Origin of the sequence: Paenibacillus sp. cl141a, assembly GCF_900109305.1 — a bacterium.
In the GTDB taxonomy this organism is placed as follows: Bacteria; Bacillota; Bacilli; order Paenibacillales; family Paenibacillaceae; genus Paenibacillus_AQ; species Paenibacillus_AQ lautus_A.
In genome coordinates, this window is the sequence record NZ_FNZO01000002.1 from 1 (window position 1) to 55,067 (window position 55,067).

62 protein-coding genes, 14 tRNA genes, 1 riboswitch and 1 other annotated feature (1 of these 78 running past the window's edge) are annotated in these 55,067 nt (G+C 50.9%); of the genes, 57 read left to right on the forward strand and 19 right to left on the reverse strand.

Features of this window, described 5'->3' with window-relative positions; translation table 11 throughout:
• The 24 genes from BMX45_RS04960 to BMX45_RS05075 all read left to right on the forward strand — a co-directional run bounded on the left by BMX45_RS04960 (position 1) and on the right by BMX45_RS05075 (position 11,156).
• Positions 1-75 (forward strand) — tRNA-Glu (locus BMX45_RS04960).
• Between the two features lie 174 nt (positions 76-249).
• Positions 250-325: transfer RNA gene (locus BMX45_RS04965), tRNA-Val, on the forward strand.
• Between the two features lie 33 nt (positions 326-358).
• Positions 359-435, forward strand: a tRNA-Met gene (locus tag BMX45_RS04970).
• Between the two features lie 30 nt (positions 436-465).
• A tRNA-Asp gene (locus BMX45_RS04975) sits at positions 466-542 on the forward strand.
• Positions 543-622: 80 nt separating this feature from the next.
• Positions 623-698: transfer RNA gene (locus tag BMX45_RS04980), tRNA-Phe, on the forward strand.
• Positions 699-720: 22 nt separating this feature from the next.
• Positions 721-796 (forward strand) — tRNA-Thr (locus tag BMX45_RS04985).
• A gap of 4 nt (positions 797-800) precedes the next feature.
• Positions 801-885, forward strand: a tRNA-Tyr gene (locus BMX45_RS04990).
• A gap of 6 nt (positions 886-891) precedes the next feature.
• Positions 892-965 (forward strand) — tRNA-Trp (locus BMX45_RS04995).
• A gap of 26 nt (positions 966-991) precedes the next feature.
• Positions 992-1,067, forward strand: a tRNA-His gene (locus BMX45_RS05000).
• Between the two features lie 16 nt (positions 1,068-1,083).
• Positions 1,084-1,158, forward strand: a tRNA-Gln gene (locus BMX45_RS05005).
• A gap of 14 nt (positions 1,159-1,172) precedes the next feature.
• A tRNA-Gly gene (locus tag BMX45_RS05010) sits at positions 1,173-1,247 on the forward strand.
• 11 nt (positions 1,248-1,258) lie between these two features.
• A tRNA-Cys gene (locus tag BMX45_RS05015) sits at positions 1,259-1,332 on the forward strand.
• Positions 1,333-1,344: 12 nt separating this feature from the next.
• Positions 1,345-1,421, forward strand: a tRNA-Arg gene (locus tag BMX45_RS05020).
• Positions 1,422-1,429: 8 nt separating this feature from the next.
• Positions 1,430-1,509 (forward strand) — tRNA-Leu (locus BMX45_RS05025).
• A gap of 355 nt (positions 1,510-1,864) precedes the next feature.
• The gene (locus tag BMX45_RS05030; protein ID WP_009591410.1) at positions 1,865-2,164 is read left to right on the forward strand and encodes a hypothetical protein; all 300 of its coding nucleotides are present in this window, start codon (positions 1,865-1,867) and stop codon (positions 2,162-2,164) included.
• Positions 2,165-2,238: 74 nt separating this feature from the next.
• On the forward strand, positions 2,239-2,916 hold the full coding sequence (locus tag BMX45_RS05035; RefSeq protein ID WP_090908801.1) for a PspA/IM30 family protein: 678 nt from the start codon (positions 2,239-2,241) through the stop codon (positions 2,914-2,916).
• Between the two features lie 2 nt (positions 2,917-2,918).
• On the forward strand, positions 2,919-3,407 hold the full coding sequence (locus tag BMX45_RS05040; RefSeq protein WP_090908802.1) for a PspC domain-containing protein: 489 nt from the start codon (positions 2,919-2,921) through the stop codon (positions 3,405-3,407).
• A 1-nt stretch (position 3,408) separates the two neighbouring features.
• Positions 3,409-4,095, forward strand: coding sequence for a PspA/IM30 family protein (locus BMX45_RS05045; protein ID WP_015737448.1), 687 nt, complete (start codon positions 3,409-3,411; stop codon positions 4,093-4,095).
• 169 nt (positions 4,096-4,264) lie between these two features.
• On the forward strand, positions 4,265-4,909 hold the full coding sequence (gene liaF / locus BMX45_RS05050; RefSeq protein ID WP_009591411.1) for a cell wall-active antibiotics response protein LiaF: 645 nt from the start codon (positions 4,265-4,267) through the stop codon (positions 4,907-4,909).
• Between the two features lie 42 nt (positions 4,910-4,951).
• Positions 4,952-6,025: a sensor histidine kinase gene (locus BMX45_RS05055; protein ID WP_090908803.1), complete on the forward strand. Its 1,074-nt coding sequence runs from the start codon at positions 4,952-4,954 to the stop codon at positions 6,023-6,025.
• On the forward strand, positions 6,003-6,653 hold the full coding sequence (locus tag BMX45_RS05060) for a response regulator (RefSeq protein ID WP_036665042.1): 651 nt from the start codon (positions 6,003-6,005) through the stop codon (positions 6,651-6,653). Before BMX45_RS05055 ends, BMX45_RS05060 begins: the two co-directional genes overlap by 23 nt.
• A 286-nt stretch (positions 6,654-6,939) precedes the next feature.
• Positions 6,940-7,770, forward strand: coding sequence for a YwmB family TATA-box binding protein (locus tag BMX45_RS05065; RefSeq protein WP_090908804.1), 831 nt, complete (start codon positions 6,940-6,942; stop codon positions 7,768-7,770).
• A gap of 137 nt (positions 7,771-7,907) precedes the next feature.
• Positions 7,908-9,455: a glucose-6-phosphate dehydrogenase gene (zwf, locus tag BMX45_RS05070; protein ID WP_090908805.1), complete on the forward strand. Its 1,548-nt coding sequence runs from the start codon at positions 7,908-7,910 to the stop codon at positions 9,453-9,455.
• 120 nt (positions 9,456-9,575) lie between these two features.
• Positions 9,576-11,156 carry a peptide chain release factor 3 gene (locus BMX45_RS05075; RefSeq protein ID WP_090908806.1) on the forward strand — a complete coding sequence of 527 codons (1,581 nt, stop codon included), beginning with the start codon at positions 9,576-9,578 and terminating at the stop codon, positions 11,154-11,156.
• An 82-nt stretch (positions 11,157-11,238) separates the two neighbouring features.
• Here BMX45_RS05075 and sspI read toward each other — a convergent pair whose 3' ends face one another.
• Positions 11,239-11,475, reverse strand: a complete 237-nt coding sequence (sspI, locus tag BMX45_RS05080) for a small acid-soluble spore protein SspI (RefSeq protein ID WP_009591415.1) — start codon at positions 11,473-11,475, stop codon at positions 11,239-11,241.
• A 142-nt stretch (positions 11,476-11,617) separates the two neighbouring features.
• Here sspI and BMX45_RS05085 point away from each other — a divergent pair, with 142 nt between their 5' ends.
• The 6 genes from BMX45_RS05085 (at position 11,618) to yunB (ending at position 15,754) form a co-directional block, all read left to right on the forward strand.
• Positions 11,618-12,280, forward strand: a complete 663-nt coding sequence (locus tag BMX45_RS05085) for a potassium channel family protein (RefSeq protein WP_009591426.1) — start codon at positions 11,618-11,620, stop codon at positions 12,278-12,280.
• 82 nt (positions 12,281-12,362) lie between these two features.
• The gene (locus BMX45_RS05090; RefSeq protein ID WP_090908807.1) at positions 12,363-13,160 is read left to right on the forward strand and encodes a TrmH family RNA methyltransferase; all 798 of its coding nucleotides are present in this window, start codon (positions 12,363-12,365) and stop codon (positions 13,158-13,160) included.
• A 121-nt stretch (positions 13,161-13,281) separates the two neighbouring features.
• Positions 13,282-13,707 carry a DUF1801 domain-containing protein gene (locus BMX45_RS05095; RefSeq protein WP_090908808.1) on the forward strand — a complete coding sequence of 142 codons (426 nt, stop codon included), beginning with the start codon at positions 13,282-13,284 and terminating at the stop codon, positions 13,705-13,707.
• 191 nt (positions 13,708-13,898) lie between these two features.
• Complete coding sequence (locus BMX45_RS05100) at positions 13,899-14,324, forward strand: SRPBCC family protein (protein WP_090908809.1); 426 nt, start codon at positions 13,899-13,901, stop codon at positions 14,322-14,324.
• Positions 14,325-14,327: 3 nt separating this feature from the next.
• Entirely contained in the window at positions 14,328-14,687 is a 360-nt protein-coding gene (locus BMX45_RS05105; RefSeq protein ID WP_090908810.1) for an ArsR/SmtB family transcription factor, read from the forward strand.
• Between the two features lie 104 nt (positions 14,688-14,791).
• Entirely contained in the window at positions 14,792-15,754 is a 963-nt protein-coding gene (yunB, locus tag BMX45_RS05110) for a sporulation protein YunB (RefSeq protein WP_090908811.1), read from the forward strand.
• A 110-nt stretch (positions 15,755-15,864) separates the two neighbouring features.
• Here the strand turns inward: yunB and BMX45_RS05115 are convergent, their stop codons facing one another.
• Positions 15,865-16,947, reverse strand: coding sequence for a M23 family metallopeptidase (locus tag BMX45_RS05115; RefSeq protein ID WP_090908812.1), 1,083 nt, complete (start codon positions 16,945-16,947; stop codon positions 15,865-15,867).
• A 221-nt stretch (positions 16,948-17,168) separates the two neighbouring features.
• On the opposite strand from BMX45_RS05115, the gene lipA reads away from it, so the two are divergent.
• Together lipA and BMX45_RS05125 are read left to right on the forward strand one after the other, a co-directional pair.
• Positions 17,169-18,062, forward strand: a complete 894-nt coding sequence (gene lipA, locus BMX45_RS05120) for a lipoyl synthase (RefSeq protein ID WP_009591422.1) — start codon at positions 17,169-17,171, stop codon at positions 18,060-18,062.
• Between the two features lie 28 nt (positions 18,063-18,090).
• Entirely contained in the window at positions 18,091-18,630 is a 540-nt protein-coding gene (locus tag BMX45_RS05125) for a YutD family protein (RefSeq protein WP_090908813.1), read from the forward strand.
• Between the two features lie 99 nt (positions 18,631-18,729).
• Here BMX45_RS05125 and BMX45_RS05130 read toward each other — a convergent pair whose 3' ends face one another.
• A complete protein-coding gene (locus BMX45_RS05130) occupies positions 18,730-19,533 on the reverse strand; it encodes an NAD kinase (protein ID WP_009591431.1) in 804 nt (267 codons plus the stop codon).
• A gap of 76 nt (positions 19,534-19,609) precedes the next feature.
• Positions 19,610-20,827, reverse strand: a complete 1,218-nt coding sequence (gene ylbJ / locus BMX45_RS05135) for a sporulation integral membrane protein YlbJ (protein ID WP_090908814.1) — start codon at positions 20,825-20,827, stop codon at positions 19,610-19,612.
• 406 nt (positions 20,828-21,233) lie between these two features.
• On the opposite strand from ylbJ, the gene BMX45_RS05140 reads away from it, so the two are divergent.
• Both BMX45_RS05140 and BMX45_RS05145 read left to right on the forward strand, forming a co-directional pair.
• The gene (locus BMX45_RS05140; protein ID WP_090908815.1) at positions 21,234-21,611 is read left to right on the forward strand and encodes a globin domain-containing protein; all 378 of its coding nucleotides are present in this window, start codon (positions 21,234-21,236) and stop codon (positions 21,609-21,611) included.
• 57 nt (positions 21,612-21,668) lie between these two features.
• A complete protein-coding gene (locus tag BMX45_RS05145; RefSeq protein ID WP_254777969.1) occupies positions 21,669-22,364 on the forward strand; it encodes a DUF2225 domain-containing protein in 696 nt (231 codons plus the stop codon).
• A 78-nt stretch (positions 22,365-22,442) separates the two neighbouring features.
• On the opposite strand, the gene BMX45_RS05150 is transcribed toward BMX45_RS05145, so the two are convergent.
• A complete protein-coding gene (locus tag BMX45_RS05150) occupies positions 22,443-22,673 on the reverse strand; it encodes a hypothetical protein (RefSeq protein WP_009591425.1) in 231 nt (76 codons plus the stop codon).
• The gene (locus BMX45_RS05155; RefSeq protein ID WP_090908817.1) at positions 22,670-22,855 is read right to left on the reverse strand and encodes a YycC family protein; all 186 of its coding nucleotides are present in this window, start codon (positions 22,853-22,855) and stop codon (positions 22,670-22,672) included. Before BMX45_RS05155 ends, BMX45_RS05150 begins: the two co-directional genes overlap by 4 nt.
• A gap of 146 nt (positions 22,856-23,001) precedes the next feature.
• On the opposite strand from BMX45_RS05155, the gene BMX45_RS05160 reads away from it, so the two are divergent.
• Together BMX45_RS05160 and BMX45_RS05165 are read left to right on the forward strand one after the other, a co-directional pair.
• Positions 23,002-24,795: a M3 family oligoendopeptidase gene (locus tag BMX45_RS05160; protein ID WP_090908818.1), complete on the forward strand. Its 1,794-nt coding sequence runs from the start codon at positions 23,002-23,004 to the stop codon at positions 24,793-24,795.
• A 294-nt stretch (positions 24,796-25,089) separates the two neighbouring features.
• Positions 25,090-25,494: a hypothetical protein gene (locus BMX45_RS05165; protein WP_009591435.1), complete on the forward strand. Its 405-nt coding sequence runs from the start codon at positions 25,090-25,092 to the stop codon at positions 25,492-25,494.
• 93 nt (positions 25,495-25,587) lie between these two features.
• Here the strand turns inward: BMX45_RS05165 and BMX45_RS05170 are convergent, their stop codons facing one another.
• Together BMX45_RS05170 and BMX45_RS05175 are read right to left on the reverse strand one after the other, a co-directional pair.
• Positions 25,588-25,809, reverse strand: a complete 222-nt coding sequence (locus BMX45_RS05170) for an alpha/beta-type small acid-soluble spore protein (RefSeq protein ID WP_006212633.1) — start codon at positions 25,807-25,809, stop codon at positions 25,588-25,590.
• 207 nt (positions 25,810-26,016) lie between these two features.
• On the reverse strand, positions 26,017-27,006 hold the full coding sequence (locus tag BMX45_RS05175; protein WP_090908819.1) for an aldose 1-epimerase: 990 nt from the start codon (positions 27,004-27,006) through the stop codon (positions 26,017-26,019).
• 173 nt (positions 27,007-27,179) lie between these two features.
• Positions 27,180-27,419: a binding site (T-box leader), on the forward strand.
• A 90-nt stretch (positions 27,420-27,509) separates the two neighbouring features.
• Between BMX45_RS05175 and trpS the strand changes: the two genes are divergently transcribed.
• The gene (gene trpS, locus BMX45_RS05180; protein ID WP_015737432.1) at positions 27,510-28,496 is read left to right on the forward strand and encodes a tryptophan--tRNA ligase; all 987 of its coding nucleotides are present in this window, start codon (positions 27,510-27,512) and stop codon (positions 28,494-28,496) included.
• An 11-nt stretch (positions 28,497-28,507) separates the two neighbouring features.
• Here trpS and BMX45_RS31225 read toward each other — a convergent pair whose 3' ends face one another.
• The gene (locus BMX45_RS31225) at positions 28,508-28,675 is read right to left on the reverse strand and encodes a hypothetical protein (RefSeq protein ID WP_175495047.1); all 168 of its coding nucleotides are present in this window, start codon (positions 28,673-28,675) and stop codon (positions 28,508-28,510) included.
• Positions 28,676-28,797: 122 nt separating this feature from the next.
• Here BMX45_RS31225 and BMX45_RS05185 point away from each other — a divergent pair, with 122 nt between their 5' ends.
• From BMX45_RS05185 to BMX45_RS05195, 3 genes are all read left to right on the forward strand, one after another.
• Entirely contained in the window at positions 28,798-29,016 is a 219-nt protein-coding gene (locus tag BMX45_RS05185; protein WP_015737431.1) for an alpha/beta-type small acid-soluble spore protein, read from the forward strand.
• A gap of 284 nt (positions 29,017-29,300) precedes the next feature.
• A complete protein-coding gene (gene cyoE, locus BMX45_RS05190; protein WP_009592896.1) occupies positions 29,301-30,239 on the forward strand; it encodes a heme o synthase in 939 nt (312 codons plus the stop codon).
• Positions 30,240-30,319: 80 nt separating this feature from the next.
• Complete coding sequence (locus BMX45_RS05195) at positions 30,320-30,937, forward strand: SCO family protein (protein ID WP_090908820.1); 618 nt, start codon at positions 30,320-30,322, stop codon at positions 30,935-30,937.
• A gap of 122 nt (positions 30,938-31,059) precedes the next feature.
• Here BMX45_RS05195 and BMX45_RS05200 read toward each other — a convergent pair whose 3' ends face one another.
• The 3 genes from BMX45_RS05200 to BMX45_RS05205 form a co-directional block, all read right to left on the reverse strand.
• Positions 31,060-31,407, reverse strand: coding sequence for a toprim domain-containing protein (locus BMX45_RS05200; protein WP_009592860.1), 348 nt, complete (start codon positions 31,405-31,407; stop codon positions 31,060-31,062).
• A 177-nt stretch (positions 31,408-31,584) separates the two neighbouring features.
• Positions 31,585-31,689: a YjcZ family sporulation protein gene (locus BMX45_RS30935; RefSeq protein ID WP_119846439.1), complete on the reverse strand. Its 105-nt coding sequence runs from the start codon at positions 31,687-31,689 to the stop codon at positions 31,585-31,587.
• Between the two features lie 131 nt (positions 31,690-31,820).
• Entirely contained in the window at positions 31,821-32,999 is a 1,179-nt protein-coding gene (locus BMX45_RS05205; RefSeq protein WP_090908821.1) for an MFS transporter, read from the reverse strand.
• Positions 33,000-33,181: 182 nt separating this feature from the next.
• Here BMX45_RS05205 and BMX45_RS05210 point away from each other — a divergent pair, with 182 nt between their 5' ends.
• From BMX45_RS05210 to BMX45_RS05220, 3 genes are all read left to right on the forward strand, one after another.
• Positions 33,182-33,631: a hypothetical protein gene (locus BMX45_RS05210; RefSeq protein WP_090908822.1), complete on the forward strand. Its 450-nt coding sequence runs from the start codon at positions 33,182-33,184 to the stop codon at positions 33,629-33,631.
• Positions 33,632-33,735: 104 nt separating this feature from the next.
• The gene (locus BMX45_RS05215; protein WP_090908823.1) at positions 33,736-34,884 is read left to right on the forward strand and encodes a transglutaminase domain-containing protein; all 1,149 of its coding nucleotides are present in this window, start codon (positions 33,736-33,738) and stop codon (positions 34,882-34,884) included.
• 135 nt (positions 34,885-35,019) lie between these two features.
• A complete protein-coding gene (locus BMX45_RS05220; protein ID WP_090908824.1) occupies positions 35,020-37,074 on the forward strand; it encodes a peptidoglycan D,D-transpeptidase FtsI family protein in 2,055 nt (684 codons plus the stop codon).
• Positions 37,075-37,131: 57 nt separating this feature from the next.
• On the opposite strand, the gene BMX45_RS05225 is transcribed toward BMX45_RS05220, so the two are convergent.
• Positions 37,132-37,593 (reverse strand): SRPBCC family protein, encoded by a 462-nt coding sequence (locus BMX45_RS05225; protein ID WP_090908825.1) that lies wholly within the window; start codon positions 37,591-37,593, stop codon positions 37,132-37,134.
• Between the two features lie 260 nt (positions 37,594-37,853).
• Between BMX45_RS05225 and BMX45_RS05230 the strand changes: the two genes are divergently transcribed.
• From BMX45_RS05230 to BMX45_RS05240, 3 genes are read left to right on the forward strand one after another with little or no spacing between them, the layout of a single operon-like run.
• Positions 37,854-38,600 carry a Cof-type HAD-IIB family hydrolase gene (locus BMX45_RS05230; protein WP_090908826.1) on the forward strand — a complete coding sequence of 249 codons (747 nt, stop codon included), beginning with the start codon at positions 37,854-37,856 and terminating at the stop codon, positions 38,598-38,600.
• Positions 38,601-38,607: 7 nt separating this feature from the next.
• Positions 38,608-39,087, forward strand: a complete 480-nt coding sequence (locus BMX45_RS05235; RefSeq protein WP_009592909.1) for a DUF456 domain-containing protein — start codon at positions 38,608-38,610, stop codon at positions 39,085-39,087.
• A 55-nt stretch (positions 39,088-39,142) separates the two neighbouring features.
• Complete coding sequence (locus tag BMX45_RS05240) at positions 39,143-40,768, forward strand: putative polysaccharide biosynthesis protein (RefSeq protein WP_090908827.1); 1,626 nt, start codon at positions 39,143-39,145, stop codon at positions 40,766-40,768.
• A gap of 81 nt (positions 40,769-40,849) precedes the next feature.
• Here BMX45_RS05240 and BMX45_RS05245 read toward each other — a convergent pair whose 3' ends face one another.
• Positions 40,850-42,277, reverse strand: a complete 1,428-nt coding sequence (locus BMX45_RS05245) for a DUF2515 family protein (protein ID WP_090908828.1) — start codon at positions 42,275-42,277, stop codon at positions 40,850-40,852.
• An 88-nt stretch (positions 42,278-42,365) separates the two neighbouring features.
• Here BMX45_RS05245 and BMX45_RS05250 point away from each other — a divergent pair, with 88 nt between their 5' ends.
• The 7 genes from BMX45_RS05250 (at position 42,366) to BMX45_RS05280 (ending at position 49,035) form a co-directional block, all read left to right on the forward strand.
• Entirely contained in the window at positions 42,366-42,710 is a 345-nt protein-coding gene (locus BMX45_RS05250) for a thioredoxin family protein (RefSeq protein ID WP_009592843.1), read from the forward strand.
• Between the two features lie 250 nt (positions 42,711-42,960).
• Positions 42,961-43,935, forward strand: a complete 975-nt coding sequence (locus tag BMX45_RS05255; RefSeq protein ID WP_090908829.1) for a COX15/CtaA family protein — start codon at positions 42,961-42,963, stop codon at positions 43,933-43,935.
• A 429-nt stretch (positions 43,936-44,364) separates the two neighbouring features.
• Positions 44,365-45,084 carry a Cthe_2314 family HEPN domain-containing protein gene (locus tag BMX45_RS05260; RefSeq protein WP_090908830.1) on the forward strand — a complete coding sequence of 240 codons (720 nt, stop codon included), beginning with the start codon at positions 44,365-44,367 and terminating at the stop codon, positions 45,082-45,084.
• 121 nt (positions 45,085-45,205) lie between these two features.
• Positions 45,206-45,352: riboswitch (SAM riboswitch) on the forward strand.
• 107 nt (positions 45,353-45,459) lie between these two features.
• Positions 45,460-46,476, forward strand: coding sequence for a methionine ABC transporter ATP-binding protein (locus tag BMX45_RS05265; RefSeq protein ID WP_090908831.1), 1,017 nt, complete (start codon positions 45,460-45,462; stop codon positions 46,474-46,476).
• Complete coding sequence (locus BMX45_RS05270) at positions 46,476-47,144, forward strand: methionine ABC transporter permease (RefSeq protein ID WP_009592866.1); 669 nt, start codon at positions 46,476-46,478, stop codon at positions 47,142-47,144. Before BMX45_RS05265 ends, BMX45_RS05270 begins: the two co-directional genes overlap by 1 nt.
• A gap of 66 nt (positions 47,145-47,210) precedes the next feature.
• Positions 47,211-48,053, forward strand: coding sequence for a MetQ/NlpA family ABC transporter substrate-binding protein (locus tag BMX45_RS05275; protein ID WP_090908832.1), 843 nt, complete (start codon positions 47,211-47,213; stop codon positions 48,051-48,053).
• A gap of 208 nt (positions 48,054-48,261) precedes the next feature.
• On the forward strand, positions 48,262-49,035 hold the full coding sequence (locus tag BMX45_RS05280; RefSeq protein ID WP_090908833.1) for an SDR family oxidoreductase: 774 nt from the start codon (positions 48,262-48,264) through the stop codon (positions 49,033-49,035).
• A 185-nt stretch (positions 49,036-49,220) separates the two neighbouring features.
• On the opposite strand, the gene BMX45_RS05285 is transcribed toward BMX45_RS05280, so the two are convergent.
• Positions 49,221-49,466 (reverse strand): NifU family protein, encoded by a 246-nt coding sequence (locus BMX45_RS05285; protein WP_006212609.1) that lies wholly within the window; start codon positions 49,464-49,466, stop codon positions 49,221-49,223.
• A gap of 82 nt (positions 49,467-49,548) precedes the next feature.
• Between BMX45_RS05285 and BMX45_RS05290 the strand changes: the two genes are divergently transcribed.
• The gene (locus tag BMX45_RS05290; protein WP_090908834.1) at positions 49,549-49,797 is read left to right on the forward strand and encodes a YuzB family protein; all 249 of its coding nucleotides are present in this window, start codon (positions 49,549-49,551) and stop codon (positions 49,795-49,797) included.
• Between the two features lie 62 nt (positions 49,798-49,859).
• Here BMX45_RS05290 and BMX45_RS05295 read toward each other — a convergent pair whose 3' ends face one another.
• Both BMX45_RS05295 and mqnE read right to left on the reverse strand, forming a co-directional pair.
• Positions 49,860-50,918, reverse strand: a complete 1,059-nt coding sequence (locus BMX45_RS05295; protein ID WP_090908835.1) for an NAD(P)/FAD-dependent oxidoreductase — start codon at positions 50,916-50,918, stop codon at positions 49,860-49,862.
• Between the two features lie 155 nt (positions 50,919-51,073).
• Positions 51,074-52,180, reverse strand: coding sequence for an aminofutalosine synthase MqnE (mqnE, locus tag BMX45_RS05300; RefSeq protein ID WP_090908836.1), 1,107 nt, complete (start codon positions 52,178-52,180; stop codon positions 51,074-51,076).
• Between the two features lie 392 nt (positions 52,181-52,572).
• Between mqnE and BMX45_RS05305 the strand changes: the two genes are divergently transcribed.
• Positions 52,573-52,932, forward strand: a complete 360-nt coding sequence (locus BMX45_RS05305) for a HesB/IscA family protein (protein WP_090908837.1) — start codon at positions 52,573-52,575, stop codon at positions 52,930-52,932.
• Positions 52,933-53,091: 159 nt separating this feature from the next.
• Here BMX45_RS05305 and BMX45_RS05310 read toward each other — a convergent pair whose 3' ends face one another.
• Positions 53,092-53,301: a hypothetical protein gene (locus BMX45_RS05310; RefSeq protein ID WP_009592898.1), complete on the reverse strand. Its 210-nt coding sequence runs from the start codon at positions 53,299-53,301 to the stop codon at positions 53,092-53,094.
• Between the two features lie 222 nt (positions 53,302-53,523).
• Here BMX45_RS05310 and BMX45_RS05315 point away from each other — a divergent pair, with 222 nt between their 5' ends.
• Together BMX45_RS05315 and BMX45_RS05320 are read left to right on the forward strand one after the other, a co-directional pair.
• A complete protein-coding gene (locus BMX45_RS05315) occupies positions 53,524-54,186 on the forward strand; it encodes a YheC/YheD family protein (protein ID WP_090908838.1) in 663 nt (220 codons plus the stop codon).
• Positions 54,187-54,484: 298 nt separating this feature from the next.
• Positions 54,485-54,628, forward strand: coding sequence for a sporulation histidine kinase inhibitor Sda (locus BMX45_RS05320; protein WP_006212600.1), 144 nt, complete (start codon positions 54,485-54,487; stop codon positions 54,626-54,628).
• A 191-nt stretch (positions 54,629-54,819) separates the two neighbouring features.
• Here BMX45_RS05320 and BMX45_RS05325 read toward each other — a convergent pair whose 3' ends face one another.
• Positions 54,820-55,067, reverse strand: partial view of an NAD(P)/FAD-dependent oxidoreductase gene (locus BMX45_RS05325; protein ID WP_090908839.1) — the 3' portion only. The gene runs 754 nt beyond the window's last position; the window shows 248 of its 1,002 coding nt (coding positions 755-1,002); its start codon lies off the right edge, out of view; the stop codon is at positions 54,820-54,822.

Here is a 55,067-nt window from a genome sequence, read left to right on the forward strand (position 1 = left end):
GGCCCGTTGGTCAAGGGGTTAAGACACCTCCCTTTCACGGAGGTAACAGGGGTTCGAATCCCCTACGGGTCACCACTTTCTTTAAGCATTAGGGGATGAGAATCCCGTCGGTTCGTCGGAGGATAACTTCGTAAGCATAGTCTTCGCAGTCTCGAACGAAGTGAGAGTATCCCCTACGGGTCACCATTTTCTTTAAAAAACACTTGCTTCTTATATCTGGTTTTGATATGATAAAAGTCGCTTTGTTACGGAGGCTTAGCTCAGCTGGGAGAGCATCTGCCTTACAAGCAGAGGGTCGGGGGTTCGATCCCCTCAGCCTCCACCATGATTTTCACCATTGCAGCAACCCTTTTAATGACGCGGGGTGGAGCAGTTCGGTAGCTCGTCGGGCTCATAACCCGAAGGTCGTAGGTTCAAATCCTGCCCCCGCAACCAATTTATATCGCAATAGCGATAGTGCCTCGTGGAACTGTGGTGTAGAGGCCTAACATGCCTGCCTGTCACGCAGGAGATCGCGGGTTCGAATCCCGTCAGTTCCGCCATTTTCACAAGCTTCATAGATGACTTTGGGATGAGATGCGTATCCGATATGGGTTTCGTCAAAGTCCGCAATGAGCTCTATGGCTCGGTAGCTCAGTCGGTAGAGCAGAGGACTGAAAATCCTCGTGTCGGCGGTTCGATTCCGTCCCGAGCCACCATGTACCTTTTATAATTTTATACGCCGGTGTAGCTCAATTGGTAGAGCAACTGACTTGTAATCAGTAGGTTGGGGGTTCAAGTCCTCTCGCCGGCACCATTCTGGAGGATTAGTGAAGTGGCTAAACACGGCAGACTGTAAATCTGCTCTCTTCGAGTTCGGTGGTTCGAATCCATCATCCTCCACCAGTTTTTAGGGGCATAGTTTAAAGGTAGAACAGCGGTCTCCAAAACCGTTAGTGTGGGTTCAATTCCTGCTGCCCCTGCCAATCGAATCAATTTATAGTACAATATGGCGGTCGTGGCGAAGTGGTTAACGCACCGGATTGTGGCTCCGGCACTCGGGGGTTCAATTCCCCTCGATCGCCCCATATTACAAAATCATATTGGGGATTAGCCAAGCGGTAAGGCAACGGACTTTGACTCCGTCATGCATAGGTTCGAATCCTATATCCCCAGCCATTGATTTTATGTTTGCGGACGTGGCTCAGCGGTAGAGCATCGCCTTGCCAAGGCGAGGGTCGCGGGTTCGATTCCCGTCGTCCGCTCCATTTTTATTTCTGGCGCCATAGCCAAGTGGTAAGGCACAGCTCTGCAAAAGCTTTATCCCCAGTTCGAATCTGGGTGGCGCCTCCATAACAACCATATGTGCCCTTAGCTCAGCTGGATAGAGCGTTTGACTACGAATCAAAAGGTCAGGAGTTCGAATCTCTTAGGGCACGCCATTGTGTAAGCCGGTGTGGCGGAATTGGCAGACGCGCGCGACTCAAAATCGTGAGGGAAACCGTGGGGGTTCGAGTCCCTTCACCGGCATCAATCAAAAGGAATGTAGACGATCAACGTCTGCATTCCTTTTTTTGTTGTCTCTCCATCGAAGCATCCACACGACAAGTCTACTCCCAATCACGGCTGCTGAAGATCGTTCTCCTGTAGATCGATGTTCCTTCAATTAGTGATACTGGTAGCAAGAGGGTGTTCGTTCAAGGATATAACGCGAAAACTGCAGACCAGTCCAGAGGTTGGACGTAGGTCTATAGGAAGCCCCGCCTTAGGTCTAGGTCCAAAAACCGTCCACAGGCCGTTTTAGTCAAACTCGAAATTACCTAGAATAGAGTCATAAGGTTGAACAAATGAAACAACGATCAAACAACAGAAAGGCGGTGTATAAATGAGGAATTCAAAAGGCAATGGAATGAGTATCCTGTTGATTGGTTTAGGGATCTTGGTTCTTCTGGGAGTATTCGGTCCTCTGCTTGGATGGTTGTTCAGTCTTCTAATTCCGATATTGATGGTTGCTTTGGGATATTACGGAATTCGAAGAGGCAATACCTTGATGGGATGGATCATTCTCGGTATCGGCATCATCTGGTTGATGGGTAAACTGTCTTGGCTGATCGGTCCGATCCTTGGTGTTATCTTAATCATCTACGGAGTGTCCCGATTGAAGAATGGAAGACCCCGTTATTGATAAGGAACCACTACATTATATAACCTGCATCAACAACAGATCAGATCATGATAGATGAGGAGGGCTAAGCCGATATGAGTGTTTTCCGGCGGATAAGAGACATAACCGTAGCAACATTGAATGAAAAGCTCGAGCAGAGCCAGGATCCGGTTCGATTGATCGACCAGTTCCTACATTCAACCAGACAGGACATTGCTGAGGCCGAGAAGCTGCAGCAGCAATGCCAAGTACATTCCAGACAGCTGAAACAGCAGGTGGATCAAGCGGAAACCATGCGATTTAAACGCGAAGAGCAGGCACTGCTTGCCTTGAAGGCCGGCGAAGAGCATCTTGCCAAGCTGGCTTTGCAGGAGAAGCTGATTTATGAGGAAAAGATTGAACAGTATCAAGGCCTGTTATCCTCAAGCCTGGAGTCGTTGAAAGAAATCGAGGAGCAGCTCGGTGAGCTGCGAATGGAATATCAGACGGTCTACAGCAAACGACAGTATTATGTTGCCCGAGTGGAAACCCTTCGTCTTCAGCAAAAAATGAATGAACGTACGGGATCCTATGGCGGGGGTCATGATGTACCGAAGATGTTCAATCGCCTCGAGGACCGTATCAGCGACTGGGAACTGGAAGCCAGAAGCCTTCGTGATTTACGCCGCATGGGGCAGGAATACTTGGATCAGGCTGGAGAATCCGTCTCCACGGTATTGGAAAAGGAACTTGCCCGCTTGAAGCAAAAGCTGAATAACAGCGGAAAGGAGTAACCATGACAAGATTGTACCGTTCCACCCGAGACAAGATGTTCACAGGGTTGATCGGCGGTATATCCGATCATTTCGGAGTCGAATCTACCCTACTTAGAATCATATTTGTAGTCAGTATCTTTTTTACAGGCGGTACAACGCTGTTGATCTATCTAATTGCAAGCCTCGTCGTTCCTAAAGAGCCGTATTATCACGATCCGTACGGACCGCAAGGAAGACATGGCGGCGGATACCGTTATAACGACCATCCGGGCCCGGGGCCAGGCTACAACAGCTACAATGATGCTTATGGACGTCATCAAGGCTATCCTAATCCTAATGAGCATGGAAGCTTTGGTCCTAAATATGATCGTCCCAACGGCACAAGAACGAACGCGTCCACCGATTCCGATCTGGATGCGATGATGAAGGATATTGAAAGAAAAGCCATGCAAAAAGAAATCGAAGAATTGAAGAAAAAACTTTCGAACTATGAGAAGGGAGATAAATAACATGGGAGTATTTAAAAGAATCAAGGATATGACGAAAGCATCGGTGAACGAGCTGCTGGATAAAGTGGAGGATCCGATCGTAATGCTGAACCAGTACCTGCGCGACATGGAGGCAGAAATTCATGAAGCAGAGGTAACGGTTGCGAAGCAAATGGCAAATGAGCGTCGCATGAAGCAGCGCGTCGATGAGGCTGTGAAGATGGCGGCACAACGTGAAGCTCAGGCGGAATTGGCTCTGAAAAACGGTCAAGAAGAAGTGGCTCGCAAGCTGCTTGAAGAAAAGATCTATTTCGATCAAAAAGAAACCGAGTACGTGGAACTGCACCTGCAATCCGAGGCTCAAGCGAAAGAGCTTGTTGCTCAGCTGCATGAAATGAAAGACGAGTTCTACAAAATGCGCAACAAGCGCAATGAGCTTGTAGCTCGCGCCCAAATGGCGAAAGCGAAGAAGCAAATGTCTCAAGTGAGCAGCCTGCATACCATTGAAAGCGGCAGTGCTTCGATGGGCTTCCACCGCATGGAAGAAAAAATCATGCAAATGGAAGCTGAAGCTGATGTGCTTCGCGCACCGTACCGCCCTAACAACGCAGCATACACAAGTCCAGTGGATGCTGAGAAGCAACTGAAGGTGGATGAGCAGCTGCAAGCGTTGAAAAACAAAATGGGGAAATCCTCGAAATCCGAGTAATTCCTTAGCAAGTCAGCAAAATAAGAACAAAGCGTATTCGAATACCGTGTTCATATGATATGCTATACGAATGAGATTGTCGTATAGTACAGGCAAAGCCATACAGTGGGGAACATCTCACTGATATGGCTTTTCCGAGCTTATATCTTGGTCATCAAGGAGGTGCGACATGGACAGAAACCGCTGGATAGCAGTAGGTTTAATCAGCTTGGGTTTTATTATGCTTTTCGGCCGATGGTTTGGTTTCTTCACCATTGTCGCCCTGTTGCTCATCTTCGCGGGCGTCCTTCAGATCAGGCAAGGCCATGTGAAGAAGGGGTACATTCTGCTCGGCGTCGGAGCCGTGCTGCTGCTGCTCGAGCATCTTATGTTGATTATTGGCGTCAGTTTGATATCGCTGGGTATTTTCTACGGCAAGTCCAAACGGGCCCATACCACGACCAGATATATTCAGAAGCAGAACTTTATGTCCAACTTTGACTGGGACCGAGCACCCTGGGTGATGCGCAGCTTGAGCGTGTGGCATGTGCTCGGGGAAGCGGATGTGGATCTGTCCCTGGCGCTTCCCGAAGAACGCCAAACGGTGCTCATGTTCCACGGAATGCTCGGTGATATCGATCTGATGATCCCGGACTATTACGGGGTGGAGATCGAAGCATTCATCTTGTTTGGATCGATTCATATGGACGACCGGAAGGAAACCGGCATATTGAACCGAGTGAAATATCAATCGCCCAATTATGAGACCAGCGAATATAAAGTGAAATTTATCGTTTCTTATTTAGGCGGAGATTTGAATATAAGAATGACATAATAAACGTATTGTTTTGTGTATACCATTCAGGAGGGTTGCCCCGTGGAAACGGAAAAGAAAGCAAATATCATTACCCGAAGTATGCGTGAGGGGACCCTTCTGGGATTGGTTGTCATGCTCGTTGTCCTTTATTTATTATATACATATGGTTATCTTCAACCGTTTGAGACGTGGAAGAACCGGATCGAGGCAGGCATAACCCTGGTATTGCTGCCGATCGGGCTGGGAGCGATTTATGGCTTCTTCCAGGGATACCGGGTAAAACGGCGGGTCGATCTCGTTAGGGAAACACTCGTGAACTGGGAAAAAGGGAGTCTGACGGACGTCATGCCGGACATCGGCGAAGACGAAGTGGGCCGGCTTGGAGAACAGCTGGTGAAGATCAGCAAGCGGTGGGAGGATCAGGTGTCTTCCCTGCAGCGGTTATCCACGAACAATGCCCAGCTAGCCGAGCAGGCCAGGGTTACGGCGATCGTGGAAGAGAGACAGCGTCTGGCGCGCGAGCTCCATGATGCGGTTTCTCAGCAGCTGTTTGCCATCTCGATGACGGCAACAGCTGTGGGCAGGACGCTGGATAAGGATTTTGACAAAGCGCAGCGCCAGGTGGCTCTGATTGAGGAAATGTCGGCTGTGGCACAGTCCGAGATGAGGGCGCTTCTCCTTCATCTGCGGCCGGTTTATCTCGAAGGAAAAGCACTGGAGCAAGGGCTGCGGGATTTGATCACGGAATTGCGGATCAAAGTGCCTATGGAAATTACGTTTGAGATGGACGATGACATACATTTGCTTAAAGGGATCGAAAATCATCTGTTTCGCATTATTCAGGAGGCCATGTCGAATACGCTTCGGCACTCGAAGGCGGAAAAAATGGACATCCGGATTCATCGCAGGCAGAACACCGTTCGGGTAATGCTGCGAGATGACGGGGTCGGGTTCGAATTGGACGACAAGAAACAGACTTCCTACGGTCTTACGACCATGCAGGAACGGGTGACGGAAATCGGCGGCTCGCTACAATTCATCACGGCCCCGGGTAAAGGGACGCGGATTGAGATTATCGTGCCGCTCATAAACGAAGAACGCAAACGGGGGGATGGAGATGGAAGCACCGATTAAGGTACTGCTGGTGGATGATCATGAGATGGTGCGGATCGGCTTGGCTGCCGTGCTTGGCACCGAAGACGGCATTGAGGTGGTAGGTGAAGCGGGCAGCGGCGAGGAAGGCATACGCCTGGCGCAGGAATATCATCCTGACGTGGTGCTGATGGATCTGGTCATGGATGGGATGGACGGCATTGAGACCACGCGGGAGCTGATGAAACAATTTCCGAATCTTAAGGTGATCGTACTGACCAGCTATCTGGACGATGAAAAGATGTATCCGGTCATTGAAGCAGGCGCATTCAGCTATCTGCTGAAGACCTCCCGGGCTTCCGAGGTCGCCGATGCTATACGTGCCGCCGCACGGGGGCAGTCGGTTCTGGAGTCTCAGGTCGCTTCGAAGATGATGAATCGTTTCCGCCATCCGCAAAATGAAGCGCCCGCGCATAATGACCTGACGGACCGGGAGATGGAAGTGCTGCGATTGCTGGCACAGGGCAAATCCAATCAGGACATTGCCGATGATTTGATTATAGGCATCAAAACCGTGAAGTTTCACGTGACTAATATTTTGGGTAAGCTGGGGGTAGAGGATCGAACCCAAGCTGCCATCTACGCTTATAAAAATGGGCTGGCGGAGTAAGAAGTGCCGGCTCTTTTTTTATGCTTATGAACGTAAAATAAACAGTTCCGAGATGCTGAGCGCGGTTCTAAACAGATCCGTGATGCGATCGTAGGGTATCAACATATCCATGTAAATAATGAGAGGCAGGCTTAAAGACTCCCCAATCGGGAGGCTTTTTTGTTATGGAGGTCTCTTTACAACGGTAGGGTAACGGGATCATTTTCAATGGCGAGGTATAAATCTTTAGTGAGACGGCCATCCTTTTACTAGATTGATAGATTCGTACGAGGAGGCGTGGCTGACGATGCGGAAGATACGTTTACAGCTGATTGTGATGATGTTGTTGCTGTGCGGGGCAGCAGGGATGATGGCGGGTTTTGCGGGAACAACGGAACGCAATGGGGAGGAATCGGTTCCGCAAACGGCAGAGGCGTCAGCTTGGAAGGGAACGGCGAATGGAGCATCGGAAGCAGGAACCACAGCCGAAAGCAATTTGGAGCTTCTTGCAGCCCTTGGACAGGAACATATGGATCCTTCCGCACTCCTCACGGTAAAAATTCAAGGCGAAATGATAAATTCGATTTCTAAGGATCAAGCTAAGACAGCAGCCGAAGAATTGGCTCGTGCAATGGGGATTTCCGACATTACCGCAAACGTGCTTCAAGGAAATGACGTATTCCAAGCGGAAGGCGATCGATCGGGCGTCTCCGTGCATTTGGATTGGGCCCTCACGAAGCAAGGCCATAGTTATGTCAGAGTCATGCTTGTCGGAGAGGCGGCAGCGCAGGTCCGGGAAATGATGAGCCTTCAGCAGCATGTTCAAGTACGGATGGAGCAAGCAGGCATACCGAATACGTGGAATGCGTCCATTCAAGGATATGCAACGAAATCAGGCGGCGTGGATGGAACGATGGCCCAAGTAGAAGAGGCCGTAGCCCGAAAGCTTCCGTTTCGTTCCGTTGAGGATTATGCGGATGTTACAACGATCAGCCGATCCTATGAGGCGCCTTCGCTGGGGACTTTTGTGAAGAGCGGCGACACGCCGATTCATATGCAGATCGCGGTGCATGAAGATTCGGTGAAGAAAAGAAGTAGAATAACGATCGGATTTCCCGTCATTACAATAGAATATTGAAAATAATATCTGAAACTCCGATGAAAAAATACGGAATGAGATAGCATACTTGAAATGAATATGCTAAAATGTCATCACATCGAGTTAAGTGCCGATGCATAAAAATACACTATAATTCATAGAAAGAATGAGGAGCCATGGCTGAAAATCAAAATCTAGATACAATGAAGACACCGGGAGCTGTATTTTTCATCTTTGGAGCGACTGGTGATTTGGCAAGACGTAAGTTGTTTCCGGCGATCTACAGTCTTTATCGTGAAGGAAAACTGGATGAGGATTTTGCTGTAATCGGCGTGGCGCGGCGTCCGCGCACCCAGGAGGAGTTTCGGGAGGACGTGTATCGTTCGATTCAGGAATTCTGCCGATATCGTTCGGAACAGGATAGTGAATGGAATGCATTTGCACAGCATTTTGAATATAAATCTTTAGATATCAACAATATTGACGGTTTCCGTGAGCTCCGCGAACAAACGGAGCAATTGGAAACGAAATTTAATATACCGGGCAACCGCTTGTTCTATCTCGCGCTTGCACCGGAATTGTTCGGCAGCGTATCGTTCAACCTGATGAAGGGCGGCATGCTTGACGGAGAGGGCTGGAACCGTCTTGTGATCGAGAAGCCGTTCGGCTACGATCTGGAGTCCGCTGCCAAGCTGAACGAAGAGATCCGTAAAGTGTTCAAGGAAGAGGAGATCTATCGGATCGACCATTACCTCGGGAAGGAAATGGTGCAGAACATCGAGGTTATCCGTTTTGCGAATGCTTTCTTCGAGCCGCTGTGGAATAACAAGCATATTGCCAACATCCAAATTACGCTTGGTGAAACGGTTGGCGTCGAGGAGCGGGGAGGTTATTACGACCATGCGGGCGCACTCAGGGATATGGGGCAAAACCATATGCTGCAGCTGCTGACCATGATTGCCATGGAGCCGCCTAGCCGTCTGCTCGCAGAAGATATTCGCGACGAGAAGGTGAAGGTGCTTCGCTCCCTGCGTCCATATGCCTCAAACGAAGAAGTCAAGAACAACGTGGTTCGCGGTCAGTATACGAGCGGTTCCGCAGGCGGCAAAGATCTGCCAGCTTACCGTGAAGAGGATAAGGTGAATCCGGAATCCAATACGGAAACTTATTTTGCGGCCAGAGTCTTCGTGGATAATTTCCGCTGGGCGGGCGTACCGTTCTATATCCGCACGGGCAAACGACTTCCGGTTAAGACGACCGAGGTGGTCGTAGAGTTCAAACGGATGCCAACCAACGTATACTTGGGTCAGAAGCATTCCCTGGAGCCTAACCTGCTCGTTATCCGGGTCAACCCGATGGAAGGCATCTACGTAAAGATCAACGCGAAGAAGCCTGGCTCCGAGTCCGAGATCGCTCCGGTTGCGATGGACTTCTGCCAAAGCTGTATCGTGGGCATCAACTCTCCAGAAGCGTATGAGCGTCTGCTGCATGATGCTGCCCGCGGGGATTCCACCTACTTTACGCGTTGGGACGAGGTCGCTTCCGCTTGGTCCTTTGTGGATCGCATCGCTAGCGCGTGGAGAGAGAACCAAGGAGAGCTGGAATCGTATCCTGCCGGCTCCTGGGGACCTGACAAAGCGGATGAGCTGCTGAAGGAAGACGGCTTCCACTGGTGGCCGGTTAACGGTCAGCTTGAGGATAACGTCGTGTGGTTGAAAAAATAGAAGATTGACTAAAATTTATGCGATAAAAATCATCCTCATGCGCACGGCGCATGGGGATGATTTGCGTATGAATTGTGGTACAATGATATACATGACTTTAGTTACGAAGGGATAAGTGAAATGGCAAAGCTAATAGATGAACTGCAGCAGGAAGTGGATAAGCGTCGCACGTTCGCGATTATTTCCCACCCTGACGCCGGTAAGACGACGCTGACCGAGAAGCTGCTCTTGTTCGGGGGCGCCATTCGTCTCGCCGGATCGGTTAAAGCTCGTAAAGCGAGCAAGCATGCAACGAGTGACTGGATGGAGATCGAGAAGCAGCGGGGAATCTCCGTCACGTCGTCCGTGATGCAATTTGATTATTTAGGGCATCGGATTAATATATTGGATACGCCGGGTCACCAAGACTTCAGTGAGGATACCTATCGTACGTTGACGGCTGCCGACAGCGCCGTAATGTTGATTGACGTAGCCAAAGGGGTCGAGGCCCAGACCATCAAGCTGTTTCAGGTCTGCGCGAAGCGGGGCATTCCGATCTTCACCTTCATCAACAAACTCGACCGCGAAGGACGCAGTCCGTTTGACCTGATGGAGGAGCTTGAGCAGGTGCTGGGCATCCGCTCCGTACCGATGAATTGGCCGATCGGTTCCGGTCGCGACCTGTGCGGCGTGTACGACCGGGTGAAGAATCAGGTGGAATTGTTCCAAGGGGACGACCATTCCACGATTAAAGTGCAGAAGGTCGAAGGGTATGAAGATCCGCTCATCCGCGAAATGGCTGGCGATTATCTGCATGACCAGTTATGTCAGGATCTGGAGCTGCTGGATGTTGCCGGCGACCCGTTCGATCTGGAGAAAGTAATGCAGGGTCAGTTAACGCCTGTATTTTTCGGCAGTGCGATCAACAATTTCGGCGTCCAGACCTTTCTTGAAAACTTCCTCCAGCTTGCGCCGAAGCCGGAGCCCCGCCGCAGTACGGAAGGCGTGGTGGAACCGACCGATGAGAAATTCTCCGGTTACGTATTTAAGATCCAAGCCAACATGAATCCGGCTCACCGGGACCGCATCGCTTTCCTTCGAATCGTATCGGGCAAGTTCGAACGCGGTATGAGCGTGAAGCATGTGCGGGTAGGCAAGGAAATCAAGCTGGCGCAGCCGCAGCAATTTTTGGCGCAGGATCGAGATATTGTGCAGGAGGCATACCCTGGCGATATTATCGGTCTGTTTGACCCGGGGATTTTCCGGATCGGGGATTCACTCAGCCAAGGACGCGAGGTTGTATTCGACGAGCTTCCGACGTTTTCCCCGGAGATCTTTGCCAAAGTAACCGTGAAGAATGCGCTGAAGCATAAGCAGTATCAGAAGGGGATTGACCAATTGACGGAAGAGGGGACCATTCAGGTATTCCGCACCGTTAGCTTCGACGAGACCATTCTCGGGGTGGTCGGTCAGCTCCAGTTCGAAGTGTTCGAGTATCGGATGAAGGGGGAGTACGGCGTCGATGTGCAGCTGCAACGGATGCCGTATCAGTTCGCCCGCTGGATCGTGGACGACAACATTGATCCGTCCAAGTTCCGGATTAACTCGACCCTGGTGAAAGACAAGAAGGACAACTATGTTGTCTTGTTCGAAAATGAGTATGCAATGAGAACCGCCATAGACAAGAATCCAACCGCCCAGTTTCTTGAGACCGCTCCGTAAGCGATGGCATAAATATGCAGTATAAAGAACAATCCCCTCAGCTTGAAGGCTGAGGGGATTGTTCTTTTTGTTGAGCGCGGGATTATCCCTGAAGATTGCCAGGCGTTACGGTTTTCAAATGGTCGTGAAGGGAAGAGACAAGGGTATTTTGCTGGGCAGCATCCATGTCTTTCCACATCATTTCAAACATCACGCCGAGTCCCGGCAGGGCGGCTTCAGGCCCGTCAACGGAACCCTCGATCATGGAGCGCAGCTCTTCTTCGTCCTGATTGTGGACTTTATGAATGACGGCTTGCCTTAGATCTAACAATATGGACATCGAAATGTTCCTCCTTGTTATATAAGGGTCATTGTGTAATGTGCCCGTTCCAGGGGAGTTACATTCAAGTATTCTGGACAGTATGATATACTGTTATCATTGATGATTAAGGATCGACCTAGGCTCGTGGGGGGATATATAAATGGCTAAGAAGCAGTACGCAGTAATCGGTATGGGGCGTTTTGGCACAAGCGTTGCCAAGGAATTGAGCAGCATGGGATTTGACGTATTAGCCGTTGATGCGAGCGAACAGCGTATTCAGGAAACTGCCAGCATGGTCACGCATGCCGTTTCGGCGGATTCGACCGATGAAGAGGCGCTCCGGGCGCTCGGCATTCGGAATTTTGATGTGGTTGTCGTGGCTATCGGGGAGGATATTCAATCCAGCATTTTGACAACGCTGATTCTGAAGGATCTTGGCGTACCGGCAATTATCGTCAAAGCGAAGAATGAGCTGCACGGAAAAGTGCTTAACAAAATCGGCGCGGACAAGGTGATTTTCCCAGAGCGGGACATGGGGCTTCGGGTTGCCCACCACCTGGTGTCGCCGAATATTCTGGACTATATCGATTTGTCGGACGACTACAGCATTATGGAGATGCTGGCTACAGGCGAGCTGATTGGCCACAATTTGAGAGAGCTGGATATTCGCGCACGATTCGGGTGCAATGTCATGGCGATTCGAAGCGATGCGGACATGAACATTTCGCCAAGTCCGGATGATCGGATTGAGGAAGGCGATGTGCTTGTCATCGTCGGACATAAGAACGACTTAACGAAGCTGGAGCTTGCCTATCCCAAATAGAGCCGTCAGCTTCGGATACCGGGCCACCGGGCCGAACCCGGGCTCTGATGAGTATATATGTAAAAGAACGGATGGATTAACAATGGAGATATTATCGCCGCAGAATGCCAGAGTGAAGGGCTGGGCACAGCTGCAGGAGAAAAAACATCGGGACAAGCAGAACAAGTATGTGGTGGAAGGCATCCATCTCGTACAGGAAGCCCTGTCATCCGGCGCTGACATCGAGTGCGTGGCTTATGACGTGGACAAGGGCATCCCCCAAGAGCTTCGTCATATTACGGATACAGGACAAGGTGCCGAATGGATCGGCGTATCCCATGCCGTCATATCGAAGGTCAGCGATACGCCGTCGCCGCAGCAGGTGTTTGCCGTCATTCGCAAGGAAGTGCGGCAATGGCAGGACCTGATCCTGCGCGAGAACGGTTTGGTCGTTGTTCTCGACGGTCTCCAGGATCCTGGCAATGTGGGAACCATCATACGAAGCGCCGATGCCGTAGGGGCTGCCGGCGTGGTCCTTGGGCGAGGCTGTGCGGATTTGTACAATCCCAAGACACTGCGCTCCACCATGGGATCTCTGTTCCATCTGCCGGTGCTGGAGGGCGATCTGCTGAGCATCCTGCCGGAAGCCAGAGAACGGGGAGCCAGATTGGTGACCACCATGCTGGAAGGACAGCGATCATGCTTCGAGTACGACTTCAAAGAGACAAGCTGGATCGTCATCGGCAGCGAAGGACGCGGCGTCTCGCCTGAGGTCGCGGCACTCGTGGACGATGCCATCCGTATTCCCATGCCGGGGCGTGCCGAATCGCTGAATGCGGCAATGGCCGCTTCCGTATTGATGTACGAGGCTTTAAGGCAGAGGGAGCATGCTGATCTTTAAAGACGGAATTGGCTCGATTAGGCGGGGAATGATTAGATAACATTGCTGATCATAACCGGCCTTTTTTTATTCTTGGCAGAGATGGTCATAATAACAGGCGTGTTCGAAAGGAGTTAAACCCGTGTACGAGCAAAAAACCAAAGAAACGGATCATAGCGTGGTGGAGTTTATCGAGCAAGTGGATTCACCGAAAAAACGGGAGGATGCTTATCGTTTGCTGGAGATTTTCGAAGAAACAAGCGGTTTTGCGGCCAAAATGTGGGGGCCGAGCATCATTGGTTTTGGCTCCTACCATTATCGTTACCCCTCCGGACACGAGGGAGATGCGCCGTTTGTAGGTTTCTCGCCGCGAAAAGCGAAGATCAGCCTGTATTTTGCGCCAGGCGATGATCATCGGGAGGAGCTGCTGACGAATTTCGGCAAGCATACGGCGGGGAAAGGCTGTGTGTACATCAATAAAGTGGCGGACATTGATGTTGAGGTGCTGAAGCAGCTGATTCGCGAATCGATCGCGTTCCTGAAAAAGACTTACCCGGATCAACCCTAAAAGTGAGGTTGAGTTAGTTCGCCATGCTGGCAAGGTCTCTGTTTTGAGCCGATTAGTCGTCTGTTGACCTAAGGGTTACGCTGAACAGGTGAATATTGGGATTTGACGTAAAACCATTTGGTGTCCTATAATGCATGAAGGGAAACCAAATGGTTTCATAACTTCAAGTTTAAGCGAGGGATCAACCTGATATGGACAACGCAACAAACGGCAAGCTGCCGGATATTCGTCATACTCTTGTACTGAAAGCGCCCATCGAGAAGGTGTGGAAAGCCGTAGCCACGGCTGAAGGGATTTCGGCGTGGTTCATGCCCAACAATTTTGAACCGATGGAAGGGTTCGAGTTTCATTTGAATGCCGGCCCCTTCGGAAATTCACCATGCAAGGTGACGCTAATTGATGAGCCTAACCGGTTGTCTTTTAACTGGGGCAAGGATTGGAGCGTTACCTTCGAACTGGTGGAGCAGGGAAATCATACGGAATTCACGCTCATCCACGGCGGATGGACAGCGGATCAGGTAACCGAGTTCGGGGAAGCGCATGACATCGTTCGAGGCCGCATGGACAACGGCTGGGCTGGCATTGTCCAGAAGCTTGCGGGATACGTCGAGGCGTAACCGATGTCGCAGGCCGCTCCGAAGCATGATGTCTACCAAGCCATCGCAGATCCGACTCGCCGTAAGCTGCTCGGCTTGTTAAGCGACAAGGAAATGCCGGTTAAGGAAATAACGGGACATTTCTCCATGACGCGAACCGCCGTGTCCAAGCATCTCCGAATTTTGGAGGAAGCGGGCCTGGTGCAGGACCGCAAGGTTGGACGCGAGACCCGCTATCGCCTGCAAGCAGAGCCGCTTAAGGAATTGAAGGATTGGCTGTCTTATTTTGACCGCTTCTGGGAGAACAAACTGTCGATGCTGAAATACTACGTGGAAGATCAAGAAGACGATCCAAAGAACGTTAAGGAAGAAGAGCGAGGATAAGCCATCCTTGCTCTTCTTTTTTGCCGTTTGTCCGCATACCTTCTATACAGGAGAGCTTGCCATGGTAAACATGCTCCTCGGGGCGTAAATAGGGGGGACCCAGCATGAGACGAAAGAGATGGGGAAGCAGGCGTTTAGCCTTTCCGTCGCTGTCGTGGCCTAAACCAAGGAGAGCTTACAAACCACCGCGCAGAGGCTTTCGGCCCGTACCGCAGAGCCGCGGGCGTCCTCAGGCTGCCAAACGGCGAAGCACAAAAAAATGGTGGCTGATCGGCGCTCTGCTCCTTGTGTTTGGGATCGTTGAGTTTTTTATGTATATCGAGCAGAATCTGCGGCCGCCGATCATGCATTTAGCCCAAATCCGGGTTAAGCAGATCGCTACCGAAGCCATCAATAAAGCGATCACTTCCCAGGTGACGCAGGGCAAGGATTTTGATAATCTGGTCAACTGGAAAACGGACAGCTCGGGCAAAGTGACCGGATTCATGCTGAATTATGCCGAGCATTTAAAAATCACCTCCCATACGACGCAGGTCGTGCAGAGCACGCTGGACGAAATCCATAAGCGCAAAGAGCAGATTCCGCTGGGACAGGTGTTAAAAAGCCCGATCATCGCTTCATTCGGTCCGCAAATACCTTTAAAGATCGAACCCCAGGGAGCGGTAAAGGTACAGCTGGATACGAGGCAGCAGGGAGCCGGCATCAATATGATCCTGGTGGAGGTGTTCGTCCACATCGTAACGGAGGTAGCCGTTGTCGTTCCTTTTGACATGGAGCCGCAAATCGTGGAAACCGATATTCCGATCTCGTATCTGCTCGTAGTAGGCGATGTGCCGATGTATTATTACGACGGCCAAGGAAAGGCGGTCGGCGAGAATAAGGCAAGCGCACCGAGCATCGCGATACCGCCGCCGGTAACGGACGAGAACACCCATGACGGGCAGCAGGAGATTCCGCCTGCAACAACGCCGGACCCACCTGCCCACGGAACGACGCCTCTTGTGCCTACGCCTGGCGGTGCCGACATATCAGGGCGGCATACGGAGGGAAGCGGAACAGGCGAGTAGGATGCTCATTCGCTCATTCTCAAACCGTATTGTATACGTGCAGCATGGATTGGCTGTCTATGTGTCATGAGGGTATGTCCTTAAAGAAAAAACGCGCCCCTGGTTTGAATTCAGGAGCGCGTTTTTTTCTTTGAGCGTTTTTCTTCCAGTTCCCAGTGTTTCAGCAGCGGGTAAGGATCAAAAGCCCATTCGGTCAATCCGGTGTCCCGGTAGATGCCGTAATGCAGGTGCGGAGGGAATTTGCCTTGGGTTCCGGGCTTGCCGTAGCCCGAACTGCCCACCCAGCCGAGGGTTTGACCCGGTGTAACGACATCCCCAAGCGAGATCCCTTTATCAAAGCCCTGCAGATGGGCGTAATAATGGTAATGATTGTTCAAATCCCGGATGCCGATGCGCCAGCCGCCGTATTTATTCCAGCCTTTAATTTCGACGACCCCGTAACAGGTGCTTCGAACGGGGACTCCGTATGAAGCAAACAAGTCCGTTCCCTCGTGAACCCTTTTGCCACCCCAGTTACGTCCCATGCCAAAGGTGCTTCGGTAGGAATAGGTGCTTTTGACGGGAAGGGGAAACGCATGGTCGAACAGGTCCAGCTTTCCGAAGGTCTCGTACAGTTTGGCATACTGCATGATGCGCTGTACGGCCCGCGTGTTCTGGTAGTATGACCATAGGCCGATGCTGAAATCATCGGCGGCATGCCCATAAGGGGAAAGTCTTGTCGCAACCGTGTAGAGCAGGTCGATATCATTATTGGGGTCTGCCTTGCCATCCCCGTCCCCATCGAGCCCGATCCCGGAGAACACGCTGATCGACGTGGGATTCACGTCTTCCTGATTGGGATTCAACGGGCCGGCCCATCGGGTGGAAGGGATAAAGATACCGAGGGTACGCTCCGGATGCTTTCGATCCTTGGGATGAACCCGGGTCAGCGTTCGTTCATACTGGTCAATAGCTGCCAGGCGGTACCACGGAATTTGGGTAACGGTGGAAACCTGATCGTATAATGACTTCCGGTCCGCAAAATTCGCTGCAGCATCCGAAGCTTTAACCGCATCGTCGGCCGCGCTGACCGCCATGGAGGCGGATGCGGACGCAGGTCCGCACATGCAGTAGGCAGCCGTCAAAGCAGCCATAACTGCGGCTGTGCACCGATACATGATGCCACTTGCGCGCAATGGTTGTAAAATCCTCAATTGACCTTCTCCTCCTTTTATCGATAGTCGTAATTAAGGACGGACAGTGATGCCTACCTGTAGGGTGAATCGAAACAAGGATTTTTATCCATGCCGCAACTAGATTAATCTCATATCGATGCGAAACAAGTAATATGATGGTTTTCATGATATAATATGGGGCAGCAAACGATGGGGTATGTCTTGAGTTACATCATTACATTCGAAAGAAGGTTTTTTCTTTGTCTAAAACCAAACAGCCAAAACCTGACTGGATTCGAATCAAGCTGACTACTGGCGATAATTATAAAGAAATCAAAAGCATGATGCGATCCAAAACACTTCATACGGTGTGTGAAGAGGCTCGCTGTCCAAACATTTACGAATGCTGGGCTAACCGCACGGCAACCTTCATGATTCTGGGTGACATTTGTACCCGCGCTTGCCGATTCTGCGCCGTGAATACGGGGCTTCCAACGGAGCTGGACCTGCAGGAACCCGAACGGGTAGCGGAGGCGGCCGAGCAAATGAATTTGCGTCACTGCGTGGTAACAAGCGTGGCACGGGATGATCTGAAGGATGGCGGTGCGTACATATTCGCCGAAACCGTCAAAGCTATTCGCCGACGCCTGCCGCTGTGCTCGGTGGAAGTGCTGATCCCGGATTTTATGGGAGACGAAGAATCGCTGAAAATCGTGATGGACGTTAAGCCGGATATTCTGAACCACAACATTGAGACGGTGGAGCGTATGTCTGATCGCGTACGTGCCAAAGCCAAGTATTCCCGCTCATTGCAGCTGCTGAAGAATGCCAAGGCGATGCAGCCTGACATTCCGACCAAATCCAGCATCATGCTGGGCGTCGGGGAACAATGGCATGAAATTCTGGAGGCCATGGACGACCTGCGTTCGGTGGGATGCGATATCATGACGATCGGCCAATACCTGCAGCCTTCGCCGAAACATTTGAATGTTGAAAAATATTACACGCCGGAAGAGTTTGCGATCTTGAAGGAAGAAGGAATGAAGCGCGGATTCAGCCACGTGGAGTCCGGTCCTCTTGTGCGCAGCTCCTATCATGCACACGAGCAAGTGAAATCTGCGGAACGCAACAAGGAAGAGACGGTGCAGTCTTAACCTATTGGAAAGGCAGGGGAAGCTTTCAATGATCGTTATCGGAAACAAAAGCTATGAAGTGTTAAAGGACCATCGAAACGGCTGGAATCTGGAAGCTTTCCGGGAGCGGTACAGCGAGGTGCTGGACCGTTATGATTACATCGTGGGAGACTGGGGTTACAATCAGCTTCGGCTTAAAGGCTTCTATCGGGACAATCATCCCAAGGCTGCCAAGGATTCAACCTTTTCCAGCATGTCCGATTACATTAACGAATATTGCAATTTCGGCTGTGCTCACTTTGTGCTTCAGAAAACGAAGGAGCAGAAGGAAACGAAAGAGCATGCCACCAATACGAAAGAGCCTGTAGAGGTTCGAGAATCATCCCCTAAGGATAACCGGGCTGAGGGGGAAGCACAGGGGAACAAGGAACCCCAAGAGGGTTCAAAACCGGGCAAGGAGCACAAGGATCAGCGCGAGCGGCGCGAAGGCAAAGATTCAAGACGCGAGCCGCGCGAAGCCAAGGCCCCCAAGGAGAAGGAAGCAAAACCTTCCAAGGAGCCTCATGTGCCCTCAGAGCAGCCGCAATAACCAAAGAACGGTCACCTGTATTTTGGCAGGTAGACCGTTCTTTGTTTACGGATATGGGTAAGGTAAGACTTCGTGAAGCGTTGGCCCTCCTGGTAAATCTTAACCAAGGAATGCATCGCGGACGCGGTTCCAGAACGGAAACGGCCGATAACGTGCGAAACTGACCTGCTGCTCCGCCACCTGACAGCGCACGGATACGAGGTCGTCAATCGAGATATTAACGTGATCGATGGTAAGCAGCAAACGCTGTTCTTTTCGCGAGAATATATCACAATGATGATGCTTGGGCAGAAGCAGCGGCGAGCCCAGCGTACGGAAAATCCGATTGTTAATCGAGGCGATTTCCGCAATCTGAAGCGCATCGATCGAGGGATGAACCATCGCCCCGCCGACACTCTTGTTATACGCCGTGCTGCCGGACGGCGTGGATACGCAAATGCCGTCTCCCCTGAACATCTCAAAGGTCACGTCGTTGATGTCAATCTGCGCGACAACGGTACCGTCAACGCCTTTAAGCGTAAATTCGTTTAAGGCAATGTAAGAGGACGTTCCTGATTTCTTATGGATTTCCAGTTGAACCAGGGGATACTTGACGAGGCGCGGCTTCACGTTGCCGTGTTCGCCTTCTCCGCTCATATGATCAATTAGCTCCGTCAGTTCATCCGCCTTCCAGTCAGCATAGAATCCCAAGTGGCCCGTATGGACGCCGACGAAGGCGAGGTCGGGAATACGGTCTATAAACGTATGGAAGGCGTGCAGCATCGTACCGTCTCCACCGATCGAGACCACAATCTCCGGAGATTCTGCATCCAGCACAAACCCCCGCTGTTCCGCCAGCTTGTGAAACTGCTGGGTCAGCTCGACAGACAATGGGTCACCGCGGTCCAGAACATAATATCTCAAGTTGATAAGCTCCTTTGTAAGGTTATATAAAGATGATAATCAATCTTGGAGAAGAACACAATGTTCACCTTGGGAATTAGCGGAATTTCTGCTGCAGTCCTCGAAGGATCTGAATAAACAACGCAATTGCAATCAGGAAACCGAGCAGGATGCAGAAAGCCGCCATAATATGGGTATACCCGTTTAGGGCGGAATCCGAAACAGACGGCGCCGCCAGCGTCGGTATCGAAGACCCCATGACGATTCTCCACAACAGAAACACGGCGGTGGCGGCAATAACGCCGTGGATCAGCCTGGCTACGGCAAACGGAAAATACCTAAGGTTGGTAGAGTTCAGGATGCTGATGATCTGGGCATGAACGGACAGGCCGCCCCAAGACAAGATAAAGGCTGCCGCGGCCGCTTTGTATGGCAGAGGAATAGCGGCACCAGCTTCCCCGGCATAGCGTGCCCCCAGCGTCACTTCAAACAGTCCCCCCACGATAGCAGTGGATAAGGATTCCGGCATGCCAACGAGGGATAACAGCAAGCTGATGACCTCTGTTAGCGCGGGCATGACGCCGGCCCGGGTCCAGAGTTCAAGAAACACGGAGAAGAAAACCACGAGACCGCCAACAACGATAATCAGCTGAAGCGATGATTGAATCGCTTGTCTCAGCAGCGTGCCGAGATCACGGCCGTCCTGCTCCCGCGCAGCATGCATGGCCTGAAAGGCGGACTTGAGCCGGCTTGTCTTCGTCTGGGACAGGAGGAGCGAATCGGTTGATGTATTGGACTCGCGCTTGCCATGAAATCTCATTAACAGACCTACGAGGAACCCTCCGCCATAGTGGGCCAGGGCCAGTATGAGACCTATTTTGGGATCGTGAAAGAAGCCGATGGATACCGCACCGATCAGAAATATGGGGTCCGAAGAGGTGGTAAAGGCAACAAGCCGTTCACCTTCCTCCCGATTTACCATTTTTTGCTCCCACAATTTGGCGGTTAATTTGGCACCGACGGGGTAACCTGAAACATATCCCATCGCGGCCACGAATCCCCCTGCGCCCGGAATTCGGAACAACGGCCGCATCATGGGGTCGAGGAGCGTACCGATCAGATGCACCACGCCAAACCCCAGCAGCACCTCTGAAATGACAAAAAACGGGAACAGGGATGGAAACAGCACGTCCCACCATATCGCCAGGCCGCGGAGCGCGGATTGGAGCGCCGCTTCGGGAAACAAAGCCATCAGGACAATCACGCTGATCAGAGCCGACACGAGCAAGAGCCAGCCCATTTTTTTCATGGTCATATAAGGAATACGCCCCCTGGCATCGTTGTGAATGATAGAATATGGTCCGATATTTAAAATCTATGCAGAATATAGGACAAACAGTATAAAAAAACATGAGAAAGCGGTTACATTTGTGCTTTATTTTCGGGGATATTGTGCTATAATAAAACCATCAAAGCACATCTTTCGTATTATGTTTGGATGGAGTGATGATCATGAGCATAGTCGCAGGTATCCTGGTATGCGCCTTCGTTTATGTTATACGTGCTTCTCTCGTCCAGAGTGAAGAGGACTGGCGCAGTTATTAATAAGTTCTAAAAGGTGCTAACCAACGCTTAGCGCCTTTTTTTGTTGTTTTTTTGCTATAATGGACAAGTACATCCAATCGAAAGCGAATCATAAACAGATGGGAGAATTAGCGGATATGAATCCGAACTTAAGCATCTATGATAACCTCGGGGGTGCCGAGGGTGTACGATCGCTCGTCGAAGCTTTTTATCTGAGAGTGCAGCAAAATGAGCTGCTTTCGCCGTTGTTTCCGGAAGATATCATGCCGGTGATGGAGAAGCAATATATGTTTTTGAGCCAGTTTTTCGGAGGGCCGGCTTTGTTCTCGGAAGCGTTCGGACATCCGATGATGCGGGCCAGGCACATGAAATTCCCGATTACCGACCGTCATGCCGAAGAATGGCTTGGCTGCATGGCCGGAGCCTTAATCGAAATCGGCGTGGAGGATGATTTACGTGATTTTGTGCTGCAGCGTCTTTCGGGTCCCGCCCACCATTTCGTGAATACTCCGTAGTGCCTTAGATCTAGAAACGGACAGGAATTAGACGCGAATGAAGGGATGGCGAATGGCGTGAAATTGGAACCCTTGTATTCCATCAAGGTGGTTTGTGCGCACTGTGAGCATGAATACTTAACGTCCAGGGTGCGGCCAAGCTTTAAGAAGGCATACCGTACGGATACGGATTTCTGCGCGTACTACAAATCGGAGAACCCCGATTTTTACGTGGTGCGGATTTGCCCCGAATGCGGTTTTGCTTCGACGGAACACTCGACCCTGAAATTGAATGAACGGCAGAAAACGCTCTTCTATGACCAGGTTGGATGCCGCTGGGAGAAGAGGGATATGGGCGGTCCGCGCAACCTGGAGGATGCTCTGGAGTCGTACAAGCTGGCTCTTCTCTGCGCCCAGGTGATCGGGGAGCGGGATCGCATCGTGGCCAGCCTGCTGCACCATATCGCTTGGCTGTACCGGTATCAGGGCAACGAGGATCAAGAGAAGCGGTTTTTGGGCTACAGCCTGGAATCCTATATCCGGGTGTTTGAGCTGGAAGGGGTAGGGTCCAATGATGCCCGTCTGCTGTACCTGATCGGAGAGATTCATCGCAGGCTGGGACAGTTCCAGGAGGCGGTCCAGTGGTTCTCCAGAGTGGTCCAGGACGAGAAGATCATGGATGCTGCCATGATCCGAGCCTCCAGAGAGCAGTGGAAGCTGATAGCCGAACAGATCCGGGAGCAGAAGAACGCGCCGATTCAGGCGGAGTCTTAAATGCAAACAGCCCGCTGAACGGTGGGCCAGCAGGCTGTTGATTAGCAATTTGCAGCGATGGCTCGCTTTAAGATAGAGTCACCGCAATCGCTGATCCGTGAGCAAATAGTCGATGTCGCTGTCCAGCACGGTAACTTTGTTGTGGCAGCAAGGGAAGATGAGCAGCTTCTTTTTCCCTTCCCTAACGCTTACAAGCTCCTTAGGCTTCATGGGAAGCAAGACGTTGTCGGTCCCGCAGAAGGGGCAGCTGTGTACATATACGTCGTTGCCAACGACATCATATGGCCACGTATTCGAAAAAGGAATCATGAGTTCTCCGATGAATGGGACTCATCGTCTTTCGGGTTTGCTTTCGCTTCCTCATTCTTGGCAAGCTCGGCAATCTTCTGCATTAATATATGCTGAGGCATATGCATCAGCTGTTCCAGCGGAACGCCCAGCTGCTTGGACAGTGTAACCGCCGTCTCCGGTGAAATTTGCAAAGGTCTCATGGCTTCTAGCTCCTCCAGCAGTAATTTGTTTGATCAAGAGGGATAACAGTTTTTTAGTTATATATAGTTATACACTTTTCCCTAAGTCCGCACAAATGGTATTCCGTTTGAATTCATATTTTATCTCGAAAGGTGATGAATGTTCGATGGCACTTCAACAAACTTGGGATTTGGAATCGATATTTCCAGGAGGCTCCTCCTCGCCGCAGCTCGGAAGCTTTATTGAGGCATTGGAGCAGGATGTACATAAACTTCAGCAAGACGTCAAGGCATTGACTGTTCCAGAGACCATCGAGAGCGCATCCAGTCTGGAGCGCTTCCTTGAGCAGTTCCAGAGCGCCTATGCAAGGATCCGCGAGGTTTCTGCCTTCGTAGGCTGCCTGACCGCACAGAACGTGAATGACAAGAAGGCAGTTCAACTGTCCGGGCGGGTAACTACGCTGTCTGCGGCCCTGCAGTCGGTGAAGAACCAGTTCGATAACGTGCTTCGCGGAATGAATGATGAGCTCTGGACCGCATGGACCGGTACGGATAAGGTGGCCGAGCTGGAATTCGTATTGAACGAAAGCCGCAATCTCGCGAAGGATAAGATGAGTCCCGAGCTGGAAAGCTTGGCGCTGTCGCTGGGGGTAGACGGTTATCACGGATGGGGAGAGTTCTACGACACCATCGTGAAGAAAATCCAAATTCCGTATGAGGAAGACGGAGAGACGGTCATGCTGTCGGCAGGGCAGGCGTTCAATAAAATGCATGATCCACGCCGGGAAGTGCGTCAATCCATGTTTGAGAAGTGGGAGAAGGCTTGGGGAGACTCCGCTGATTACTGCGCGGATACCCTGAACCATCTATCAGGCTACCGCCTGAAGCTGTACGAGAACCGCGGCTGGGACGATGTCTTGAAAGAGCCGCTGGCGATTGGCCGGATGAGCCGCGAGACGTTGGACACGATGTGGGCCGTCATCCAGGATACGAAGTCGGTGCTTGTGGAGTACCTGAATCGCAAAGCGAAGCTGCTCGGTCTGGACGGGTTATCCTGGACCGATGTGGATGCTCCGCTCCGTACTTCGGCGACCAAGATCTCGTATGACGATGCCGCTGTTAACATCGTGGAGCAATTCCGTAAGTTTAGCCCGAGATTGGCGGATTTTTCGCAGATGGCGTTCGACAAGAGCTGGATTGAGGTCGAGGACCGCCCCGGGAAGCGGCCTGGCGGTTTCTGCACCTCCTTCCCGGCAAGCGGCCAGACGCGGATTTTCATGACGTTTGGCGGAACGGCCTCGAACGTCTCGACCCTGGCTCATGAGCTGGGTCATGCCTATCATCAGCATCTGATGGGCGGAATTCCGGTCCTTAACCAAAAGTATGCGATGAATGTCGCCGAGACGGCATCCACCTTCGCTGAGATGATTGTTTTTGATGCGATGGTGAAGGGGGCAGGCAGCGAAGAGGAGAAGCTGGCTCTGTTGGAAGAGAAAATTCAGAACAGCGTGGCCTTCTTTATGAACATTCATGCACGTTTCTTGTTCGAAACCCGCTTCTATGACAAGCGGAAGAAGGGTCTGCTGAGCAGCGAGGAGATCTCCGATTTAATGGTGGAGGCACAGAAAGAAGCATACTGTGATGCCCTGACATCATACCATCCGCATTTCTGGGCATCCAAGCTTCATTTCTATATCACGGGCACCCCGTTCTATAACTTCCCGTATACCTTCGGTTATATGTTCAGTACGGGCCTCTATGTTCGGGCATTGGAAGAAGGTCCGACCTTTGCGGACAAATATGATGCTTTGCTTCGCGACACAGGCGTAATGACCGTGGAGAACTTGGCAAAGAAACATCTGAATGTGGATCTGACACAGCCCGACTTCTGGCAAAGCGCTGCGGACTCCTGCGTCAACGATATTAAGCAGTTCTTGCAAATGACCGAGCATTTAGCATAAACTGTTGGTTATCCCCGAAAAAAACAGGTAAAAATGCAGTTCCTGTTATGGCGTTTGACCTCCGACTGCAAATTTATTCCCATATTCGAAAGAAGCTCCTTCGGGGCTTCTTTTTTTGTCGTAAAAGAAAGAAAGTTGACGCAATAAAGGAGCGGAAAACTAAAATATTTGTGCAATTTTAGTAATAAATACCCAAATGTGTTGAATATTGTTGATCCAATGATTTTTATCCCCTATAATGAGTCATAAGCCCTAATAATAGGGAAGATTTACTAATAAAGGAGGGGAGAAGGGATGGTAAAACTAGATCAATTATCACTGGCTAGGCAGCTGGACATCGTGTTTAAAGAGCTGGAAGAAGAGTTGGGAGGTCTAAGCTCGGGAACCGTATTTGTACAAATACGAAACAATGTAATTGGTAAATTTGGCATACGGCATAACCCATTGTCTGGGCGTAACGGGATCATAGCTCCGCAAGAGGAGGGGCTAAGTGAGGCTCAACAATTCTCTTTTCGTTCGATGGCGCTTGAAAGTCTGAAACATAAACGCCATTGGACACATGGCGAAATCAGTTATGAATTTATGGTAAGACAAGGCATCGTCGTTGTGGATGCTGTGCTTGAATCCAACTATAACATGGCCAACTTGATGATTCGGTACCCTCGTAATACATATGCCGAAGCTGCTTCGGAATCCTGAAATCATTTATTATATAGAACATATAACGAAAGAGGCGATCTTTGGGGAGAAGATCGCCTCTTTCTATTTACGGCTGGAGGGAAGAGATGCTAATTACAGGTTCGAACGACCCGATAATTGCTGCTCAGCCAATTGTACCAGACGTTTGGTGATGTAACCTCCCAAAGAACCGGTTTCACGGGAAGTATAGTTTCCATAGTAACCGTCTTGTGGAATCGTTACGCCCAGTTCTTGAGCAGCTTCCATCTTCAATTGTTGAAGAGCTGCAGTTGCTTGAGGTACGACAAGATTGTTAGAAGAACGACCTTGAGCCATGTCATGTCACCTCCTTTGATGTTGTATGAGGATATTATGACCTGATTGATAGGGATCTCATTCGTGCAGGAGGCAGATCGTCCACTGGTAAAATTACCCGTATGCATTGTTCATAGATCAAATAAAAGCAGCCCTTTGAATATTCAAAGGGCTGCTCTTGCTAAAAAGTTAAGTATATGAGGGTGTTATGTGTCAATGGAGACTGGCTTATCCTTGCTCTGCCTCCGGCGACGCATTCTGAATGCTGATCTTGGTTGTCAGATTCACGGTCTGTCCCGGTTCCAAATGAATCAGCCCGGTTTCTTCGTTCGGGAGATTCAAATTGGGTGCGTTGGGAAGCCAGGTGTACGGTTCGATGCAGAGGAACTGCTCGGCAACACCTTTGGTATAGAGTACCCAATGCTTGAAGAAGGCACGGTCTGCCGAATAATGTATTTGGTAACCATCGTCCCGCTTCAGCAAGGCCTCGGCAGGTTTGCCTTCAGGGATCTTTAATATCGTATCCAGGTCGGCATCCTTCAGGTTTAGTCCCGAATTCAGTTCTTCCAAATGGCCGAGAGGTGAAAGATCACCGGTCGGGATCAGTTCTTTATTCAAAGTGTAAATGCCTTCGACAGGCAGATCCAGCGTCCAGCGATGCGGTTCGCCGTCCAACAGGAACCACGTATGGTAACCCATGCCGAACGGAACGGGGCTAGCGCCCAGATTCGTTACGCGAAGGCTCTGCGTTAAGCGTGTCCCCTGAAGACGGAAGGTCATTTCCAGCTTCAGCGGCACAGGAAATTGGGCAATCCATTTCGGATCATCCGATGAGATGAACTCGGTCGAAACGGCGCACCCGTCATCATCTTCCTCTATGTCGCTGACACACCAAGCCTGTGATCGGTGGAGGCCGTGGATATGATTGTCGTTCGCGGTATTTTGATCAAATTGATACGACGTTCCGCCATATTCGAAATGGCCCTTGGAAATCCGGCCTGGCGGTATGAGCATCGGAATGCCGAAGTGGTAAGGCTTCTGTAGATAGAATGCAAGCTCGCTTTCATCTGGTTTTCGGAGGATTTCGCGTGAGTTTTCATTGTCTTTAATCCCAATGACGTTATTACCTAGACGAGGAAGGAGAGTCACTTCAAGACGGCCGCTGTTTAAAATATAGGTGTCGTAACCATTCCACTGGCCTTTGGTCACTTGATTCATATCGATGCTCCTTTACTAACAGAAATCATGGTCGGACGATTAACCACATCATAACAGATTTTTGCGGAAAGGGTAAAAGAAATGCTTCAAAAAGGCCTGGACATCTTGATTCCAAGGAATTGACAAGGCAGAACAAGAGTTTTATCATTGCATGTAATAGTGATCCATTATGATTAAACACGATGACAAGGACAAGTAAGCAGGTGCGGCCCATCCTTCAGAAAGCCGGTGGTTGATGTGAACCGGCGGATCCGCTTTGCTGAATGGACCTTCGAGTGCCGGGCTGAACGGGAATGCTGTTATTCCTTAATATGCCGGCCGGGTATTCTCCGTTACAAGAATGGAAGGCTGCAGCCTGCGTAGGATGATGCTTGCAGCGAATAAGGGTGGCACCACGGTCTCACGTCCCTTGCGGATGTGAGGCTTTTTTGCGTTCCTATATGCTCACGCAGGGCGCGGCAGACTTGGATTAAATGAAAATATAAATAAATGGAGGGCTAGTCATGAAAACCGTATTATCGGGAATTCAGCCAAGCGGTAATTTAACGCTCGGCAACTATATCGGAGCCATTAAAAATTTTGTGAAGCTGCAAAACGAGCATGACTGTTATTTTATGGTGGTCGATCTGCACGCAATAACGGTACCGCAGGAGCCTAGCTCGCTGCGGGATCGCTCGGAATCAGTCGCGGCCCTGTACGTTGCAGCCGGAATCGACCCGAACCGCGCCAATATCTTTTTGCAGTCCCATGTTCCTCAACACGCCGAGCTGGGATGGATCATGACCACCCTGGTGAATATGGGCGAGCTGGAACGGATGACCCAGTTCAAGGACAAATCGGAAGGCAAGGAATCGGTTGGGGCCGGCTTGTTCGTTTATCCTGCGCTCATGGCCGCAGACATTTTGCTGTATAATGCAAATCTTGTGCCGGTGGGAGACGACCAGAAGCAGCATTTGGAAATCACGCGCGATTTGGCTGCACGCTTCAATCATCGGTTCGGTCCGTATTTCAATATTCCGGAGCCGTTCATCCCTGAAGTCGGTGCGCGAATCATGTCGCTGGACGACGCCTCCAAAAAGATGAGCAAGAGCAATCCGGTTGAGGGCAGTTATATCGCGATGCTGGATACGCCGGATCAAATTCGCAAGAAAATCAGCCGGGCTACAACCGACTCCGGAGCCGAAGTGGTGTATGATCCTTCCGCTAAGCCTGAGGTGAGCAATCTGATGAGCATCTATTCGGAGTGTGCTGGGGTGTCTTTGCAGGAAGTGCAGTCTCGTTTCGAAGGAAAGATGTACGGGGCATTCAAGAAGGAGCTTGGCGAAGTTGTTGTAGCCGCTCTGGAGCCGCTTCAGAACAGATACCACGAAATTCGCCAAACCGGTGAAATTCATGACATTCTCGCCAAGGGAGCCGAGCAGGCGCAGAAGACCGCAGCCCAAATACTCGATGGCGTGAAGGACAAGATGGGATTTCTGGCTCCTAAATAAACAAGGGTCTTCTAGGAAGGCTTGCGTTTGGCTTTAATAATGAATCCCCAGCCTATGTTGAGGATGGAGAGCAGCGCCAGACCGACGGCCAGAAATCCGTTGTAGCTGATGGATATGGCGGAGGCGGTCAACAGGACGATGGAAGAGACCGCAAACCATAGGGATAAGCCTTTACTCATTATGAAAAAAACCTCCAAAGATTAAAATTTTTAAAATACGTATAACGTTGCAAGAAGGAGCCATAATAAGTTTGCAAGCTTGCACTGGAATAACAGACATTCAGTGAAGGGAGATTTTTAATATGGCACGTCGCAGCAACAATTTGGTTGTACCTCAAGCTACTGCAGCATTACAACGTTTGAAACTCGAGGCCGCTCAAGAACTAGGCGTAACGATTCCTCAGGACGGTTACTATGGTAACTATACTTCCCGTGAAACAGGATCCCTGGGCGGATACATTACTAAACGTTTGGTACAGCAAGCTGAACAGGCTCTTTCGGGGTCTGGCCGCACGCTGTAATCTCTCTCTCATAACGTGAGTATGGAAGCCCGGAGCGCTATGTCAGCGCTCCGGGCTTTGTATTCATATCAGGGGCCCGACAGACATCCTGCTACATAGACAAATTGTGCCTTAAACAACGGCGAAACGTCAAGGTGATATCCCTTCCAAATGTCACTGAATTGTCATATAGATGGAATGAATTCCGAAGGATTGCTAAACACTTTTTACTAATGATATGATAAACTTTATAGCGGAGGCAGTACTTCCTCCATAACGACAGATACAAGGAGGAACGTTAACACGTGGATAATCACTTGAGATACCAGGCTCCTTCAGAATCCGCAGCACTGGCCTCGGCAGCGCCTGCACCTCCCGATAAGGCGGGGACTTGGAAAGATTTTATCACGGTGACGAAACCCGGAATCATCCGGTCAAATTTGATAGCGGCTTTTGCCGGATTTTGGCTGGCATCGCGTTGGGATATCCAATTTGGATTGATGATTATGACACTTCTCGGAACTGTGCTTGTCATGGCTTCGTCCTGTGTTTTCAATAACTATTTCGACCGGGAGCTCGACATGAAGATGGAGCGTACCCGGAATCGCTCCCTTCCAACCGGGCGTTTGACACCCAAGGTTGTTCTTTGGTATGCCGTCATTCTGGGGGTCGTGGGACTAGCCGTCCTGTTCCTGTTCTCAGGTGTGCTAGCAGGCCTATTCGGAGCCGTCGGAATGTTCGTTTACGTTGTGGTGTACACTCTCTGGCTTAAACGTTCTTCTACATGGAGCACGTCGGTTGGAGCGATCTCCGGTGCCATGCCTCCGGTAATCGGCTATGTGGCCGTGACCGGAAGCGTGGATATGGCAGCCGTCCTGCTCTTCGCCCTGCTGTTTCTCTGGCAGCCGCCGCATTTCTGGGCGCTGGGCATTCGCCGGGTGGAAGAATACCGAGCAGCGGGATTCCCTTTGCTGCCGGTTGTCAAAGGAATTAAACGCACGAAGTATCAGATGATTCCTTACCTGGTGCTTCTCATACCGATTCCCATCCTGATGTACGCATACGGATATGCCGGTATATTCTTTCTGGTCATCGGACTCCTTCTGGCTATTTGGTGGCTCTACGCCGCACTCCAAGGTTTTCGTGCCAAGGACGATGAAGCTTGGTCCAAAAAAGTATTCATTATCTCCATCAACTACTTGACCTTGAGCCTGATCGTTCTCATACTCAATACCACCTTTTAACGGGTGGCTGGGCTTTTAGCGATACACTAAAACCTGATAGAACAGGGATTGCCTGAGACGAAGGGAGAACGGGGAAGGTCATGAATGCATTCAAACGTTACAAATGGACTTGGGTACTGCTCGCTGTATGCGTAATAGCAGCCATCTACCTGGTATACAACTCGCTTGGATTCGGAAAGGAGAAGTTTCCGATCGTTCGTGAGGTTGCTGCCTATTCCATGGAGAATGTAGATGGGAAAACGATCACGTCGGAGGATACCAAAGGCAAGGTGAAGCTTATGTACTTCTATTTCACCAGCTGCCCGGACGTGTGCCCGATTACGACGCTGGTCCTGTCTCAGATCCAGGAGGACTTGAAAAAAGAAGATTTATTCGGTAAAGAAGTTAACTTTGTGTCCATCTCCTTTGATCCGGAGACCGATACGAAAGAGAAGATTAAGGAATTCGGAGACCGATTCTATGCCGATTACAGCGGCTGGTACTTCCTGCGTGGAGACCAGGAGGAAACGCGGAAGCTGATGCAAGAGTCTTTCAAAATTCCGCTGCTGGGCAATAACTCGACGAATTTCACGCATGGCAATTCCATTGCATTGGTGGACCGGGACAATAATATCCGGAAGACCTATAATGCTGCGGATCCATCCGAAGTGAAGACCGAGGATATCGTGAAGGACATCAAGGCTTTGATTAAGGAATAAATTGCAGGTAAAACCAAAAGGCGCGCTCTATCGTTAAAGATGGAGGACGCCTTTTTATTTAAATAGCGAAAATTGGAGCCATTCAAGATGCTCTTGTGATCCTTGACAATAGACACGGTTCATCAGAATACGTCAGGGGGCGGGTAGATGATGAATTCCTCCAGCCCTGCCTTCTCCAGTTGGGCAATCAAGTATTCGTCGGGAGTTCCCTCAACGCCGGCATATCCCCGGCGGGTATAGATTTGTTCGGCATCAGGAAAGACGTCGCGCAGAGCTCCGCGAATTTTCTTGCCGGAGCTGTCGTTATCCATAAAAAGGTACACCTCTTGATCCTTCACCTGTTTATGCAGACTCTCAAGCTTGGCGGTGTTTAACGTTCCGAATGTGCAAAGGATGGTTATATCCGAAGTCAGCAGCCGACGCAGCCGGCTCCGGTCGTTCTTGCCCTCTACAATGAGAAATATCGGCATCTTTTTTTCACCTCTGTCATGATACGGAGATCCTTGGCAGCATTCCCCGGGAAATGTTGATCTGCCGTCGAATGATGTAGGTATAGTGTAACTTGTTTTCTGCCGATCATGCAAAAGAAGCATAATAAAACAGCCATCCAGTGGATGGCCGCAATAAGATTAATCCATGTATTCTGGTTAGAAGCAGCTCAGAATGATGACGAGCAGAATGTACAATACCAGGATCATTCCTACGGAATTTCCATGGCCGCCATGGCAATGTTTATGATGAACATGACTCATGATTACTCACCCCTTGGTTAAATGTTCGTGGTCATTTGCCACACTGTATCTTATGTGGGTTTACCCATATGGACTGTGTATTGGCCCATCCGCGTAGATTTGGGCGCTGTTGTTAGCATGGTACAAATTCATCAGACGGTTGTGATTGGGGTTTCGGGCGAGATGGCTGTCAATGGTGCTTCACGATTGCGTTTGGGGAGCAGCAGCAGAACCGTCATCAGCATAAGAAACGCAACAAAATAAGGGGATACCACCGATCGCAGCTGTCCAGCCGCGATCGGGCCGACAAAGGATCCCAGCGACATGGCGATGGACTGAAATGAGAACACTTTGCCAAGCTTGCCTCCGCCGCTGAGCTGAATGAACAAAGAGGATAGAGCCGGGAATAGCAAGCCTTTGGCAAGTCCGAGCGTAAACAGGATAATCATAATCGGTACACGGTCTGCTGCAGCGAGGGCGTAGAAGCATATGGCCAGCCCGAATACGCCGATGGTCACCCTGATATGAGGGGCATAACGGTTGAGGAACAGCATGCTTAGCGTGACCAAGGCTCCAAGGCTGATGACGGAGAAGAGTAGCCCGGTGGACATAATGCTTGCCAGCCCGCTTTCCCGAAGCGGTATTTCAAAGAACAGGATTCCCTGAGAGCAAGCGATCGCAAAAGGAATCAAATATAAGCGCAAGCTAAACGGAAGCCGTGCCGGCTTCTCGTTGTTGATCGGTTCAGCCTGCTGCCCCTTGTGTTTAGCTTTAGCTGCGGCTGGCATCGGCTTCGGGAGGCTGAGAAACGCCATCAAGCCTGTGAAAATCAAAAGCCAGCCCAGACTCTGGAATGTGCCGGAAAATCCCGCATTAGCGACGATGAAAGCTCCAGCAGCCGGCGACAAGACAGAGGCAAGGGTGTGGATCACGCCATGACCGGACATATATTTGCCCTGCGTAACGGGATCCCGGGAGAGCGACGCCAGCAGCGCCAGGCAGGCCGGTGACAGAAAGGCCAGCACGAAGCCGCTGATCGAGCGGAGAACGAGCAACTGCCAGGGCAATTGGACATGGGCCTGAAGAAGCAGAATGATACCGGCGGCGGTTAGACTGAAAATAATGTAGCGTCTGCTGCCGTGACGATCGATCAGACTGCCCGCAAGCAGGTTGCCAGGCAGATGGGTTAGAGCATAAATGCCCATCATCCAGCCGATAAACGTAGGGGCTGCTCCAAGTGAAATGGCAAAGGGCGTCAGTACAGGATACTGAGCATGCAAATCAAAAAACGCCAGAAACAAAAACATATAGAGCCATAAAGCGGTTTTCAATATGGCACCCTCCTATCCGGCTAAAGTTGATATGGTACTACTACTTGTACGTACGAAAGGTCAAGCTTAGACCTTTTTGTGAAAAGACCCGGTTGGCTGACAGCTTTGCAGGGTATCATGTATAATTAACAAGACGGCCATAAACCGCCGCTTTTGAAACGATTGACGGGAGTGAAAACGAATTGGATACTCAGGTCTGGATTGAATTTCTTAAACAAAATTGGCTGGTCATCGCCATCGCCTTAATCATCTTGTTTATCGTGCTGAATGTGGTGAGAACCGTCATTAAGTGGGCACTTGCCGTGCTCATCATCGCGGGATTGCTGGTGTACAGCGGAATTTCCCTCGACAAAATCGGCGAGGTAGTAACCACGGTCAAGGAAGAAACGGTGGATACGATAAAAAAAGAAGCGCTGAACATGATGATGAAGGAAGCGAAGGAAGCACAATATACTTCGAATGGAGACGGTACGTACTCCATTAAAGCGCCCAATCTCGAGCTGAAAGGAAGCGCCGGTTCGAAAGAGGTGGAAGTCACCGTCCGCGGTGTTTCGGTAGGGAAGTGGGACATCAACGATACGATTCAGAGCTTTATCGATGATGCCAAGAGCAATTCGGCATCATCGAAATAACAAATGACGAACGCAATCGGATGCGGATGTAAGCTGGCAGCATGTTCATTGCGGTTAAGCTTACGTCCGTTGACAAGACATCATGGGATAGGAGGGGATACCGTTTGATGTCGGCATGGAAGGAAAGTGTGCTGGATGGGAACGGAATCACCATCTTGCTGCTGCTGATTGTGGCTTTTTCACTCATTCAGGGATGGAGTCGCGGAGCCTCCCGCTCAGCCGGGAAGCTTGTTTTTTTTCTGGGGGACGCGGTGCTTCGCCTCGTCGGGCTTGCGATCTCCGTTCCTTTTACATTATGGCTGTCGCCTAAGGCAGGCGATTGGCTGGGCACGTTCTCCGGTTTACCGAATCGGGAGCTGCGCTTCTGGGAGCAGATTTATTATACGGCCGTAAAATCGCTGGCGGATTTCCCGCTGCTTCGGTTTGCGGTCCTGTTTATGCTGAGTTATGCCGTTATCGTGTTTATGCTGCGGCTGCTGGTTTCCCTGATCATGGGAGGCGGGCTGGGACTCTTCGGAACAAAAAAAGAAACCTCGGCATCGCTGCTGAGCCGGCTGACCGGTGCCGGAATCGGCGTCATTATGGGTGCAGCCCGGAGCATTATTGTCATTGCTATCTTATTCATCTTCGTCAGTCTGAATCCTGATCACGGCTTCAGCCGGTATGTCGAGGCTTCTCCGGTTTATCAGCAGGGAGCGCGGGCTGTGATCGAGCCTTTGTCGGGTTCGCTCGTCAAGGAAAAGCTGCCGGTGTTTACCCAGTCGGTTCAGGAAGAATTGAATGGGATCATTCAGCGAAAGTACGAGGTCATCGACCATCAAATCCCGGAGGGCATCGAGCAGACGGCTGCCCATGTCGTGAAGGGGGCGCCAACCGATGAAGAGAAAGCGCGAAAGCTTTATGATTGGGTAGGCAGCCGGATCGCATATGACCACGACAAAGTGACGCTGTATGAAGAACAGCGCATATGGAAAGAGCAAACGCCGCAGGATACCTACGATACGAGGTTAGGGGTATGCATCGATTACGCCCGGTTGTATGCCATGATGGCGAGATCCCAGGATCTTGAAGTCAGAGTGGTTACCGGCAGGGGATATAACGGACAAGGCGGTTATGGTCCGCACGCATGGAATGAAGTCTACTTGAGCGAAGAGAAGCGCTGGATCCCTCTCGACCCGACCTGGGCACAGAGCGGCAACTGGTTTAATCCGCCGCGCTTCAACGAGACGCATATTAAAGAGCAGGTATTTTAATAGAGTGATATAGGCAGGGGCGGCTTTCTAGCAGGGAAGTCCGCCCTTGCCTATCCGATGGGCCTTCAGATGAAGTGGGGGGGCGTTTATGTTAATATGGGTTTATGTGATTGTGGATAAAGGGGAGAAGCTTACGTGAAAGGGTTTAGGCCGGACAAGCGCAAACAAGAAGAACGAGATGCCGGCAGTCAGTTTAACTTGCGGGTTAATCTATTTTTTTTCAGCACTTTTATCATATTCTGTGTCATTATTATACGTCTTGCCATACTGCAGTTCGTGGAAGGGCCTGAGCTAAAAGAGCTTGAAACCGGCGGGCAGGTTAAAAATTTCCCGCTTCAGCCGATCCGGGGCAGCATCATCGATGCTTCCGGTACGCCGCTTGCCTACTCGACACCCTCCCAAGCCCTGTATTTAACACTGTTAAAGGATTACAGTTCATCCGAACGAGGGAAGAAGAACCGTCCGGAAATCGAAAAGCTGGCCGAGGAAATGGTCAGGGTCTTCGAACAATACGGTGATCCGAAAGCAGAGAAATTAACGGTGGACGATGTCATCAAAGCGATGGACCTGGAATTTAACAAGCAGCCGGGTTATGAGCCGAGACGCATCAAAGCGGATCTCTCGACTAAAGAAGTGGCTTACTTTATGGAGCATAAGAACGAGTATCCCGGAGTCGAGGTCGTGGAAGAGAGCCAGCGTCAATACAACCCGGACAAAATCGCCGTTCAAACGATTGGATATTTGAAAGAGTTCCGCGGCATTAAGACACTGGATAAATATAAAGAGATTGATGAGCAGAACAAAAAGCAAAAGGATCCGGGACTCATCTACACGGAGCAGGAGAAGGTCGGCGTAGACGGACTGGAAATGATGTTCCAGGATGAGCTGCGCGGCAAGAACGGATATATCGGCATTCCGATTAATCCGCAGAACATGGCGGACGGGGTACCGACCATGATTGCCCCGGAGAAGGGTTACAACATCCATACGACGATTCATAAGGATATCCAAAAAGCTACGCAGCAGGCGATCATCGATCAGCTGAAATGGCTGCACGCCAATCCGGTTTCCGGCAAAACGCATCCGAATGCGCTCACGGGTTATGCGGTAGCGATGGAAGTGGATACCGGCAACATTGTCGCCATGGCCAGCATGCCGGACTATGACCCCAATGTATGGGAGAACGGAACCGACGATTGGGAATCCGTCATGAAGTATTACGGCAACGGTACGATCTCTCCGTACAGTTCCGGGCGCTCCGGCAACAATCTGGAATCGGTCGTGCTGCTTGGCTCCACGATGAAACCTTTGTCGGTGCTGATCGGGCTTAACGAAAACTTGTTCGGGCCGAACGATTACTATCCTGATTCAGGTGCTGCATTCTTTGGTAAAGATAATACGAGGGTTCGGAACTCCGGCGGTAAAGCCTACGGGTCCCTGAACGCAAGAAAAGCGATCGAGCATTCCTCCAATGCCTTTATGGTCGATTGGATCGGGGAAAAGCTGTATAACAAGTACGGCTCCGAATCCGTTGAGGTATGGGATAGATACATGAAGAAATTCGGGCTTGGGGTATCCACCGAATCCGGTCTGCCGAAGGAGCATAAAGGCATCATCGAATATACCAACATCGAGCAGGCGGGAAGTTATCTGGCTGCCATGGCGTACGCCTCCTTCGGACAGTCGGGCAAATATACGACGCTCCAATTGGCGCAGTATGCCAGCACGCTTGCCAACCGGGGAGAACGCATCCGTCCGCAGCTTGCGAGCAAGATTGTGGATCAGGACGGCAATGTGATCAAGGAGTTCAAGCGCGAAGTATTAAATAAAGCGGAATTCCCGCAGCAGTACTGGAATGAAGTCATTGCAGGGATGAACACGCAGGGACTTCGGGCTTTCGAGGATTTCAAATATGATTTTGCGCGGAAAACAGGAACATCCGAGCAGGATATTTATAAAAACGGCACACGGATCCGGGTGGAAAACGGGGTGTTCATCGCCTTTGCACCGCGGCAAAACCCGAAACTGGCCGTTGCAGTAGTCATTCCGGAAGCAGGCTTCGGTTCCCAGAGTGCCGCGCCGGTTGCCCGTAAAATTTTCGACGCTTATGACGAGATTTACGGATTGGACGGTACGCCTCACCCTAAAAAAACCGAGGGTGAGAATGAGGACGGCAGTACGAACGAATAATCAACAACAGCAAAACGGCAGCCAATAGCCCTGCAGGGTTGGCTGCCGTTTTTTTTGTCATACATGGGCGTCCGGAGCCTTGTCCGCGACGAGATTCAGAACAACGCCAAACTCCAGCAGCGCTTTGAGGCCGCAGAGCACCATGGTGTATCCTCCCATGGAGTCAATGGCTCCAAGCATGATCTCATCATCACTTCCTGTAAATCCGGAATGGGTAATGGCAACGAAGGTCTCATGTTCGCCCCGCGGGGTGAATATCCACTCGGTCCTGGTCTGATCGGAAGATTCGATGGCGATGCGGCGGTTCTCCTCGATATCGTGCACATACAAGTCATCAAACACGCCATACATTTCCCAATCCCAGCGGATATGCCGGCCCTTCTCAAGTCTGCCGCTGCTTTTGGTAAACCAGAACTTGGTTGTGATATCAGGGTCGATGAAAGCCTTGAAAACTTCTGGAACGGGTCTTCGAATCAACATCTCTGCCGTGACGACGGGATTCTCATTGAGCTTGGTCATTGGGGTGCATAACTCCTTTCGGGTTTGTCTTCGTATTCATCCTAGCATACCGTAACGAGTATTCTTTCTTTTACATTGCTTATTTATTTCAAGGGTCTTGTCGTTTGTTCGAGCACCCTCGAGGAAATCTTGCGTCAGGCCGGGTTTTACCTGGTTTGGCATGCATCGAGGGACTGCTCATTCAGGGGAATGTTTTGACGCCCGGCCTTTTGTGGTAAAATGTCGTTATGTTTGCTTTGAATCGTAAGGGGGTTAATACCATGAAACATAAATATCGGTTGTTGGCACTGGATATGGATGGTACGCTGCTTCAGGACGACCATGAAGTATCCGAGGAAACGGTGAAGTGGATCAAGGAGGCGGTGCGGCACGGCATTCACGTCTGCCTCTCGACGGGCCGGCCGTTTCAGGATGCTTATCCGTATGCCAAGCAGCTTGAACTGACGACGCCCATGGTAACGGTGAACGGCGGCGAAGTATGGCGTGCGCCGTATGAATTGCATCGCCGCACGCTGCTCGACAGCAAGCTCGTGGAACAAATGCATGCACTCGCGATTGAAACCGGATCGTGGTTCTGGGCGTATTCAGTAGAAAGATTGTATAACTCTGAGCACTGGACCGACGATGTCGCGAATCAGGAGTGGCTGAAATTCGGTTATAACACGAATGATCATGAGGTACGCCACAATATCATGATGCGACTGCAGGATATGGGCGGACTGGAGATCACGAACTCTTCGCCGGATAACCTGGAAATCAATCCGCAGGGCGTCAACAAAGCGACCGGGATCGGGCAGGTGTGCGAGCTGCTGGGCATCAGCATGTCCGAGGTTGTAGCCGTAGGAGACAGCTTGAACGACCTGGCCGTCATCCAGCAGGCCGGCCTCGGCGTGGCCATGGGCAATGCCCAGCAGACCGTGAAGGATGAGGCGGATCTTGTGGTTTCCAGCAACAATGAGGACGGCATCGTCGAAGTCATCAGGGATCATATTTTGATCGAAGGGTGAGGTGTTGATGGACGTATTGGGCTGGATTATCGTCATCGCTCTGTTTATCATTGGGATGGCCGGGGCGATATACCCTATTCTGCCGGGGGTTGTCGCCATTTACCTGGCGTTGTTCGTTTACGGGTGGTTCTTTACATTCGAGCATTACAATGCATGGTTCTGGATTATCCAGACCATCATTCTGGTGGTGCTCTTCATTGCCGATTATGCAGTTAATGCCTGGGGAGTCAAGAAGCTCGGCGGTTCCAAAGCCTCGATCTGGGGCAGCACGATCGGACTTATTATCGGACCGTTCGTGATACCGGCCTTCGGCTTGATTATCGGACCGTTCCTGGGGGCATTTCTGGGTGAAATGCTGGCAGGCTCGGGAGCGAGCAAATCCATGAAGGTTGGATTCGGATCGGTTGTTGGATTGTTCAGCAGCATTGTGGTGAAGATTATATTGCAGCTTGCGATGATCATCATTTTCTTCATCTGGATTTTCTAATAGAGCATAGCAATCGCTGTAAGAGGCGCTTTGGAGGAGAAAGAAGGGTACGGTTTTGTCTAAGAAAGAGTCATTTATTAAAGGCACCATCATCTTGGCCGCTGCTGCGCTGGTAGCCCGGGTGCTGGGCCTTGCTCAGCGGGTGCCGCTGGAGCATATGCTGAATGATATCGGGGATGCCTCGTTTACGATTGCCAATAACGTATATCTAATGCTGTTAACGGTAGCCACGGCCGGCATTCCCAGCACGCTCAGTAAAATGGTATCGGAGCGCCATGCTTTGAACAAGCCTGCGGAGGCTCGGCGCGTCTATCATGCTGCGCTTATTTTTGCCGGGGCAGCGGGCGTAGTCATGACGCTGCTCCTTTACTTTGGAGCTCCTTTTTATGCCACGCATATAGCCAAGCAGCCGGAAGCTGCCGCTGCCATTCAAGCACTCGCTCCGGCGCTGCTGCTCTTTCCGGCCATCGCCATGATGCGGGGTTACTTCCAAGGGCGCAATAACATGACGGCTGGCGGCATATCGCAAATTATCGAGCAGATTGCACGGGTTCTGACCGCGATCGGCTTGGCCTATGTGCTGCTGCGTTTGGGATATGACGATACCTGGATCGCGGCGGGTGCCTCCTTCGGGGGCGTCCTCGGCAGTATCGGGGCATTTGCGGTCATGCTGTATTTTACGGTGAAGCTTCGCCGAAACGATCGTGAGCTCAAAATGCCGGCGGCGGACCGCTCGATTCCGCTTGGCGGGATATACCGGGATATCTTCACGCTGTCTATACCGATTGTGCTGTCTTCCCTGGCGGTTCCGGCGGTCAACTTCATTGACAGCTCCATTGTGAAGCCGCTGTTGATCGGGCAGGTTGGCCTGGGAGAGGCTACCGCAGCCCTAGCGGTATTAGGAAACCGGGCGCAAAGCGTAGCGGGCATTCCGCCGATTCTAGCCATTGCCCTCAGCACCTCGCTCATTCCGATCATCTCTGCCGCTTTTGCGAGGAAAGATCAGGAGCATTTGGAACAGCAAGTATCGCTGGCCATGCGCGTTGCCATATTGACGGGGATGCCGATGGTGATTGCGCTCTGCGTTGCATCCTATTCCATCAACGGATTGCTGTTTAGTTCCCTCGGCGGAAGCGGGATCATCGGGTTCCTGACATTCGGTACGATTTTCCAAATCACTATGATGACAACGAACTCCATTCTTCTTGGAATCGGCAAGGCCAAGCTCTCGATGGTTCACGTGATGATCGGGATTGCGGTCAAGCTTGTTGCCAGCTTCCTGCTTGCTCCGTTGTTTGGCATTTACGGCATCATCGGGAGCACGGCTCTCTGTTTCCTTGTCATTACGATACTGAACGTCAGATCGATCAAGGCGATCGTATCCTTCTCGATCCTGGGCAAACGCTGGATGGGCTTCATACTAACGGTTGCTGTCGCAGGGGGGATCGGTTACGGCCTGAACCTGGCCGGTATTCAGATGGTCGATGTCATGCCGGCAAGGTTGGCATTTCTGCTGACCTGCCTGGTTGTAGGCGTAGCCGTAGTCATTATATATCTTGTGCTGCTGGTGGTGTTTGGCGTACTGCGGCAATCGGAGCTTAGCAGTTACCCGCGTCCTTTGCAGAAGGTGTTCCGTCCGCTGATGAGGCTGCAGCCTGCGCGTATGCGGGAGCGGGGATAAACCTATGATGCAAGAACAGCACATCTATTCATTCATCCGTTAGAGAAGAGACCATTCCGGCCGTATCGGAATGGTCTTCTTTTATTGCCGGCGGGACGGAGCGGATACGTCATGGGCGATGGAGGTTTTCTTCAGGGCGGCCCGATGGGCGTGGGTGATATCCGGCAGTATCGGCGGTTTCGGTTTGCGAATATGCTTAAACATCGCGTGGCCCTGAAACCAGTCGTACCGGGGAATCGGTTCCGGGGTTTCATCCTGCCAGATCTCCTCAAGATGGGGGCTATACAGACGACGGCCGTCCGGCAGCCATTCCGATTGGATAAGCTCAAGCCCCTCGTGGCCGTGATTCATGGCTTGATCCCGCGTCGGCGTGAATAACGCCGGCCAATATTCAGCACGCGAGCCCTGATGCTTGGTGGAACGAGCGAATTCCAGCACGGCATGATAGATATCCTCATAACCGAACAGTAAAGCGTACAACGAGCGGCCTGCCTTGATCCGGATAGACAGGTCGTCAAACTTGGGGATGGTGAGTCCGGCCAGCGGCCGGGTAGGAGAAACGGGATAATCGGCAGAGTCTGTGCTTGTCTGATGGCTTTGACCCAACGGGAACACGATTTGATTCAACCGGGACAGCTCATGCACCCGAAAGAGCGGATCCTGCAAAATATGCTGACGGTAAAAAGGATGTCTTGCCACGCGCCCCTCAATATAGTTCTGTTCATTAATGATGAGGGCGACCGTAAGCAGCGAACTGCCCTGGTCGTGCCAGAACCGTTCCCAGAACGGCGTCATGAACGAAGAAACATGGAAGCGGGGGAGCAAGTGGAATAAGGGCTTTCCTATTTTTCGACTGTGCATATAGAGAAGCAGCTGCGGATAGGCATCCTGAAAAATCAGCGCATTGCAGCGCTCCAAGAAACGGTACAGATGGTTTTGGAAATGGGGAGCCATCAGATCCGACATCAGCCCGCCCTTCAGATCGCTCATATTCCATCCGGCATTGCGTGATACCATATGGGCAAGCAAGGCCCAATGCAGCTCCGGATGCGACTCGTAACAGTCCAAATAGGCCTCTGTTCGGGTTACGTTGCTTCGGTTGGCGGCGGCAGCGGCCTCCTGAATGCGATGAACCAGCTCTTGCTCCTCATCCGTTGGCTGCAGGTCCGGTTCATGACCACGAATATCGCTGCGACCTTCTTGCAGAGGGAGAAACGAAGAAATGCCCTGCGGCAGATAGGGATGGGAGGAGAGAATGTTCTTGAGCTGCCTGCGAATGGCCCTAACGGCTGTAGGATCCCACTGCAATTCATGCCTGTTGGTCCGAAGCTTTATGGAATATCGCCAAGCTGCCATCATACCGGACCAGGATTCTGCCAGGGCTTGCGAAATGGCAGCTGGCCATGACCCGTAATCCTTGCCCCGATTTGGTTTGTCCTTGGCTCCGTGCGAGTGCATGCCGGTTGTCACCTGCACTTTCTGATGATAATGCCAGACCATGAACCTCATACAGTCAGTATGCACTTAATATTTGACTTCCACTCAACATTTTGATTCACTAGGGGGGAAGGAACTCGACGTAAAGGGGAGATAATCAATGGAAAAAATCACTTCAGAAGCAGAATTTCAGGTTGCAATCCAGTCTCCACGACTGACCGTTGCCGTATTTAAAGCGGACTGGTGCGGCGATTGCAAGTTTATCGATCCATTCATGCCGGAGGTTGAGACGAAGTTCTCCAACCAATTGACTCTGGTGGAAGTTGACGTCGATGCTGTCGGTGACGTGAGTCAGCAGCAAAATATACTGGGCATCCCTAGCTTTGTTGCATACTCTGACGGACGCGAGCTGGTTCGCTACGTTAACAAACTCCGCAAATCGCGCGAGGAGATTGAAGATTTCCTGCAGCGTGCCGTGGACGTATACGGTACGATTCACAAGTAAGCAGTGACGATAGCACCGCCGCCTTTGAGCTATAACGGGCGGCGGTGTTGTTTTTACATTGGATCATTGTGAGGGGAATTGCGAAGTCAAGTACCTTGAGCATGAAGGTTTTGTTCATTTTTGAACATTTTGTCACAATCGCTCAAGTGACCGTAGCTGCAGAATCAGGTATAATGAAATGTGGACTGTATATGATGCGATCCTGTATAGGTTTTGAATAGTGAATGATTATGAGCAGCAGGTGAGATAAGTGAACGATAAACAATTAAAGTGGCTGAGTTACATAACATGCTTAATTATGTTCTGCGCGACTTTTGGCGGCATGGTTGTAACAAAGACAGGGTCAGGGCTTGGCTGCGGCCAAGAGTGGCCGCTGTGCAACGGTAAGTTTGTTCCCGCTTACACGGTGTCCTCGATGATCGAATATTCCCACCGGGCCGTAAGCGGAATGGCTGGTTTGGCCGCCTTGGCATCGCTGATAGCGTTCTGGAAGTACAAGCGGGACCGCCGGGATTTGATGGCTTACGTCATCGGGACCTCGGTATTCGTCGTGGTACAAGCCATCATGGGGGCCCTTGCGGTGGTTAAACCTCAATCGGCTGCGATCATGGCGCTGCATTTTGGCTTCTCGCTGATTGCTTTTGCCAGTTCGGTCATGCTGGCTTTGGGCATGCGCCGAATCGAACAAGCGAAGGGGCCCTCTGACCTGGAGCGTTTGCCGCGGGTGGGCAAGGGCTTCCGCAATTTGGTCTGGGGCACAACGTTGTACAGCTACATCGTGGTGTATATCGGTGCATTCGTCAGCCATACCGATTCCCGGGAAGGCTGCTCCGGCTGGCCATTGTGTAACGGAGAAGTGATACCGGAGCTGAGCGGAGGGGTCGGCATCGCCTTTATGCACCGCGTGGCCGCGCTGCTGCTGCTGCTCGTGGTGGCGGTGATGGGGCATTTTGCATATTGGCGCAATCGCGGTAACCGGGAAATCCAGATGCTGGGCATTTCGGCAACCGTACTGTGCCTGCTGCAGGTATTCAGCGGCGCCCTCATTATGGCTACGATGCATAACGAGGAAGTGTACGTATTCTCCGCACTGGGTCATACACTGCTGATCTCGGCGCTGTTCGGCGTACTGTGTTATTTAAGCGTCCGGGTATGGCAGCTCAGCAAGCCGCTTGAAGCCGAAATACGGAAGGGCCACGATGTGCCTCGGGAAAAGATCGTATAAGGAAGAACGCCGATCATTCCGTTAAGAAAATCCTATATTCTATAGCATACATGCATGCAAAGTCCCCGGACCGGAGTTCGAGGGCTTTGTTGTATAGAAATGAATGGAGCTTCCGGCAGCCGTATCGAAAAGGTTTGATAAGGCAACGAATTTGTTTATATTTAATAACACCGGAGAAATCACAAGTCGCTCCATGCTATGGAGTTGTCTTCCCGTTTCGGGGGCATCCTAACAGGACGAGCCCGGATTGGCGCAGCAGATGATGACAGTCATGGGATGCCCAAGGGCCTGATGGCGATCCGGATGAGTTGCCCCCGCGCGAGGATATCGCCGTGAAGACGGCCGCTGAGCGCTGGAATGACTATATTGGCATTGGCAAAATCGAGATCAAGAACCAAGGTTAATCTGATAACGCGAGGGGGTACCGCCATGCTTCGAATGTTACTTGGGGAACAGCCCCGGCAGAACAACGGCCTGCTTGAGGAAGCCATTGAATCGATGGTGAAGACAACCCGGCTGCTGCAGGAGGAAATGGATAAAAATCAGGATCCGACGCATGATTTTCGCAAGCTGGAGATCTGGACCCGGGGACTGATCGTCTCCCTGGATGAGCTGGAGCAGAGCTGGAATGCGGCCAAGCATTTCAGTCAATCGGTCCAATCGGGTTACATCGATGATATGTCGATTCAGGAGCAAGGGGAATATCAACGATATGTGTATTTTTACAAAAACGGCTTCATCCGCGTATTCTCGATCCTTGACAAGTTGGGCACGGTGCTGAACGATTTGTTTGATCTGCATACTTCCAAGGTAAAGGCGCATTTTTCTTATTTTACGGTTCTGCGGCAGTTCAGATTTTTGAAGGCCCACGGTGAGCTGGCCGAAGAGCTGGAAGCGATCAAGGATCGCTACAAAGCGCCGCTGAACGCGCTCCGCAAAAGGCGCAACGCTGAAATTCATTACATGAACTCCGAGATGCAGGATGATTTGTGGCAGCGCCATCAAGGGCTGTCCGACAAAATCGAGCTGGAGGATATCGACAAGCACCTGGACGATCTCCAACAGGGCATCGATATGGTATGCCGCACCCTGGCCGCTTCGTATAAATATACGAACAAGCTGTGGGCTGAAAATGGAGTGCGGGCTTAGGCACAAAATCGCCATGAAATTCCTTTTGACAAAAGCCTGAAAAGAATCTATACTAACTATTGCATTCATTAAATGTTATCAAATCAGATCAATTTAATCGGAAAAATTTCATATCGATGTTTTCTTATCGAGAGAGGCGGAGGGACAGGCCCGATGAAGCCCGGCAACCGACTTCTTGCGTACCATTGCTTAATGCGATGACGCTTGGAGTGACATGGTGCTAATTCCTTCAAAGCTAGGGGATACCTTCAGCTTTGACAGATGAGAAAAGGCGTTGACTTTTACGTAAAGAGGGCCCTTTTTGATTCTACAAAAAGAGGCTCTTTTCTTTTGGGTAAATAGATATGAAGCTAAGGAAAAAGGAGGATAATCGGATTGATTGAGCTCAAGCAATTGACGAAGCAGTACGGAAAAGCCGGGTCATTAACAACTGCGTTGTCCGAATTGGATTTGTCGATTGAAAAAGGAGAAATTTTCGGAGTGATCGGACACTCCGGTGCAGGGAAAAGTACATTGATCCGCTGCATCAATTTACTGGAGCGTCCCACCTCCGGCGAGGTGTGGGTGAACGGCAAAAATTTGACGTCGCTCGGCAAGAAGCAGCTTCAGGCGGAGCGCCGCAAAATCGGGATGATCTTTCAGCACTTTAACCTGCTGTCTTCCGCGACGGTGTACGATAACATTGCGTTTCCGCTGCGTCTGATCAAGACGCCGAGGGCCGAATTGGAGCGCAAAGTATCCGAGCTGCTGGCTTTGGTCGGCTTGGAGGCGCATCGCGACAAATATCCGTCCCAGCTGTCAGGGGGCCAGAAGCAGCGGGTGGGCATCGCCAGGGCGCTCGCGAGCGATCCCGAAATGCTGCTATGCGACGAGGCCACTTCGGCCCTTGACCCGCAAACGACGGATTCGATTCTGCGCCTGCTGCTGGACATTAACAAAAAGTTTCATCTGACGATCGTGTTGATTACCCATGAGATGCACGTCATTCAGAGCATATGCGACCGGGTCGCCGTTATTCATCAGGGCGGCATCGTAGAGCAAGGACCGGTAACGGAAGTGTTCCTGAAGCCGAAGCATGAAGTGACGCAGGAATTCATCCGCCAGGAGATGGACAGCGGCGAAGCGCTGCGGCTGGCTATGCAGGGTCAGGTAAACGGCCCTTCAAGAGCGGTTCAAATCACGTTCCTGGGGTCGAAAACGTACGAATCGATCCTGTCCCATACGGTTCATGAGACGGGCGTGAATTTTGCGATTCTGCAGGGTACGATCTCAACGCTCAAAGATACGCCGTACGGCCAGCTCATCGTCCGTTTCGAAGGGGAAGAGCGCGCGATTGAAGATACGATCCGGAAGCTGCTTGAACAAGGACTAGACGTGGAGGTGATTCATTGATGTTCGGACTAGATTTTACCCAGATCGACTGGAAAGAGATATGGACGGCAACATTGGATACCCTGCGGATGCTGGGGGCTTCGGCCTTGTTCAGCTTCATCATCGGACTGCCGGTCGGCGTGCTGCTCTACATGGCCGCAAGATCCACGTCCGGGTTGGTACGCTTCGGTTACACGATCCTGTCGTTCATTGTCAACATCCTGCGCTCGGTTCCGTTCATTATCTTGATCGTGGCGATGATTCCGATTACGAAGTCGATCGTAGGTGTTTCGTACGGCGTGCTGGGCACCATTCCGCCGCTGGTGATCGGCGCTGCTCCATTCTTTGCAAGGCTCGTGGAAACGGCTTTGAATGAAGTGGATAAAGGCGTGATTGAGGCGGCTCATGCCATGGGCTCCTCGACAAGCCAAATCGTATGGAGGGTGCTCCTTCCGGAGGCGCGTCCGGGCCTATTAGCCGGGATGACGATCACGATTGTAACCCTGGTATCATATACCGCGATGTCCGGTCAAGTCGGGGGCGGCGGTTTAGGGGATTTGGCCATCAAGTATGGTTATTACCGTTATGAGACCGAGATCATGATTCTGGCTGTCGTGCTGATGATTGTCCTGGTCCAGCTGCTGCAGATGGCAGGAGATCGTCTGGTGCGGCATTTTACAAGAAAATAACGGATTGATGAGGCTTCAAGAAAGACAACATATAAATCATATATTTTTCGGAGGGAGACTTTTAGAATGAAAAAATGGACATTGGCATTGATCAGTTTGACCTTGGTTACGGTGCTGGCTGCATGCGGCAGCAAGCCTGCGGATAACGCAACTGAACCGGGAGGAACAACAGGCGGCGGCGCACCAGAAACCGTGACCTTGAAAGTAGGCGCTTCGCCTTTACCGCACGCCAAAATCCTGGAGCACATCAAGCCTGCGCTTGAAAAAGAAGGCGTGAACCTGGAAATCGTGGAATTCACGGATTACGTACTGCCGAATACGCAAGTGGATTCCAAAGAAATCGATGCGAATTTCTTCCAGCATAAGCCATATCTGGACAATCAAATCAAAGAGCGCAAATTGGACCTGGAGTCCGTGATCGCCGTGCACGTCGAGCCGCTGGGTGCTTACTCGAAAACCATTACATCTGCGGATGAGCTGAAGGATGGATCGGTTGTAGCCATTCCGAATGATCCTTCTAATGCTGGCCGTGCATTGACGCTGCTGTCCAAGAACGGCGTGATTAAGCTGAACGACGAAAGCAAGCTGGAAGCAACCGCCAAGGATATCGTAGAAAATCCGAAGAACCTGGAGTTCAAGGAAGTTGAAGCCGCCATGCTGCCGCGCATGCTGGATGAGCTGGATCTGGCTGTCATCAACACGAACTACGCGCTGGAAGCAGGACTGGATCCAACGAAGGATGCGCTCTTCATCGAAGACAAGGACAATCCTTATGCGAACCTGCTGGTAGCCCGTCCGGACAACAAGGACTCCGACGCTATCCAAAAACTGGCGAAGGCATTGACTTCCGAAGACGTGAAAACTTTTATTGAAGAAGAGTACAAAGGTGCCGTCATCCCGGCATTCTAATTCGGGCAGGAAAGCTCGATATGCTGTATATGATTTTCATCGTATGTGTGAAGAAAAGGGCATTATCCAAGAGACCTATCGGTCTTTGCGGATAGGCCCTTTTTCTTTCTTTTTCTGTCGAATGGCCAATCCTGGTCGGAAGCAAGTTGTTCGGCCTTATCAAATCTTTTATACTGAAGGAAGGATATCCATCTGAGGAGGGAAAGCCTTGAAGGGAAAAGTGGCGCTGATTACAGGCAGTGCGACAGGTTTGGGGAAAATGACGGCACTGTCGTTAGCACGGCAGGGATGTCATATAGCCATAAATTATGTAAACAGCAAGGATGAAGCGGAGGCGCTTTCCCGTGAAATCGAGGGGTTTGGCGTGAAATCCATCGCGATTAAAGCCGATATCGCCAGCGAGCCTGAACTGTATTCATTGGTGGATCAGACGGAGGAGCAACTGGGCAGCGTCGATATCCTGGTTAACAATGCTGGACCGTTCATTCGGGAACGCCGTCTGTTCTCGGAGTACAGCCGCGACGAAATCGTACATATGGTGAATGGCAATTTAACCGGCGTCATGCTGCTGGACCATCGCGTTCTGCCGGCCATGCGGGAGAAAAAATGGGGACGCATCATCCACTTTGGTTTCGGGCATGCGGGTGAAGCCCGCGCATGGCCTCAACGCTCCGCCTACGCGGCTGCGAAGGTGGGCCTGGTCTCCTTTACGAAGACGCTGGCCGTGGAAGAAGGGCCGTATGGAATCACCGTGAATATGATCTGTCCGGGGGATATCCGCGGTGCCAACAAAGAGAAAACCATCGATGAAGTATCCGGCAGTCAGGACGGGTTGACTCCTCGCGGACGATCGGGCAGCGGTGAGGACGTCGCCAGGGTGATCGAATATTTATGCCTGGATAAATCGGATTTCATTACCGGCAATATTATGGATGTATCCGGCGGGCTGGACCCGATTCGCCCATTAATCAAGCCGGAATAAAACAACCCCACAAAGTGGAGACTATGCTTCGATGCGTATTCCATTTACTTTGCGGGGATCCCAAAATAATTAAATGCGACTCAAGAATTGCTAACGATTCGCAGAAAACTTATATCTTCTTTCATCTCAAAAAAAGAGTCTTGGTCCCTCGAGGGAAACCAAGACTCTTTATAGTTAAAGAAGATTTAGAATACTTGAACTACTTCTTGGATGCCTTCTACTTCTTCAACCAGGGCCCGCTCGATCCCTGCTTTCAGAGTAATGGTGGAGCTTGGGCAGCTACCGCATGCACCCATCAATTTCAGCTTAACGATGCCGTCTTCAACGTCAACCAGTTCCACGTCACCGCCGTCGCGCTGCAGGAACGGACGAAGTTTATCAAGCACTTCAGCCACTTCATCATATACAGTGGTTTGCGTGTTTTCACTCATCTTGTTCAACTCCTTTCCTCCCTATATTATAGTACATAAACCGGCAAAATAAAATGCCAATCTTAAGGCAGGTCTAATAACAATGTCCATTATCATTGAGTTTTGCACAAGCAATTCCTATTTTGGCACGGATAAAGTGCTGCAGACGCTTGAAGGCAAGTACGATTGCCAAGTCATCGAATATGGCTGCCTGACCAGCTGCGGCCAGTGCTATTTGATGCCCTTCGCTTACGTGGATGGCGATTGGGTTGAAGCCCCTACGGCTGAAGAGCTGCTAGAGGTTGTCACCCGCAAGCTCGAAAGCTTTCGGGACGGCGAAGAGGAAAGCTGACTTTCCGATCACCTCCGCGGCGTCCCGCCACAGGAGCATCATCAGCGCCCGTATCCGTCCGACTAGTAATGACGCTTGGATTTCCAGAGCACGCCGCTCTTTAATATTCTTGGTACCCGGCCCATGACCGACGTGCTGCCCATGAGTCCAAAGCCCGCATGTTTGCCGAGGGAACCCAGCGTTCCTTTCAGCTTCAGCGGAGATACCTTAGGCGTATCGTCGCGCCATAAAGCTTTCATGACATGTCCCACTTGCTCGGCCTGAGCCCCTGCCGCTTGCGCGCTCGGGACGAAGGGGAGGCTGGCGCAGTCGCCGATCACATATACCTCGGGATGGGACGGAACCTGGTACCACTCGTTCAGCAGAATGCGTCCGCTGCGGTCTTTTGGCAGATCCAGATCCTGTACGACCTTTACGGGCTGAATGCCGGCCGTCCATACCGCCAAATCGGTTGCGATCGGCACATCCAGATTGTACACGGCGCCCTTCTCCACTCGGGATACGGATACGCCGCTGTGGATGTCCACGTGGTGCTCCTCAAACCAGCGATGAATATAAGCAGACAAACGGTTAGGAAAAGAAGAAAGTACCCGTTGTCCCCGGTCCAAAATGGCGATATTCAGGTCAGGCCGGCTTTCCCGAAGATCGGCAGCGAGCTCGATGCCGCTTAAGCCTCCGCCAATGATATGAACTTGACCATATGGTCTGAGGTTGTTCAGGTTCAAATAGGTTTCCCGGGATGCCGCAAAGGATTGCAGGCTGAACGTGAATTCTTCAGCGCCCGGTACTCCATGATAACGGTCCGTACATCCAAGGGCAATGGCCAGTTGATCGTAGTCCACTGGATCGTTGTTCGTCAGGTTCACAAGCTTCTTCTCAAGATCAATGGATAGGACTTCACCGTATACAATATGGAGGCGGTCATACACCGGGAATTTAACACGAACGGCGGTATCGGCCACGGTGCCTGCTGCCAGCGCGTAATATTCGGTTTTGAGTCCTTGGTACGGCATGCGGTCGATGAGCACGACCTCCACGTCCGGAGGAAGATAGCCGCTGAACAATTCTTGAATTAGGGCAAGACCACCATAGCCTCCGCCGAGAATGACGAGCTTTTTCATAAATTTCTTCCTTTCTCAAGAGATAAGAAGGTGAGCGCCGATTCGCAAGAAAAACGCCGCTGAAAGCGGCTTAGGTTACCCACGCTATATTATCTCTTTAACCTGTTTTCCGTTTTTTGGAACGTCTGCTTTGCTTGCGTCTTTGCTGGTATGGCTTATTCGTAAACCTTGATCTCGTTGTAGAAGGTATCGCGTTCGACCGGAATGCGGCCGGCGCCTTGGATGAGCCACACAAGCTCTTTGCGGGTCAGCCCTTCTGGCGTCAGGGCTCCTGCGGCATGGCTGATGCGCTCCTTCAGGATCGTGCCATGGACGTCCGATGCGCCGAAGCTGAGAGCGACCTGCGTCAATTGGGGCCCGATATTAATGAAGTAAGCCTTGATGTGGTCGATATTATCCAGCATCAATCGGCTGATGGCAATGGTTTTCAAATCTTCGTAAGCCGAATTGCGGCGCATGATGCCCGCATTCTTATTCTTCGGCTGCATGGACAGCGGAATGAATACCATGAATCCGTTCGTTTCATCTTGAAGATCCCGAATTTGGAGCATATGGCGGATCCGGTCCTCATGGCTCTCGATCGAGCCGTACAGCATGGTCGTGTGCGTCTTCATGCCGAGCTTATGCGCGGTACGGTGAACGTCGAGGTATTGATCCACGTTGGCTTTATCCACCTTCATCTTCTGACGGTACTGGTCAGACAAGATCTCGGCTCCGCCGCCCGTCAAGGTTTGCAGACCTGCCTTCTGCAGCTCCTGCAGCACTTCCTTCGTGCTGAGTCCGCTGATGCGGGTGAAGAATTCGATCTCCGCCGCGGTGTAGGCTTTCAGGGTAACTTCAGGAAAACGTTCCTTCAATGCCTTCAGCGAATCTACATAGTACTGGAACGGGACATGATTATTATGTCCGCCAACGATATGAAATTCACGGATGCCGGGGTGAATATGCTGTTCCACATACTCAATCATTTCCGCGCCGGAGAGGGTATAGGAGCCTTCCTCGCCTTGGTCTTTCCGGAAATTGCAAAAAGCGCAGCGGGATTCGCATACATTGGTAAAATAGAGACTCATGTTCTCAATGAAGTAAACTTTCTTCCCGTTCTTGCGCAAATTGGCTTCATTAGCCAGCTGCCCGAGGGTCAGCAGGTCATCGGTTTGGTACAAATACACACCGTCTTCAAGATTCAGGCGTTCGCCGCGTTGGACTTTCGCAACGATCTCGGCCATTCTCTGATCGGTAAATGGTGTCACAATCGTGGACATGTTCAATCCTCCTGTTCACACTTTGACTTGCCGAATATTCGGCAGATCAAGTGATCATAAAGTGGATCACTCCCCGCGGGGAACGGTCCGTTTATAGTCGTGTAACAACGAAATCGATAAATGGGCTGAATAAATAAATAACTTTGTGAAAAAATATACAACTGTGGACCAGCCATAACCTTTGCCGCATTTTAGCCGGGGGATGTGACAATTATCCAACAGTTGCCGCCCATGTTCCTTCCCTATTATAAACCTGACCCCTCGGGGTAGCAATACATATAGAGGAATTGAAATAGGTTATTGACCATATGGTAAAATGGCCAGCATCTCAACCTTGAGCGAATTCGCGAAGAGGAGTATACTTAAAGAATGAACGAAAAGGAGGGTGACCTATGATATCTATCAGCGAAACAGCTGCAGAACGTTTGAAAGAAATGCTTGCTGAACAGGAAACGCCCAATATGTTCCTTCGACTGGGTGTCACTGCCGGCGGATGCAGTGGTTTTTCATATGCAATGGGCTTCGACGATCAAGAAACGGATGCGGACGTATACATGGACCTGCAGGATATGAGAGTCGTTGTCGAGAAGGACGATCTGAAATACCTGAACGGTCTCGAAATCGACTTCGAGGAATCCGGCATGACGGGCGGGTTCACCATTCACAACCCGAACGCGACCGTTACTTGCGGCTGCGGATCTTCCTTCCGCACGGCAACGGATGCGGGCAAACCGAACGAAGAGCCTTGCTAAGCAGCGGGTTTTCGGGGAGTGAGCTCTAAGCCAATAGATAAAGGACCTCTGCGACCCTATTGTCGTGGAGGTCTTTTTTTTGCTGCCGCCCATAAGCAACAAAAAAATGCAGCGGCTCCCAGACGGGGGCAGCTGCATTTCGTTGTTCTTCCTATTTGATCAGACCGGGAAGAAGAAGGTATCGTTCAGCATCAGCACGATCATGCCGGCAGCCACGAGCGAGAAAACGATGCAGCCGGCCCCGAGTCCGCGGCGCTTGTCTTTGATGAACTTGAAGCCCATGACAAAGATCAGAACCGTGATGGCTGCAAGGGCAACCGACATGCCGACAATGGCAATCCAGTACAAAACTTCAAACAATGCTGCCAAGGTGACAAAGCCTCCTTTAGGGTTATCCATGGATGGATGTATTACGGACAAAGCTCTGCTCTTACTATACGATAGATCACATCATTTGCAAAGGGAAGCTCGCTTCGCGGCCATGAATGCGTCAAATTATTAGGCATAACGATCCCGGACAATCATCCAAGACAAAGTGCGGATAAGAGAATAGGATAACGTATGTCATGAATAAAAGGAGGCGAAAGCAGCATGGCGGGAAGACAATTGGCCAGCAAGTGGCTGAAGACGGAAGCGCTGCTGACCGATCCGCAGGTTGCTCCCTACATTCCGGCGACCCAGTCGTATGGAGGGGATACCCTGGTCTCAATGCTGGATGAACACGAAATGGTCGTGATCAAGCCGATTGTAGGCACCGGTGGTAACGGAGTCATCCGAATACAGAAAGACGGAACGGGATACTTGGTAACCCATAAGAGGCGTACTGTTCATGTAGATACATTGAATTCCCTGTTGCACGTATTGAACAGAATGAAACTGAAACGGCGCTACATGATACAACAGGGGATTCACCTGGCTAAAATTCAGGGACGCCCGCTGGATTACCGCGTGAAGGTAGTCAAGGAAAGAGGAAGATGGGAATTCCGGGCCATGCTAGGACGGCTCGCAAGCCCGGGGCTGTTTGTCACGAACATTTGCAAAGGAGGAACGCTGCTTCGTTGCCGCCATGCTCTCCGGCTGTCGCTGCCCGATATCAATGCCAGGGAGAAGCGTAATGAAATGCGCCACTTAACCAGACAGTGCATCACGATCCTGGAATCGCGCTTTCCCGGAATCGGGGAACTGGGATTCGATTACGGACTTGACGTTGAAGGCAAGATATGGATTTTGGAGGTAAATACAAGACCGAGCTGAATTTTTTGTTTAATATTCCCAATAGAATTCGTTTATATGATTTTTTAATAGGGTAATAAAAAAATAACCGTTATCTACCGATATAATAATTGATCAAATTTTTTTATGGTAGATTTACCCCATATCCTGTGTATAACATTTATCCCCATAATCCACTTTGATATGACCTTGTTTCTTACACTTACCAACAAATTATACACAGGATTTCCACAAGAGGTTGTGGATAAGCGAACAGTTGTTCCGTTTTCGCATGTTTGATATGATAGATTCAGGAAATATGAGGAAGGGGTGTGAGGGGATGGCTATGTTGACGGATGAGATGCTTCTCGATTCCTATCATATGGCTGTTGAATTGAAGTTGGAACGAGAGTTCATCACTCTACTGCTAGCCGAAATTCATAAACGGAACTTGGACACCGATTCCGGCAGCATCCTGCATTAATCAGATTTTCGTATATAGAATAGATAACTTACGACATGATACGCATATAATGTGGGAGCTTTCAACCAAGTTCTACATATGGTTTGAAGAAGAATAGAAAAGGTATCTTACGTTCTGAGCGCGCATCGCCCTCTGGAACGTTAGATACCTTTTTTTCTGTATGTCGAAGCGTTAGGAAAATCCGCTTACCTTTACAATTTCATGTTGCTGCTGTGGCCCGGAGCCAATCTGGCTTCAGGATCGAAGTATACTTTGGCATTGTTGACGGCGGTTGGCGCTTCGCCGAATCCGACGGCAATGAGCTTGACCTTGCCAGGATAGGTCGTGATATCGCCGGCCGCAAAAATACCCGGGATGCTGGTTTCCATGCGGGAGTCCACGACGATGGAGTTGCTTTCGATGGCGATGCCCCACTCGGAGATCGGACCGAGGGAGGAAA

Excerpts from the sequence above, each read along its gene's own strand:
- BMX45_RS05030 (WP_009591410.1), top strand. The coding sequence starts at position 1,865 with ATGAGGAATTCAAAAGGCAATGGAATGAGTATCCTGTTGATTGGTTTA.
- BMX45_RS05035 (WP_090908801.1), top strand. The coding sequence starts at position 2,239 with ATGAGTGTTTTCCGGCGGATAAGAGACATAACCGTAGCAACATTGAAT.
- BMX45_RS05040 (WP_090908802.1), top strand. The coding sequence starts at position 2,919 with ATGACAAGATTGTACCGTTCCACCCGAGACAAGATGTTCACAGGGTTG.
- BMX45_RS05045 (WP_015737448.1), top strand. The coding sequence starts at position 3,409 with ATGGGAGTATTTAAAAGAATCAAGGATATGACGAAAGCATCGGTGAAC.
- liaF (WP_009591411.1), top strand. The coding sequence starts at position 4,265 with ATGGACAGAAACCGCTGGATAGCAGTAGGTTTAATCAGCTTGGGTTTT.
- BMX45_RS05060 (WP_036665042.1), top strand. The coding sequence starts at position 6,003 with ATGGAGATGGAAGCACCGATTAAGGTACTGCTGGTGGATGATCATGAG.
- BMX45_RS05065 (WP_090908804.1), top strand. The coding sequence starts at position 6,940 with ATGCGGAAGATACGTTTACAGCTGATTGTGATGATGTTGTTGCTGTGC.
- zwf (WP_090908805.1), top strand. The coding sequence starts at position 7,908 with ATGGCTGAAAATCAAAATCTAGATACAATGAAGACACCGGGAGCTGTA.
- BMX45_RS05075 (WP_090908806.1), top strand. The coding sequence starts at position 9,576 with ATGGCAAAGCTAATAGATGAACTGCAGCAGGAAGTGGATAAGCGTCGC.
- sspI (WP_009591415.1), bottom strand. The coding sequence starts at position 11,475 with ATGTCCATATTGTTAGATCTAAGGCAAGCCGTCATTCATAAAGTCCAC.
- BMX45_RS05085 (WP_009591426.1), top strand. The coding sequence starts at position 11,618 with ATGGCTAAGAAGCAGTACGCAGTAATCGGTATGGGGCGTTTTGGCACA.
- BMX45_RS05090 (WP_090908807.1), top strand. The coding sequence starts at position 12,363 with ATGGAGATATTATCGCCGCAGAATGCCAGAGTGAAGGGCTGGGCACAG.
- BMX45_RS05100 (WP_090908809.1), top strand. The coding sequence starts at position 13,899 with ATGGACAACGCAACAAACGGCAAGCTGCCGGATATTCGTCATACTCTT.
- BMX45_RS05105 (WP_090908810.1), top strand. The coding sequence starts at position 14,328 with ATGTCGCAGGCCGCTCCGAAGCATGATGTCTACCAAGCCATCGCAGAT.
- yunB (WP_090908811.1), top strand. The coding sequence starts at position 14,792 with ATGAGACGAAAGAGATGGGGAAGCAGGCGTTTAGCCTTTCCGTCGCTG.
- BMX45_RS05125 (WP_090908813.1), top strand. The coding sequence starts at position 18,091 with ATGATCGTTATCGGAAACAAAAGCTATGAAGTGTTAAAGGACCATCGA.
- ylbJ (WP_090908814.1), bottom strand. The coding sequence starts at position 20,827 with ATGACCATGAAAAAAATGGGCTGGCTCTTGCTCGTGTCGGCTCTGATC.
- BMX45_RS05140 (WP_090908815.1), top strand. The coding sequence starts at position 21,234 with ATGAATCCGAACTTAAGCATCTATGATAACCTCGGGGGTGCCGAGGGT.
- BMX45_RS05150 (WP_009591425.1), bottom strand. The coding sequence starts at position 22,673 with ATGATTCCTTTTTCGAATACGTGGCCATATGATGTCGTTGGCAACGAC.
- BMX45_RS05155 (WP_090908817.1), bottom strand. The coding sequence starts at position 22,855 with ATGAGACCTTTGCAAATTTCACCGGAGACGGCGGTTACACTGTCCAAG.
- BMX45_RS05160 (WP_090908818.1), top strand. The coding sequence starts at position 23,002 with ATGGCACTTCAACAAACTTGGGATTTGGAATCGATATTTCCAGGAGGC.
- BMX45_RS05165 (WP_009591435.1), top strand. The coding sequence starts at position 25,090 with ATGGTAAAACTAGATCAATTATCACTGGCTAGGCAGCTGGACATCGTG.
- BMX45_RS05170 (WP_006212633.1), bottom strand. The coding sequence starts at position 25,809 with ATGGCTCAAGGTCGTTCTTCTAACAATCTTGTCGTACCTCAAGCAACT.
- BMX45_RS05175 (WP_090908819.1), bottom strand. The coding sequence starts at position 27,006 with ATGAATCAAGTGACCAAAGGCCAGTGGAATGGTTACGACACCTATATT.
- trpS (WP_015737432.1), top strand. The coding sequence starts at position 27,510 with ATGAAAACCGTATTATCGGGAATTCAGCCAAGCGGTAATTTAACGCTC.
- BMX45_RS31225 (WP_175495047.1), bottom strand. The coding sequence starts at position 28,675 with ATGAGTAAAGGCTTATCCCTATGGTTTGCGGTCTCTTCCATCGTCCTG.
- BMX45_RS05185 (WP_015737431.1), top strand. The coding sequence starts at position 28,798 with ATGGCACGTCGCAGCAACAATTTGGTTGTACCTCAAGCTACTGCAGCA.
- BMX45_RS05195 (WP_090908820.1), top strand. The coding sequence starts at position 30,320 with ATGAATGCATTCAAACGTTACAAATGGACTTGGGTACTGCTCGCTGTA.
- BMX45_RS05200 (WP_009592860.1), bottom strand. The coding sequence starts at position 31,407 with ATGCCGATATTTCTCATTGTAGAGGGCAAGAACGACCGGAGCCGGCTG.
- BMX45_RS30935 (WP_119846439.1), bottom strand. The coding sequence starts at position 31,689 with ATGAGTCATGTTCATCATAAACATTGCCATGGCGGCCATGGAAATTCC.
- BMX45_RS05225 (WP_090908825.1), bottom strand. The coding sequence starts at position 37,593 with ATGACCAAGCTCAATGAGAATCCCGTCGTCACGGCAGAGATGTTGATT.
- BMX45_RS05230 (WP_090908826.1), top strand. The coding sequence starts at position 37,854 with ATGAAACATAAATATCGGTTGTTGGCACTGGATATGGATGGTACGCTG.
- BMX45_RS05235 (WP_009592909.1), top strand. The coding sequence starts at position 38,608 with ATGGACGTATTGGGCTGGATTATCGTCATCGCTCTGTTTATCATTGGG.
- BMX45_RS05245 (WP_090908828.1), bottom strand. The coding sequence starts at position 42,277 with ATGAGGTTCATGGTCTGGCATTATCATCAGAAAGTGCAGGTGACAACC.
- BMX45_RS05250 (WP_009592843.1), top strand. The coding sequence starts at position 42,366 with ATGGAAAAAATCACTTCAGAAGCAGAATTTCAGGTTGCAATCCAGTCT.
- BMX45_RS05260 (WP_090908830.1), top strand. The coding sequence starts at position 44,365 with ATGCTTCGAATGTTACTTGGGGAACAGCCCCGGCAGAACAACGGCCTG.
- BMX45_RS05270 (WP_009592866.1), top strand. The coding sequence starts at position 46,476 with ATGTTCGGACTAGATTTTACCCAGATCGACTGGAAAGAGATATGGACG.
- BMX45_RS05275 (WP_090908832.1), top strand. The coding sequence starts at position 47,211 with ATGAAAAAATGGACATTGGCATTGATCAGTTTGACCTTGGTTACGGTG.
- BMX45_RS05285 (WP_006212609.1), bottom strand. The coding sequence starts at position 49,466 with ATGAGTGAAAACACGCAAACCACTGTATATGATGAAGTGGCTGAAGTG.
- BMX45_RS05290 (WP_090908834.1), top strand. The coding sequence starts at position 49,549 with ATGTCCATTATCATTGAGTTTTGCACAAGCAATTCCTATTTTGGCACG.
- BMX45_RS05295 (WP_090908835.1), bottom strand. The coding sequence starts at position 50,918 with ATGAAAAAGCTCGTCATTCTCGGCGGAGGCTATGGTGGTCTTGCCCTA.
- mqnE (WP_090908836.1), bottom strand. The coding sequence starts at position 52,180 with ATGTCCACGATTGTGACACCATTTACCGATCAGAGAATGGCCGAGATC.
- BMX45_RS05305 (WP_090908837.1), top strand. The coding sequence starts at position 52,573 with ATGATATCTATCAGCGAAACAGCTGCAGAACGTTTGAAAGAAATGCTT.
- BMX45_RS05315 (WP_090908838.1), top strand. The coding sequence starts at position 53,524 with ATGGCGGGAAGACAATTGGCCAGCAAGTGGCTGAAGACGGAAGCGCTG.
- BMX45_RS05320 (WP_006212600.1), top strand. The coding sequence starts at position 54,485 with ATGGCTATGTTGACGGATGAGATGCTTCTCGATTCCTATCATATGGCT.